This is a genomic window from Tardiphaga sp. 862_B3_N4_1, from assembly GCF_051811085.1.
In the GTDB taxonomy this organism is placed as follows: Bacteria; Pseudomonadota; Alphaproteobacteria; order Rhizobiales; family Xanthobacteraceae; genus Tardiphaga; species Tardiphaga robiniae.
The window spans coordinates 457,050-513,665 of sequence record NZ_JBPWQB010000002.1 but is presented as its reverse complement, the minus strand read 5'-3'; the positions used below and the strand labels follow the sequence as shown (position 1 = coordinate 513,665).

Genomic DNA, 56,616 nt, shown 5'->3' with positions numbered 1-56,616 from the left:
ACTCTCGGTGCGAGACAATCTCGCCGTCGGCGCGCTGACCAATCGCGACAGCGGGGCAGTCAACCGGGTCTTGGAGATCTTCCCCAAGCTTGGCCAGCGGCTCGACCAGTTCGCCGGCACGCTGTCCGGTGGCGAGCGCAAGATGCTGGCGATCGGGCGCGCCATGCTGTCCGATCCCAAGATCTTGCTGCTGGATGAGCCCACTGAGGGCGTCTGGATCGGTGTCATCGAGGAAATTACCGAGCGCCTGATCCTGCTGGCGAAGGACATTGCCGTCGTCATCGTCGAGCAGCATCTCGATCTTGCGCTTCGGGTCGCGAGCCGCGCTTATGTGCTGGATCGCGGCCGGGTTGCGCTGACAGGTTCGGCCGGCGAGATTCGCGACGATCCGAGACTGTTGCAGTATTTGGCGCCTTAGAGCCAAGCGAGATCGTTGGCACGTACCTCTTTGCAGCCTTCGCTTCAGGGTGAATAATGTCCGCGTTTGGCCCAACGCGGACATCGTCATAAAACGCTTCTGATCCGGAAGTCCGGCCTTACTGAGTGTTCGAGGTCGCCCTTCGGAGTGCCGGATTGCAGGTGGTGCATTTATTCAGAGGTTTAAAGTGACATCATAAATTCCGTGATCTTCCGTGTCGGCGATGATTTCGAAACCCAGCTCTCTACACATTTGAAGCATGATCGTGTTTTCGCGCAAGATTTGGCCAACGATCGGTTTAAGCCCTTCGGAGCGGGAATACTCAATAATCAACTGCATCAAAGCCCAACCGAGCCCTCTGCCTTTGAGGTCCGATTGAAGGAGGATGGCATACTCACCGGAAACGCCGTCATCTTTACGATGCATCCTGACGACGCCAAGTGGCTCCTGGCTCGCCTCATCGAACGCGATGAACGCCATGGCTTTAGCGTAATCAATCTGCGTCAGGCTTACGAGAAATGGATGGGTGAATTCTTTGATGGCACCAAAGAAGCGAAGCCTGAGATCGCCTTTATTAACGTGGGAGAGAAGCGTCAGAACCGAAGGTTCATCCGTCGCCGTGATCGGCCGCGTAAAAATTCTCCAGTCAGAATTGAGAACGAGATGTCGCTCCCATTCGACCGGATAAGGACGAGTTGATCCACCGACCGCGTTCATGTGTGGCTCGTGGCCTGATCCGGCACTAAAAGCCACCCTGCAGCTTGGCAGAGAGCACCTTCAGAATACCTTCGTAAGTGGTGATCATCTTCTTGTGCCGATCGATTGTCTCGGCCGTTATGTCCTGCCAGTCGCCGCCGGTGGCGCGCTTGCCGATTTGCAATTCGCCAGCTTCCATAGGCGACATGTGCTCGTGGCATTCGTCCAGAGCTTCCCTGATGCCATGTGCGTATGTTTCTAGATTTATCATGGGTGCCTCGTTGGTTATACGGTGCGGACGCGTAGCAATGCCTGTCGAATTTTCGCGATCTTGTTTGAAGTAGAAAATGACTCTCCTAAGTTGAAGCGGATTCGCAATCAGCTAAGTCTCGTACGCAGTAACGCGCGATGATCAATTCCTCGTTCGTCGGAATGATCCTTATTTCAATTCTGCTGTCCCTAGTGCTGATGCACGCGAATCCGGCATCGTTTGCTTCTGCATCGACGGTGAGACCCAACCAGTTCAACTGTTCGCAAACGCGCCGTCGAATTTCCTGTGCGTGCTCGCCAACCCCGCCGGTGAAGATCAGGCAATCCAGACCACCAAGGCTATTGACCATCATCGCCGTTTCTCTGGCGATGGAAGCCACGAACAGATCGATGGCTTCGGAGGCATGCGGGTCTTTACTGGCGAGCAGTGCTCGCATGTCGCCTGACAATCCCGACACTCCAAGCAGCCCAGATTCTCGGTAGAGCAGATTTTCAAGATCGGCTGTCGACATTCCGCGGTCTTGTTGCAGATAGAGGAGCACGCCAGGATCAATGGCGCCGCAGCGGGTGGCCATCACCAGGCCGTCGAGTGGGGTAAAGCCCATCGTGGTGTCGATACTGGCACCGCCACGCATGGCGCATAGGCTGGCGCCGCTGCCCAGATGTGCAATAATGCACCGTTTTTCGGCGGGAGATGGTGAGAGTTCCTGGAGTCGTTCGGCGATGAACTCGAACGACAGTCCATGAAATCCATAGCGGCGGATGCCGGTGTCGTGGAGCTGGCGTGGAATGGCAAAGCGGGTGGCGGAGGCGGGAAGTGAGTGGTGGAACGCCGTGTCGAAGCAGGCGATTTGAGGCAGTTCCGGGCGTTCGGTCATGATGGCACGTATCGGCGATAGACAGCGTGGCTGATGCACCGGCGCCATCGGTGTCAGCTTGGCAAGCTCATTGACTATCGATCCCGTCAATCGGACCGGCGTTGCGAAGGCCAATCCGCCATGCACCACGCGATGACCAACTGCAATCAGATCGTCACTGGCAAGATAGCCATCGACCCAGTTCAACGCATCGAGCAGCAGCTCTTCTCCGTGGCCGTCTGCGACCTTGCGATGCCGATCATAGAGAATGGCTCCATCGGTCTCCTTGATCGTCAGGCGCGGTTCGACCTCGTGTTCGTCCAGACTCCCTCGGCAGAGCAATCTCGGCCCCCCATCCGATGCGATGTCGAATAGCGCAAGCTTGATGCTTGAAGAGCCGGAGTTCACGACAAGGACGGCATCTGGCATTGTTTGTCCTCAGTCGGCGGTGTGCTTGGTGAAGCGGTCTGGCCAGCTCCAATCGCGAATCTGCGGCATGTCCTCGCCATGGGCGCGCACATAAGTTGTGTGCTCAAGCAGCTTGTCGCGAAACTGCTGCTTGATCGCCGCTGCTGTGATGCCGAGGCGAGGAACGCGTTCGATGACGTCGATGGCGAGATGGAAGCGGTCGAGCCGGTTCAGCACCACCATGTCAAACGGCGTAGTCGTCGTCCCTTCCTCCTCGAAGCCATGTACATGCATGCCGGCATGGTTGGCGCGGCTGTAGGTCAGGCGGTGGATCAGGTTGGGATAACCATGAAAGGCGAAGATCACCGGCTTGTCCCGGGTGAACATGCCATCAAAGTCGCGGTCATCCAGTCCGTGCGGGTGCTGCGTCTTGGGTTGCAGCGTCATCAAATCGACGATGTTGACGACGCGGACCTTCAAGTCGGGTACGGCTTGCCGCAATAGGTCCACCGCAGCCATGGTTTCCAGGGTAGGCACGTCGCCACAGCAGGCCATCACGACATCCGGTTCGCTGCCTGTGTCTTCGGTGCCAGCCCAAGGCCAGATACCGATCCCGGCATCGCAATGGGTCGCAGCATTGTCCATGCTCAGCCATTGCGGCGACGGCTGCTTGCCGGCAACGATCACGTTGATGCGGTCGTAAGTACGGAGCACGTGATCGGTGATCCAGAGCAGGGTGTTTGCGTCCGGCGGAAAGTAGATCCGGACGATATCGGCCTTCTTGTTGGCGACCAGATCGACAAAGCCCGGATCCTGGTGACTGAAGCCATTATGGTCCTGGCGCCAGACATGGGATGTGAGGAGATAGTTCAGGGAGGCAACGGGACGTCTCCAGGGCAGCGCCCGGGACACTTTCAACCACTTAGCGTGCTGATTGAACATCGAGTCGACGATATGGATAAAGGCCTCATAGCAGGACATCAGTCCGTGGCGACCGGTCAGCAGATAGCCTTCCAGCCAGCCCTGGCAAAGATGCTCGCTGAGGACTTCCATCACCCGGCCGTCCTGGGCGAGATGGACATCGTAAGGTTCGATACCCTCCATCCAGACGCGCTCGGTCACATCGAATACCGCGTCGAGCCGATTCGATGCTGTCTCGTCTGGACCCATGATGCGGAAGTTGCGCGCATCTGCGTTCAGCTTGATGACGTCGCGCAGGAATTGCCCCATCACGCGGGTCGCTTCGCCTTCGGTCCCGCCGGGATGGGGAACATCGATGGCGTAGTCGCGGAAGTCAGGCAGCTTCAGCTCGCGCTTCAGCAAACCGCCGTTGGCATGAGGATTCGCTCCCATGCGCCGGCGACCCTGCGGCGCCAGAGCCTGCAACTCAGGTAGCAGCCGGCCGGCTTTGTCGAACAGATCGTCGATCCGGTAGCTGCGCATCCATTCTTCGAGCAGACTGAGATGTTCGGGATTGCCGCGCGGGTTGACAATCGGTACCTGGTGAGCGCGCCAGAAACCTTCGACCTTCAAGCCGTCGACTTCCTTGGGGCCGGTCCAGCCCTTTGGACTGCGCATGACGATCATGGGCCATTTCGGCCGATCCACCGTTGCGCGACCGTCACGAGCGGAAGCCTGGATCGCACGAATCCTGTCGATCGCGCGCTCAAGCGTGTGTGCCATCAGCGGGTGCATCATGGCGGGATCGCTGCCCTCGACGAACATCGGCTCATGACCGTAGCCATGAAACAGATGGCGTATTTCGTCGTCGCTCATCCGCCCCATCACAGTGGGATTGGCAATTTTATAACCGTTGAGATGAAGAATGGGCAGTACCGCGCCGTCATGCTTCGGGCTCAAGAACTTGTTGGAGTGCCATGACGCGGCGAGGGGGCCTGTCTCCGCTTCGCCGTCTCCGACGACACAGGTGACGATCAGGTCGGGATTGTCGAAGGCCGCGCCGTAGGCGTGCACCAGCGCATAGCCGAGTTCGCCGCCCTCATGGATGGAACCGGGAGTTTCCGGAGCCGCATGACTGGGAATGCCTCCCGGAAACGAGAACTGTCGAAACAGTTTCTGCAGTCCGTCTTTGTCCTGGGTAATGTCCGGATAGACCTCGCTATAGGTGCCTTCCAGATATGTATTTGCGACCATCCCCGGGCCGCCATGGCCGGGCCCGCAGATATAGATCATGTCGAGGTCGTGGGCGCGAATAACGCGATTCAGATGCGCGTAGATGAAGTTTAGCCCAGGCGTGGTTCCCCAATGGCCGAGCAGGCGAGGCTTGATGTGGTGCTTGCGCAACGGCTCACGCAGCAGGGCATTGTCGAGCAGATATATCTGACCCACCGACAGGTAATTTGCGGAGCGCCAATAGCGATCAATCAATTGCACCTCGCCGGTGCTGAGGAAAGCTTCTCCATAACGTGGCATATGCTGCACCTTGATCCAGTCGCCGCGCGGCGGCAAATATTTGCCGCCAATACTCGCAATAGCTTTGCCGTAAATTTCAGCGGCTTGCGGGCGCGTCGCCGCGCAATGTACCGATCTTGAAGAGTTTCTTGGCGTAAGCGACGATTTGGCCATCGGTGGGATGGTCAACGGCCTCGACGCCGATAATGCGACCGCCGATATGCGTATGCTCTCGCAGATAGGTCGCCAGTTCGGTTTTCGCCTGCGCCGGACCAATGATCAGAATCTCACCGGCATCGCTCACCGCGTCCGCCACGTCTTTCATCAATCCCCTGTCTTCGTGGATATGACCGCTTCCGATTTCGTTGGCCTTGTGATGAATGTGGCGTGTCTCGAACGTTGGATGGAGATCGAGTTGATCCGTCCCGGTGAGGCCGACATGGAATATCTTCGCTTCGCGATGGTCGATCCAAACGACCGCATGAAAATGATGCATCTTGTTTCCTTGTTTGCGGTTTGCTGCGTCTAACTTGCTCTTGCAGCCGTGGTATCCTCCGCAGAAGCGAGGCACATGCTTGCTGTTGCGGAGTATCGTCGCAGAACAGTACGGCAAACGGCGAGTGGCCGTTTGACATACGTCAAACAGCTGTCACGTCAGAAACGATCTAATTGAATAAGACCACGAACACGCGCGGATGATCGACTTCACTTCATCCAAACCGCCAGAGCGGCGGAAGTTCCGAAGATAAGTTTACAGGCCGATGATATACGGAGTTTCGTTCCGGTGATCAGGCAGAAGGAACTTCGTTGTATGATTTGAGGGCGATCCGTGTCACCCAACATGTGGCCTCCGCTTCAACCCGCGTGTCGTCCTGCTGACGACGCTCGATGGCGCCTCCACTGGCCTATTTTGGCATAAGCGCAGGAGATCGTCGTGATGAATGCACCTTTGCTGATAGCAAGCGCCAATGGCGATGCGCTCGAATTGCGCCCTATAGGAAGTTGGACCGTCGTCAATGCGGCAACTCTGGAGCAACTATCTACCAGCATCGCGCCACAGCTCGCGCGGGCACGGTCGGTAACCGTGAACATGTCCGGCGTCCGGGAGCTCGACACGTTGGGCGCTTGGCTTATCGAGCGAATATCGCGACATTTGGCCGGCGGCGGCCAGCGCGCGCGCATTGTGGGAGCTGCAGAAGACTATATCGATCTGATCGAAGAATTGAGACAGGTCAATCGACGACGTAATCCGGATCCCACAGAGCGTAACTCCATCGCCGACAGATTGGAAATGCTGGGTCGGGCGGCGCTGGCGGCAGTTCTGGATCTGTCAGCTTTCCTTCAAATGCTCGGCGCGATTTGTCTGGCCGCTGTCGGTGTGTTTCGCCGTCCGAGATCATTTCGGCTGACATCATTGGTTTACCAGATCTATCGGGTCGGCTGGCAGGCGCTTCCGATCGTGGTCCTGATTACATTTCTGATCGGCGCCATTATCGCGCAGCAAGGCATCTTCCACTTCCGCAAGTTTGGCGCGGAGGCTTATGTGGTCGATATGGTAGGGATCCTGGTGTTGCGTGAACTGGGGGTTCTCATCGTTGCAATCATGGTCGCCGGAAGATCCGGAAGCGCCTACACCGCTGAACTAGGCTCCATGAAGATGCGCGAGGAGATTGATGCTCTATCGACGATGGGCCTTGATCCAGTCGATGTTCTGATCCTGCCTCGCGTCGTCGCGTTGATCGTCGCATTGCCGATCCTGGCCTTCGTAGGGGCGGTCGCGGCGCTTTACGGGGGAGGCCTCGTCGCATGGTTTTATGGGGGTATGTCGCCGGTGACATTCATAGCCCGGCTACATGAGGCGATCTCGGTGACGCATTTCGAAGTGGGTATCATCAAGGCGCCATTCATGGCGCTGGTGATCGGGATCGTCGCGTGCAGCGAGGGGCTTCGCGTGAAAGGTAGCGCTGAATCCCTAGGCAAACAAACAACGACATCTGTCGTGAAATCGATCTTTCTCGTCATCGTTCTCGACGGGCTATTCGCCGTGTTTTTCGCGTCGATAGGAATGTAACGATGCAGGAGAAAGATACGCATGTTGCCATCCATGTTGAGGACCTAGTTGTCGGTTTCGGCCGCCATATCGTCATCGATCATCTGTCACTCGATGTTCGGCGCGGCGAAATCCTGGGGCTGGTCGGTGCCTCCGGTGGCGGGAAATCAGTGCTGATGCGGACCGTGATTGGTTTGATTGAGCGGAATAGCGGGAAGATCGAGGTGATGGGGAACGATATCGGTCTGACGCCCGGGCGCCGGGCAAGGAATGTCGCTGCAAAATGGGGAGTGCTGTTTCAGCAGGGAGCACTGTTCTCGTCACTCACGGCATTGCAGAACGTTGAGTTTCCGCTTCGTGAGAATGCAACGCTCTCAGACGAACTCATGGCCGAGATTGCGAATGCCAAGCTTGAAATGGTGGGTCTCGCACCTGAGGACGGTGCCAAGTTTCCATCAGAGCTTTCCGGCGGCATGACAAAGCGAGTCGCGCTTGCACGCGCATTGGCGCTGGATCCAGCCATCGTCTTTCTCGATGAACCGACTTCCGGCCTTGATCCTATCGCAGCTGGCGATTTCGATACGCTGATCAAGACGTTGCAGAAGACGCTGGGACTCACGGTCTTCATGGTCACGCACGATCTGGCCAGTCTGAATACCGTTTGTGATCGCGTGGCCGCCCTGGCTGATGGAAAAATCGTCACGATCGGACCGATGAGCGAGCTGCTTCGATCCGAGCATCCATGGGTTAAGGCTTATTTCCATGGCAAGCGCTCCCTCATGCTCCAACCAAAGGCGATTTGATATGGAAACGCGCGCTCCTTTCGTCATCGTCGGCGCATTCGTTCTCGCAGCTATCGCTGCAGCGTTCGGCTTTATATTCTGGCTGCATAGCACCGGAAATTCAGGTCCGCGGACTGCCTATCAGATTCAGTTCGACGGCTCTGTGCCGGGTCTGCTGGTGGGCGCCGCGGTGCTCTTTAACGGCATTCGCGTGGGCGAGGTGACGCGTCTCGATTTGGCGGAGGATAGCCCCAGTCGCGTCAATGCAAGCATCTCCGTCGTGAACACCACTCCCGTTCGCAGTGACACAAAGGTGGGATTGGACTTCCAGGGACTGACGGGGGTGCCGGTAATCGCATTGGAGGGAGGTAAATTACTGACGAATTCCGCTCCCGTGACGATACTGGTAGCCGAACCCGGCGCTGGCCGCAGTATGACACAAGCGGCACGCGATGCCCTTGGGCGGGTCGACGGCGTTCTGGCGGACAATGCCGCGCCGCTCAAAAGCACGATCGCCAATCTTCAAGTGTTCTCAGAAGGACTCGCTCGCAACACTGGAAAGCTCGACGGAATTGTCAGCGGTCTGGAGCGAATGACGGGCGGCGGCGCTTCTCCGGTATCTAAGGTGACCTATAATCTTCGCGCTGCTGTTGATTTCCCGGCACCAACCAAAATACTTAAGGGGCAGCTCGCGATACCCGAGCCAACAGCTGTCGTCCTTTTGCAGACGCAACGATTCTTGTTTTCGCAACCCAAGGACACGGCGGCCTTCCCCGATGCGCAGTGGGCAGACAGCATCCCCAAGCTCATCCAGGCGAAGATCTTGGAGAGTTTCGAAAACTACGACGTAACGCATGCACCCACGCGGCCGCTGGACGGCGTTCAGCCCGATTATCAGCTTTTGATCGATGTCAGACGATTTGACGTTGGGCCCGATGAAACGCCCGCGGCAGAAATCGAGTTGTCTACAAAGATTCTGGATAAGGATGGAAAGGTCATGGCTTCACGGATATTTCACCAGAGCCAGAGGATTGAACAGCTGGATGCACCAGGAACCGTTCGGGCTTTCGACTCTGCTTTTTCAAACCTTGCCAAAGAGCTCGTCTCTTGGACTACCCAGAGTTTCTGACTTCGCAATCAGCAATGCTTGGCTTGTCCGCTTTTGGCGCAAAGCGGACCTTCATTCGTAAATCCGAGCCCTTGTGGAGGGGGAGCCGTTGGTGCAGGCCGTGATTGCAGATCGCTGATACGCCCGATGCCTCCAGGCTCCGGATCTCTTCGAAGAGCTTGAGGTAGAGGTCCGGATCTCGCGTATTGCGTGAGCCTGTATGCGATCGAGATTTTAACGTGCTGGAAGCGTCTTGGCTCCGATCTCAACCCGTGTGCAGGGCGCCTGGCGAGCTCGGCCATCGGGGGTGTACGGGCGATGTGGACGTCCAGCCTTCCGTGCTGCTACTTGTTCGGTCGCATTCATCTTGATCGTTTGTCCGGGCCCCGTTTCGCATGCAGAATTCCACTGGCCAGAGGAGGCGGATGTCGCTGGCGGGCATCCGTCTTGACCGGGCTTCGTCAGTGGCATTGCCCCAGCAAATCGCGGCGCAGATGCGCGACGGGATTCTGCACGGGACGCTGCCGGCGGGCACCCAGTTTCTCGGCTCGCGGGAGATTGCGCGCGAGCTCGGTTGCTCGCGCATGGTGGTGCTGAGTGCCTGGGACATCCTCTATGCCGAAGGCTATCTGGAATCGATGCCGCGCGGCGGTGTTTCAGTCGCCGCAGTCAGCCGCAGTGCGGTATCGCCGGCGGGCGTGTCTGTGGATACCTCTCGCATCGCCGGTCCCATCTCTCAACGCTGGCAGTCGCTGATTGGCTTCACCTACGAGACCAATTGGGCGTCCGATTTCAGCCCCGGTGCGCCCGATATCTCGACCTTTCCGTTCGGCGACTGGGCTCGGTTGCTGCGCCAGACGTCGCTGCAACCCGACAAGGAGGAATGCCTCGATTTGTCCCCCGCCGGGCTTCCCGAGCTTCGGCGCGAGATCGCGGATTTCCTCGGCGCGGTGCGTGGTCTCGTCTGCACGCCCGAGCAGATCGTCGTTACCTCGGGCACTTCCAGCGCGCTCGACCTGTGCAGCCGCATGATCCTCGATCATGGCGACGAAGTTTGGGTGGAGGAACCGGGCTTCGTCGAGGCGCAGTGGTCGCTGACGGCGGCCGGCGGTAAATTGGTGCCGATACCGGTGGACGACAAGGGGCTATGCGTCACCGAGGGCATTCGCCGCGCGCCGAATGCGAAGCTGATCGTGGTGACGCCGTCGCATCAATATCCGCTCGGCGTCAGCATGGGGCTGGAGCGGAGGCTGGAATTGCTTGACTGGGCCAATCGCAACGACGTCTGGATTGTCGAGGACGACTACAATTCCGAGTTCCGGCATCAGGACAGTATGATCGCGTCGCTGAAGTCGCTCGACCGCGAGCAGCGCGTGATCTATCTCGGCACCTTCTCCAAGATCATGATGCCGAGCTTGCGCTTAGGCTACATCGTCGCGCCGGAGCGCTTCGTCGAGATATTCACCAAGGGCCGCGCGCGCATCGACGTGCACAGTTCCGGCATCGGTCAGCGCGCGCTCGCCGAATTCATGCGCGAGGGCCATCTGCTGCGCCATCTCCGCCGCATGCGAAAAGTTTATGCGGAGCGGCAGAAGGCCCTGATGGATGCGATCCGTCAGTATTTGCCTGATGATCTCACCGTCGCTCCCTGTGCAACCGGTCTTCATCTCGTCGCTCTGTTCACCGAGCGCCTGAAGGCGCGGATGAGCGATGTGGAGGCGGCACGGCTGTTGAAGCAAGCGGGTCTCCACGTGCAGCCACTATCGCAGAATCATCTGGAGACGCCGATCTATGCTGGCCTCGTATTGGGCTATGGCCGCCTCAAGCCCACCGATGCGACGCGTTTGATCGCGAAAATGGCGCAGATTCTCGGTGTGGAGCCATCTGCGGCAAAAAAATAATTCGATCCGCCATATGCGGTTCCCAGCAGTGGCCGCGCGCCTGCGAATTGCTCAATCTTCGGCGGGTAGCTCCCTTGCCGCCGCGTAGGCGCGATCTCGTCGAACCATCGACGGCGCGACAACTGCCGCACGTCCTGCATCTGAGCGGATAGGCGCGTCGATGAGATCGTTGCTGTATTTGCGTGCAGCGCTTGCACTGTAACAAAGCACCTTGGCACCTCGCTCGCGCGTTACCCTGCGTCCGGCAATCTGGCCTAGTCGTTTCCGGTGAGTCTGGCTCTATCCGGATGCGCGCGATACGCCAAGATTTTGCAGAACGAGGTTCGACAGGGGACGGTGGCAGATGATGGCTGATCGCGGGCGTTTGTTGAGATTGACGGGCAGTGTGCTGCTGATGGCGCTCACACCAGCGGCGGCACAGGCGCAGACGCGGGCCGAGACCCTGCGCCAGGTGACCGGCAACAATATCCCGACGCTGGACCCCACCACGCCGGGTGCGACACGTGAGGCCTTTGGCGTTTCGACCAGCATCTATGACCGCCTTGTAGCCTTCGACCGCAAGCGCGACGAAAACGGCGTCTGGGTATTCGACCGCAGCAAGATCCGCGGCGAACTGGCCGAGAGCTATGAGGTCAGCCCGGACGGGCTGAAGATCACCTTCAAGCTGCGCGATACCAAGTGGCACGATGGTACGCCCGTCACTGCAGAAGACGTGAAATGGTCGCTTGATCGTGCCGTCACCGCCAAATCCATTGCCGCAGGGCAAATGGGCACGGGATCGCTGACCAAGGCCGAGCAGTTCGCAATTGTCGACGAGCGCACGATCACAGTTACTTTGCCAAAGGCGGATCGTCTGGCGCTGGCCAATCTCGCCACACCGCTCGCCCCGATCTTCAACAGCAAGCTCGCCAAACAGCATGCGACTGCCGAGGATCCCTGGGCGCAGGAATGGCTGAAGACCAATACCGCCGGTTCGGGCGCCTATACGGTCGAGATGTTCAAGCCGGGCGAACAATTGGTCCTGAAGCGCAACGAGAACTGGAAGAGCGGCCGTGACGGCAAGCTGCCTTACTTCAAGCGCGTCATCGAACAGACCATCGGCGATCCCGCCACGCGGGCCAATCTGATCGAGAAGGGCGATGCCGACATCGCCATCGATCTGCAGGCCAGCGACGTACCGTCGCTGCAGCAGCGCGGCAAGGTCAAGGTGGAGTCATCACCGCAGACCAACGGCTTCACCATGATTGCCTTCAACACGCAGATGGCGCCGTTCGACAATCTCAAGGTCCGTCAGGCCATCGCCATGGCGCTGCCCTATAACGACATGTTCAGCGCAGCAATCTTCAAACGTGGCTCTCCGCTGTTCGGTGCATCGTGGACGTCGCCGCCGAATGCCGACTTCCCGCAGCCGATGCCGGCGAAGACCGATATGGCCAAGGCCAAACAGCTCCTGGCTGAAGCCGGTTTCGAGAAGGGCTTCAAGACCACTTTCAGCATCAATGTCGGTTCCGCCGCCGTCACCGAGCCGATGGCGGCGCTGCTGAAGGAGGCGCTGGCGAAGCTCAACATTGAGGTCGACGTGCAGAAGCTGCCGGACTCGCAGATGTCGACACAGATCACCGAGAAGAAGCTGCCGTTCTTCACCGAAGGTTCCACCGCCTGGCTGCCGACCACCGATTACTTCTTCCGCAATTTCTTCACCGGTAACCAGCGCTGGAATTACAGCTCCTGGAATGACGAGCTGGTGGTGAAACTGGCCAATCAGGCTCGGTTCGAACAGGATCAGGCCAAGTATGACGAGATGGGCAAGCAGATGATCGCGGAATACGTCAAGGAAATTCCGCTGGTGCTGTTGTGGCAGGCTAACCAGGACGCCGTGATGATCCCGCAACTCGATGGCTACACCTACTGGTTTCACCGCCAAGTCGACTTCCGCGATCTCGCCCGCAAGTAAGCGAAGACGAACGACCCGGCGATGTAGCCCTTGTGCTGCATCGCCGGCCCTGAACGAAAGCGGGACCAACGCGCGTGACGAATATCTGGGAAATCGGAACCGACATCGGTGGCACTTTCACCGATATCATCGCCATCCGGCGCGACACGTCAGAGACGCGGATCGCCAAGGTGCCGTCGCGCCCCCACGCGCCGGTGCAGGCAATGCTGGAAGCCATCGAGGCTGTTGGTCTGCGCAAGAGCGATGTGAAGCGCTTCATTCACGGCACCACCCGGATCACCAATGCGATCGTTGAGGAGCGCTTGCCGAAGATCGCGCTGATCGCGACGAAGGGGTTCGAGGACGTTCTTGAGATCGCGCGCTATCGTCGCCGCGATCTCTATCGCCTGGATATCGCGCCAAAGGCCAAGGCGCTGGTGCCGCGTGAGCTGTGCTTCGCGCTCGACGAGCGCCTCGATCACGAGGGGCAGGTGCTGAAGCCACTGGCCGAAGCCGAAATCGAGCGCCTGATCGCCTGGCTGAAGGAGACCGGCGTGGAAAGCGTCGCCGTCTCGCTGCTGCATGCCTATGCCAATCCCGTCCATGAACAGATGTTGGCCGAGCGGTTGAAGGATATCGTCCCGCATGTCTCGCTGTCGCATGAGATCAATCCCGAAGCGCGCGAATATGAGCGCACGTCATCGACGGCGTTCAATGCGGCGGCGATGCCGATTGCGGTGGAATATCTGAGCGAGCTTGAAGAGCGTCTGCCCATCGGTCCGGGCCTGCAGGTGTTTCACTCCGCCGGTGCGATGATCCCGATCTCGGCCGTCAAGCGCCGTCCACTGGTGATGGCGATGTCTGGCCCGGCCGCCGGCGTTGCGGCCTCGGTCAGCATTGCGCGCCAGCTCGAGAAATCCCGCGTGCTCACTTTCGATATGGGCGGCACGACGACCGACGTCTGTCTGATTGTCGATGGCCAGGCAGAGATGGCCGACGGCAAGATGCTCGGCGATCGCCCGCTGCGTCAGCCGATGCTCGCGGTGCATTCCATTGGCGCCGGCGGTGGCTCCATCGTGCGCGCGGGCGCAGGCGGTCTGACCGTCGGGCCGGAAAGTGCCGGCTCCGAACCGGGCCCAGCCTGCTATGGCCGTGGCGGCACCAAGCCGACCATCACCGATGCCAATGCGCTGCTCGGCTATCTCAACCCCGAAACCAAGCTCGGCGACCGCATCGGCATGGATGTCGACGCTGCAGCCCGCGTGATCGAGCCGATCGCGCAGGGCCTCGGGCTCAGCCTTACCGAGACCGCGCTCGGCATCATCCGCGTCGCGAATGCCACCATGGCGCGGGCACTGCGCCGCGTGACAGTGGAGCGCGGCATCGATGGTCGCGACTGCACGCTGCTGGCGTTTGGCGGCGGCGGCCCGATGCATGCGGCGGGTCTCGCCGAACTCTACGGGATCACCGAGATAGTGGTGCCTGCTGCCTCCAGCGCCTTCTCCGCGCTGGGATGCCTGACTGCGGATTTTAGCTTCCTGCAGCAGCAGACGTTGCGCGTTGCGCTGGACGGAATTGACCTGGCCAAGGTCACGCAGCGCATCGAAGCGCTGGTCGAGCAGACCCTCGTGCCTCTGCTTGCCAACGCGATTCCGCGCGACTCCATCCAGATCGAACTGGTCGCGCTGATGCGTTATGCCGCGCAGGCCGATGCGATCCCCGTGCCTTTCACGATGCCGCTCGATGTCGATAGACTTCGGCAGGACTTTCTCGTCAAGCATCGCGAGTTGTTCGGCTACGCGACCAACGAAAGCTGCGTGATCGAATCCGTGCGTGCGCAGGCGCGGCAGCCCTCGACCACCGAAGTGAGCCGCCCGACGACAGTGTTGCGCACGGCGGTGGCCCCCAAGCGCCGTTGCTCGTTCGATGGCGCGCTGGACGTCATGACCGATGTGATCGATCGCAGCGCAATGACCGACGCCGTCACCGGTCCGGCGATCATCGAAGACGCGTGGTCCACCGTGGTGCTGCCGCCGCAATGGCAGGCGACACCGGATGCCAATGGCAACCTCTATCTCGCGAAGGTGATGTCATGAAGCTCGACCCGTTCGCCGTCGAGGTGATCCGCCACGGCCTGTCAGCTGCAGCGGAAGAGATGAGCCTGGTGATGACGCGTTCGGCACGCTCACCGCTGTTGCGCGAGGCCGGCGATCTGTCCTCGGCGATCACCGATGCGCAGGGCGAGCTGATCGGGCAGGGCCGCGACATCCCGGTCCATCTTGGCGCCATGGCCTATACGATCCGCGAATTGTTGAAAGTCGTGCCGGCTGCGACGCTGAGCGAAGGCGACGTGCTGATCTACAATCTCGGCGCGCTCGGCGGCAATCACCTCAACGACGTCAAGGTCGTCCGTCCGGTGTTCTTCGAGGGTGACATCGTTGCCTTTGCCGTCAGCCTCGCGCATTGGCCCGATATCGGCGGCACCTGGCCGGGCAGCTATCTCGCCAAGGCCATCGACACCTTTCAGGAGGCGCTGCGGATTCCGCCGATCAAGGTCGCCACGGCAGCAGGCGTCAGCGATGCCATAGTTCAGTTCCTCAAGGTCAATGTCCGCGATCCCGAATCCTGCGAGGGCGATTTACTCGGCCAGATCGCCTGCACACTGGCTGGCGAGAAACGCATCGTCGAATTGTGCAAGCAGCACGGCAAGGCAATGTTCGTGGCGGCGCTGTCGCGGCTGCACGATCTCTCCGAAGCCGAGATGCGCGAAGCCATTCTCGGGCTACCTGACGGCGTCTATGAAGGCGAGGATTTTCTCGATGACGGCGGCCCGGGCGACGAGCCGGCGCGTATCCATGTCAAGATCACCATCAAGGGCGACGAAGCGACGTTCGATCTGTCCGGCAGCTGCGACCGGGTCTCGAATTTCTGCAATACGACGTCCTTCATTGCGAAATCCGCGGTGGCCTATAGTGCGCGCATCATGAGCGGGCGCGATATGCAGCAGAATGGCGGCGCGTTGCGTCCGCTCACCATCATCACCCGGCCGGGCTCGATCTTCGAACCCGGTCTCACCGCACCGGTGGCGGCAGGCAATCACGAGACTTCGCTGCGTATCGTCGATGCGATCTTCCTGGCTATGCAGGACGTGATTCCGGAGCGGCTGTCGTCGGGCGGCGCCACCACGTCCGGTATGCTCTCTTTCGCCGAGCCGCGGCAGGATGGCTCCTGGAAGATGCTGTACGAGGTCCATGCCGGCGGCGAGGGCGCGCGGCACAACCGCGCCGGCTGCGCCGCGACCCGCGTGCATCTGACCAACACCTCCAACACGCCGGCTGAAGCCATCGAGGCCAACTACAATATTCGCGTCGAGCAGCAGGCGATCCGCTGGGGCTCCGGCGGCGCTGGCGCCTATCCGGGCGGCGACGGTGTCGTGCGCAGCTACCGCATCCTTGCGCCGAGCATGCATCTGACCAGTTGCGTCGAGCGCAAGCTTATTCCCCCGTTTGGCCTGAAGGGCGGCGCACCCGGCAAGACCGCACGCCTTACGCTCACGCGGGGCGGCGAGGTAATCGACGTCGAGGGCAAGTCGAACCTCGTGCTGCGACGGGACGATGTCATCACCATCGAGATGTGCGGCGGCGGCGGCTATGGTCGCGCATGATGCACCTCCGCAAGGACAAAAAGGATAATCGATGAGCAGACTTTTGCGGACGGGCCTCAATGCCGGCGACAGCGCCCCCCTGACCGTGGTCGGCGGCGAGGGCGTCTATTTCCATCTGCAAGATGGGCGTCGCCTGATCGACGGCAGCAACACCGGCGGCGGGCTCGGCCATCGCCACCCGAAAATGGTGGAAGCCATTCGTGCAGCCGCGGATACGCCGGTCGTCAACGAAGGCTGGACCTGGATCGGTCGCGAGAAAGCCGCCGATGATCTGATCGGCACCGCCTTCGCGGGCGAGGAGGATTGGGTCGGCGGCGTACGCTTCTGCATCAGCGGCTCTGAGGCCAACGACATGGCGCTGTCGCTGTGTCAGGCCCTGTCGCAGAAGACGGCATTGGCGACGCGCGAGCGCGCCTATCATGGCCTCGTCGGTCTGTCGCGCAGCATGACTGTGCAGCCGCACTGGCATGGCGGCCTCGCGGTGCAGGCCGGCGGCTCGCGTCTACCGGCCCCGATGGCGCCGGTGAAGATCCTGCCTGCGCCAGATGGGGCGATCTATGGCGCGCCACTGAGCAACCAGCCGGTCAAGGACGTTCTCGCCGATGCCGGCGCGACGCTCGCGGACACCGCAGCGACCATCATCGATTACACGCAGGGCGGCAATTACTACGACGGCGACTATCAGGACGAAGTCGCTGATCACGCCGCGAAAGCAAATTCGATCTGGATAGCCGACGAAGTCGTCACCGGCGCCGGACGCTCCGGCCGCTGGTTCGCGTTCCAGGGCGCCAAGAGCCGTCCGGATATCGTCACCATGGGCAAGTCGCTCGGCGGCGGCGCTGCGGCGGTCGCGGCCGTGATCGTGTCCAAGAAGATCGTCGAGCAGCTCAAGGGATCGAGCTGGCAGAACTACGGCACGCTGCGTGGCCATCCGATCAGTATGGCCGCCATCAGCACCTATCTCAATGTGGTGACCGAGGAGGATATCCTCGCGCGCGTGCGCACGATGGAAGCATTCTTCACCAAGCGCCTGCTGGAAATCGCTCGTCGCCATCCGAGCGTCAGCCGCGTTGCAGGCCAGGGCCTGCACTGGACCGTCGAACTGCACGGGCCCGACTGGCGTTCATGGGCCGCCGACACCATGGAAAATCCGATCGCCTCGCGTGTCGCCGCGCGGGCGATGGAAGCCGGCGCCGTGATCGGCACCAGCGGCGAGCAGACCTCGCTGTTCCTGGCGCCGCCGCTGATCATTAGTGAGCAGGATGCCGAGCGGCTGCTCGCAGCGCTCGACCACGGACTCGAACTTGCCGACCAGGAACACGCGCGGGCCAGTGGCCTCAATTGAAACACGACAGCAGAGACTTGAAGATGCAAGACGAACAGGACATCCGCGCCGTCATCGCCGGCTATTTCGAAGCGCTGTATCACGGCGATGTCGCAGGCTTCCGCAAGGTACTCCATCCCCAGGTGCGGTTGTTTTCGGCCACCGACGGTACGCTCGTCAATCTCGATCTCGAAACCTATATGGGCATGGTTGCCGCGCGGCCGTCATCGGCGTCGCGGAGCGACCCGCGCGAGGACGACATCGTGAGCGTGTCCGTGGCATCGCCGACCACGGCCCATGCCCGCGTCAAGGACATGTATCTGCCGAAGCGCTTCGTCAACGAACTCTCCTTCATCAAGATCGATGGCCGCTGGCAGATCATCGCCAAGGTCTGGCACTTCTTCGCCTGATTAATTGCTGAAATGTACCTGTCAGGAGGCTTGCCGTGAGTGACGTCTCTCCGTTCTGGCCACCCGGCGAGCCGCACACGCTGCCGTTGCCCGAGGGCGTCCTCTACGATGCGCTGGTGCGGGCCGCGACGGCGCGGCCGGATCATCCGGCCACGCTGTTCTACGGCGGAGTTCTCACTTACGCGGAATTGTTACGGCAGGTAGACGCGCTTGCCGGTTATCTGCAGAACATCTGCGGGGTGAAGCGCGGCGACCGCGTGATGGTCGCGCTGCAGAATTCGCCGCAATATGTGATCGCGTATTACGCCGTCATGCGGGCCGACGCCGTGGTTGTGCCGATCAACCCGATGAACAAGACCGCCGAACTCGACTATATCGCGTCCGACAGCGGCGCCACGGTGGCGATCGTCGGCAGCGATCTCGTCGATGTTTTTGCACCGCTGCTTGGCAACGTCATCAACAGCATCATCGTCGCGCACTATCGCGACTATGTGCCCGAGACATCGCCTTACACGCTGCCAGCCTGCGTGACGCAAAACGGATCGTGCCCCACGGCGCCGGGTTGGCGCGCCTGGGATTATGTGATCGCTCGCAACGAGACGCCGTCGCCGATGACCGCGACGCCAGCCGATCTCTGCCTGTTCCCTTACACATCCGGCACGACGGGCAAGCCGAAGGCCTGCATGCATCTGCACTCGAGCGTGCTGTTCACGGCAGTGCTGCAGGCGCGCTGGTACCGGCTCGGTGGCGACGACGTGCTGACTGGCGCGCAGCCGTTCTTTCATGTGGCGGGCATGCAGGGCTCGATGAATGCGGCGATCTCGGTCAGCGCGACGCTGATGCTGATGGCGCGCTGGGATAAGGACCTGATCCCTGATCTGTTCGAGGCCCATGGCGTTACCTTCTGGAACGCGGCGCCGACCATGATCGTCGACGTGCTCTCCAGCCCGACATTTCGTGAAGCGTGTTTTGCGAAGCTCAAGGTCATCACCGGCGGCGGCGCGGCAATGCCGGTGGCGGTGGCCGAACGGTTGAAGACCCGCTTTAGCCTCGAATTCGTCGAGGGCTACGGCATGACCGAGACCATGTCGCCGACCCACATCAATCCGATGGAAGCGCCGAGGCGGCAGTGCCTCGGCATCCCGGTGCATCAGACGGATGCGCGGATCATCGATCCAGACACGCTGACCGAGCTCGGCAGTGACGCAATCGGCGAGATCGTGGTCAACGGCCCGCAGGTGCTGCAAAACTACTGGAACAAGCCTGAAGCGAACGAGACCGCATTCGTCACGCTGGGCGGCAAGCGCTTCCTGCGCACCGGCGATCTCGGCTATCGCGATCGTGACGGCTATTTCTTCGCGGTCGACCGGCTGAAGCGGATGATCAATGTCAGTGGCTTCAAGGTGTGGCCGGCGGAAGTCGAGTCCATCATGTATGGCCATCTCGCCATCAAGGAGTGCTGCATCATCTCGACGCCGGACAGCTATCGCGGCGAGTCGGTGAAGGCTCTGGTGGTCCTGCATGATGCGGCCAAGGCGTCGACAACGGCAGACGACATCATCGGCTGGGCGCGTGGCGCCATGGCCAATTACAAGACGCCACGCTCGGTGGTGCTGGTCGATAGCCTGCCGCGCTCGGAAAGCAACAAGATCAGCTGGCGGTCGCTGCAGGAAGCGGAGTGGACATGACGACAGCAACCTCGCCAGCGGCCGAGCTTGGTCCCGAAGGACAGTTCTGGGCCCATCTGCGCGCCGGCAGACTGATGATCCAGCGTTCGCGCTCTACCGGCGAATATGTGTTCTATCCGCGCCTGATCGCGCCGCGCAGCGGTGCCGACGATCTCGAATTCGTCGAGGTCGGCGGGTTCGGCACGGTCTATTCGACGACCGTCATGCGCCGCCCCGCGAAGCATGGCGGCGATTACAATGCCTGTGTGGTCGATCTCGACGAAGGCGTCCGCATGCTGAGCCGCATCGTGGACTGTGCGCCCGACGAAGTCCATATCGGCATGCGCGTGCAGGCGGTGATCACGCCGGTCGACTTCGGCACCTATGCGAACAGCGAGCAGCCCATCGTGCTGTTTCGCCCTGTGGGAGCTGCGTCATGAGCGGCTCATCGCTGCGTGGCAAGAGCGCCATCGTCGGTGTCGGCACCTACGGCCTCGGCCGTGCGCCCGGCCTGTCCTCGATGGATCTGATGGCCGGCGCCACTGCACGCGCCGTTGCGGATGCGGGCCTGCAGTTGAAGGATATCGACGGCATCTGCGGCGGCACGCTGTATCACATGTTCCCGACGCTCTCGATAGGAGAGTATCTCGGCATCCGCCCGAAATGGGCGTGCTCGGACATGACCGGCGGTTCGTCCTTCCTGTCGCATCTGCTGCAAGCCACCATGGCGATCGAGGCCGGGCTGTGCACCACGGTGCTGATCGCCTACGGCTCCAATCTCAAACAGGCCGGTACCTTCGGCATTCATGAACTGCCGACCTTCGAGAAGGTCTACGGCCTGGCGTCGCCGCTGCCAGGTTATGCGATGTGTGCCGCGCGACACATGTATGAATACGGCACCACGCGCGCGCAGATGGCGGAAGTCGCCGTCGCTGCGCGACAATGGGCGCAACTGCATCCCGATGCGACGATGAAGGCGCCGCTGACCATCGACGAGGTGCTGGCTTCGCCGCTGGTGGCCGATCCGCTCTCGCGGCTGGATTGCTGCCTGATGAGCGATGGCGGTGCGGCTGTCATCGTCACCAGTCCCGATCGTGCGAAGGCGCTCAAGCACAAGCCCGTCTATTTCCTCGGTGGGGCTGGTGCGAGCTGGAGCCGCGAAGTCTCGCAGATCCCGGATTTCTGCACGACGCCGACGGCGGAGTGCGCGCCGCGGGCATTCGAGATGGCGGGCATCGCCACGGTTGATGTAGATGTGTTGCAGCTCTACGACGCGTTCACCATCAACGTCATCATGTTCCTGGAAGACATGAGATTCTGCAAGAAAGGCGAGGGCGGCGCGTTTGTCTCCGGTGGCCGGATCGCGCCGGGTGGTGCTCTGCCCGTCAATACCAATGGCGGTGGATTGTCGTTTGCGCATCCAGGCATGTATGGGCTGTTCACGCTGATCGAAGCGACAGAGCAATTACGCGGCAATGCCGGCGCACGGCAGATCGCGGATGCCGAGATCGCGATCGCTCATGGCAATGGTTGCACCTTCTCGCATGAATTTACGGCCGTACTTGGCAGCGCCAACACGCTGTAGTGACAGATCTGTTGATGCCCACGCTTTGTGAATAATGGGCGATCTGGCCCGCCAGTGTCTGCAGATTGCGACTCTGCAGCGTGACCGCGGGCTGTGTCGGATGCAGTTTTTTGGCCGCAGCCGTGACCGAGCGATCGCGGTGAACGGCGGTCAGCGCGCAATTGGCGAAGGGTCAATTCCCGCAGAAACCGGCTCACCAGCCTAGCAACCTCTATAAGGAAAACTTTGCTCCGGCCAAAGATAAGAATATTTTACTAATTCTGCAAACTGGGATGTTGTTGGTGCGCGGACGGCCGAACGGCACGACGCTTTGAAAATGGCCCCGCAGAGGGCGGCGATGAGGGAACGGCTATGGATGAACGCGTGACATTGCGTTCGCATCTCGATCGCGCGGGGGCGAAGACGCCGAACCGGCTTGCGATCGCCGCCGTGATCGAGGGAATCGCCGCCGCATCCATCGACCTTGCCGACGTCATTGCCGACGGCCCGCTGGCCGGCATTACGGGTCGTCTCAGCGGCGTGAACTCCGACGGCGACGCGCAGAAGGACATCGATCTTGTCGCGGACAGGATGATGCGCCGCGCGCTGCTCGTGACCCCCGTCGCCGCCATTCTGTCGGAAGAGGCAGAATTGCCCGAAATCCTCGATGTCGCCGCGCCGCTATGTGTCGCGATCGATCCGCTGGATGGCTCCGCCAATCTTGAGAACAACATCTCGGTCGGCACCATCTTCTCGATCCGTCCGCGCGGTAACGATGTGGTTTCCACCTTCTTCGAGCCCGGCACAGCCCAATGCGCCGCGGGCTTCGTGGTCTACGGTCCCCAGACCACGTTGGTGCTGGCGCATAACGGGCATGTCGACATCTTCATTCTCGATCGCCGCGCGCGTGAATTCCTGCTTGTCGCACAAGGCGTCAGGATTGCGCCCAATACGCCGGAATTCGCCATCAACGCGTCGAACCGGCGGCACTGGCACGGTCCGGTGCGGACCTATATCGACGAATGCCTAGCCGGCATTGGTGGCGACGGCGGTGCTGATTTCAACATGCGCTGGATCGGCTCGCTGGTCGCCGAGTCACTTCGCATTCTCGTCCGCGGCGGCGTGTTCCTTTATCCGGCCGACGCGCGCCCCGGATACCGCGAAGGGCGCCTACGCCTTTTATACGAAGCGCACCCGATGGCGTTGGTCATGGAGTGGGCCGGAGGCTCCGCAACCACCGGCCGTCGCCGCATCCTCGAAATTTCGGCGCGAACACCGCACCAGCGCGTGCCGCTGATCATGGGCTCGATGCGCGGCGTTCGCGACGTTGCCGCCATTCACGAAGGCATCGAACCGATGTTCGACAATAGCGACGCACCGCTGTTTGCGCGGCGCGGCCTGTTTCGCTGAGCCGAGGGCAGAGCAAAATGTCGCGCAGCTATCCCATTATATCGATCACTGGTTCGTCGGGCGCTGGCACCACCTCGGTGAAAAAGACGTTCGAGAACATTTTCCGTCGCGAGAAAGTCGCCGCCGCCTATATCGAGGGCGATGCGTTTCATCGCTACAACCGCGTCGAGATGCGCACGAAGATGCAGGAGGAAGGCGAGAAGGGCAACAAGCACTTCAGCCACTTCAGCCCGGAAACCAACCTGTTCGAGGAGCTGGAGAAAGTCTTCCGCGACTACGGCGAGTCCGGTACCGGCACCGCCCGTCATTACGTGCACGACGAGGACGAAGCCAAATTATACGGGGCGGCACCGGGGACCTTTACCGAATGGGGCCCGCTGCCGGAAAAGTCCGACCTGCTATTTTACGAAGGTCTGCATGGCGCCGTGGTGACCGACAAGGTCAATATCGCCCAGCATGCTGACCTCAAGGTCGGCGTCGTTCCCGTCATCAATCTGGAGTGGATCCAGAAGCTGCATCGCGACCGCAAGGATCGCGGTTACACGCAGGAAGCCGTCACCGACACCATCCTGCGGCGGATGCCGGACTATGTGAACTACATCTGCCCGCAATTTGCCGAGACCGACATCAACTTCCAGCGTGTGCCGACGGTCGATACCTCGAACCCCTTCATCGCGCGGTGGATCCCGACGCCGGATGAATCGATGGTGGTGATCCGGTTGAAGAATCCGCGCGGCATCGATTTCCCCTATCTGCTGTCGATGATCCCCAACAGCTTCATGTCGCGCGCCAACTCGATCGTGATTCACGGCTCGAAACTGGATCTGGCGATGCAGCTCATCCTCACCCCGCTGATCCTGCAATTGATGGAACGCAAAAGGCGCACGGTATGAATATTCAAAGTCCCGCTCCCCAGATGGATCAAGCGACCGTTCCGCACGCGGATATGGCGAATGCGATTCGCTTTCTCGCGATCGACGCGGTGGAAAAGGCGAAGTCGGGCCATCCCGGCATGCCGATGGGTATGGCCGACGCGGCGACAGTGCTGTTCTCACGCTTCCTCAAATTCGATGCCGCCGATCCGGCCTGGCCAGACCGCGACCGCTTCATCTTGTCCGCCGGCCACGGCTCGATGTTGCTCTACGCGCTGCTGCATCTGACCGGATCGGCGGAGGTGACGCTCGATCAGTTGCAGTCGTTCCGGCAATGGGGCTCGAAGACACCCGGCCATCCCGAATACGGCCACACCGCGGGCGTCGAGACGACCACCGGCCCGCTCGGCCAGGGTATCGCCACGGCGGTCGGCATGGCCTTGGCCGAACGCCTGATGAATGCGCGTTTCGGCGACGGTCTCGTCGATCACTACACTTACGTGATCGCCGGTGACGGCTGCTTGATGGAGGGCCTCAGCCACGAGGCGATCTCGCTGGCGGGACATCTGCGGCTCAATCGTCTGATCGTGCTGTTCGACGATAACCAGATCTCGATCGACGGCGCGACCTCGCTGTCGTGTTCGGACGATCAGCTTGCGCGCTTCGCTGCATCGGGATGGTCGGCCTGCCGTGTCAACGGCCATGATCCCGAGGCCGTGGCCGCGGCCATTGCACGGGCGCGCGACAACGACCGCCCATCGCTGATCGCGTGCCGCACGGTGATCGGCTTCGGCGCGCCGAATCGGCAAGGCAGTGAGAAGGCGCATGGCGCGCCGCTGGGCGCGGACGAGGTTGCGAAGACGCGTGACGCGCTGCACTGGCCGCACGCCCCGTTCCACGTTCCCGATGTGGTGGCGCGACAATGGCGCGCGGTCGGCGCGCGCGGACAGACGGCGCATGCGGAATGGGTGGGGCGCGTTGCGCGTCTCGACGGCGCTGTGCGGGATTACTTTCAGGCCGCGCTGAAGGGCCAGCTTTCCGGCGGATACGACAATGCGCTGGCCAAGATTCGCGCCCATTTCTTGCTGGAGCGACCGAAGATCGCCACCCGGCAGGCCTCGCAACTCGTCATCGATGTCATTGCCGATGTCCTGCCGAATCTGCTCGGCGGATCGGCTGACCTCACCCATTCGAACCTCACGCGCGCCAGGATGCAGGCGCCGATCCAGCACGATGCCTTCGACGGCAGCTACGTCCATTACGGCGTGCGCGAGCACGCCATGGCGGCGGCGATGAACGGCGTCGCTTTGCATGGCGGCCTCATTCCCTATGGCGGCACCTTCCTGTGCTTTGCCGATTACAGCCGCCCCGCGATCCGGCTGGCCGCGTTGATGGGCATCCGCGTCATTCACGTGATGACGCACGACTCGATCGGGCTTGGCGAGGACGGCCCGACCCATCAGCCGGTCGAGCACCTGGCTTCCCTGCGCGCGATTCCAAATCTGCTGGTGTTCCGTCCCGGCGACGCCGTCGAGACCGCCGAGGCCTGGGATTGCGCGTTGCGGACGCCCCATGCGCCGTCGGTGCTTTGCCTGTCGCGTCAGGCGCTGCCTGTGTTCCGCGATGGCATCGATTCCACTAACCGGGTCGCGCGTGGTGCCTATGTCGTCATCGAGCCGGAAGGTGGCCGCGACGTCACCCTGGTGGCAACCGGCTCCGAAGTGTCGATTGCGATTGTTGCGGCAAAGCTGCTTGCCGATGACGGCATTCGCGCTGCGGTGGTGTCGGCGCCGTGCTTCGATCTGTTCCGGCAACAGCCCGGCGACTATCGGGCCGCAATTCTCGGCAGCGCTCCGCGCGTCGGTGTCGAGGCCGCGATCGAGGGCGATTGGGCGCGCTGGTTTGGCGATGGCGGTGAGTTCGTCGGCATGACCGGATTCGGGGCCTCGGCGCCTGCGGATGATCTGTATCGCGAATTCGGTATCACCGCCGCGGCGGTCGTAACGGCGGCGATGCGCTGCATCGCCCGCTCGCGCATCGCCGCCGCCGAATGAGTTGTTCGGGACAAGACAACGAAATGGAGGACCTATGGCACGCATTACGCTGAGGCAACTGCTCGATCACGCCGCCGAACATGGCTACGGCGTGCCGGCCTTCAACATCAACAACATGGAGCAGGGTCTGGCGATCATGGAGGCTGCCGCCGAGGTCGATGCGCCGGTCATCATCCAGGCCTCGCGCGGCGCGCGCTCCTACGCCAACGACTTCATGCTGGCGAGAATGATCGATGCGCTGCAGGAGATGTATCCGCAGATTCCGCTGTGCCTGCACCAGGACCACGGCAACGAAGAGTCCACCTGCGCCACCGCGCTACAGCACGGCTTTACCTCGGTCATGATGGACGGCTCGCTGAAGGCCGACGCCAAGACCGCTGCTGACTACGATTACAACGTCGACATCACGCGTCGCGTGGTCGATATCGCGCACTGGATCGGCGCCTCTGTCGAAGGCGAACTCGGTGTGCTCGGTTCATTGGAGCATGGCGGCGGCGAGCAGGAGGACGGCCACGGTGTCGAGGGCCAGGTCAGCCGCGACCAGTTGCTCACCGATCCGGATCAAGCCGTCGATTTCGTCCGTGCCACCAAGGTTGATGCGCTGGCGATCGCGATGGGGACTTCACACGGCGCCTACAAATTCTCGCGCAAGCCGGACGGCGACATTCTCGCCATGACGGTCGTCGAAGAAATTCACCGCCGGCTGCCGAATACGCATCTGGTGATGCACGGATCGTCATCGGTGCCGCAGCCTCTGCAGGACATCTTCAATCAATTTGGTGGCGAGATGCCGCAGACCTGGGGCGTACCGGTGGAGGAAATCGTGCGCGGCATCAAGCACGGCGTTCGCAAGGTCAATATCGACACCGACTGCCGCCTCGCAATGACCTCTGCCTTCCGCAAAGTCGCCGCGCAAACCAGAAGCGAATTCGATCCGCGAAAATTTCTGAAACCGGCGATGGACGCGATGCGCAACCTCTGCCGCGAACGCTTCGAACAATTCGGCACCGCGGGCCACGCCGCGAAGATCAAGGTGATTCCGCTGGCCGAAATGGCGAAGCGTTATCGCAGTGGCGCGCTCGACCCGAAGATCGGCAACATCGCGCAAGCTGCCGAGTGAACAGACCTTATTCCATCCGGTGACGCCGGATCCAAACGAGGAGGCCACCATGAATGAACATGCTTCGATCACGATCCGCGGCAAGGATCGCTACAAGTCCGGCGTCATGGAATACAAGAAGATGGGCTATTGGGAGCCCGATTATGTACCCAAGGACACCGACATCATCGCATTGTTCCGGGTGACGCCGCAGGATGGCGTCGATCCGATCGAGGCTTCGGCAGCAGTGGCCGGCGAATCCTCGACCGCGACCTGGACCGTGGTGTGGACCGACCGCCTCACGGCTGCGGAAAAATACCGCGCCAAGTGTTTTCGGGTGGATCCGGTGCCGAATTCGCCCGGCCAGTACTTTGCCTATATCGCCTACGATCTCGACCTGTTCGAGAACGGCTCGATCGCCAACCTATCGGCCTCGATCATTGGCAATGTGTTCGGCTTCAAGCCGCTGAAGGCTCTGCGATTGGAAGACATGCGGCTTCCAGTCGCTTATGTGAAGACGTTCCAGGGCCCGGCCACCGGCATCGTGGTTGAGCGAGAGCGTATGGACAAGTTCGGCCGCCCACTGCTTGGCGCGACTGTGAAGCCGAAGTTGGGTCTATCTGGTCGCAACTACGGCCGCGTCGTCTACGAGGCGCTGAAGGGCGGGCTCGACTTCACCAAGGACGACGAAAACATCAACTCGCAGCCCTTCATGCATTGGCGCGAGCGTTTTCTCTATTGCATGGAGGCGGTCAACAAGGCGCAGGCGGCGTCCGGCGAGATCAAGGGCACATATCTCAACGTCACCGCCGGTACCATGGAGGACATGTACGAACGCGCCGAATTCGCCAAGCAGCTCGGCTCTGTCATCATCATGATCGACCTCGTGATCGGCTACACCGCGATCCAGTCGATGGCGAAATGGGCGCGCAAGAACGACATGATCCTGCATCTGCACCGCGCGGGGCATTCGACCTATACGCGGCAGCGCAATCATGGCGTCTCGTTCCGCGTCATTGCCAAATGGATGCGGCTCGCCGGCGTCGATCATATCCATGCCGGGACGGTCGTCGGCAAGCTTGAAGGCGATCCGGCGACGACGCGCGGCTATTACGACATCTGCCGCGAAGACTACAATCCGATGCGGCTCGAACACGGCGTGTTCTTCGAGCAGAACTGGGCCAGCCTCAACAAGATGATGCCGGTCGCATCGGGCGGCATCCATGCCGGCCAGATGCATCAGTTGCTCGATCACCTTGGCGAAGACGTCATCCTGCAGTTCGGTGGCGGCACCATCGGCCATCCGATGGGCATCCAGGCCGGCGCCACCGCCAACCGTGTCGCGTTGGAAGCGATGATCCTCGCTCGGAACGAAGGTCGCGACTACCTGCATGAAGGCGAGGAGATTCTTGCCAAGGCGGCGATGACCTGCACGCCGCTGAAGGCGGCGCTGGAGACGTGGAAGAACGTCACCTTCAACTACGAATCCACTGACATGCCCGACTACGCCCCCACCGCCAGCGTCTCGCTGTAAGGAGCACGATCATGCGCATTACCCAGGGCTGCTTCTCGTTCCTGCCCGATCTCACTGATGAGCAGATTTCAAAGCAGGTGCAGTATTGCCTCGCCAATGGCTGGGCCGTGAACATCGAATTCACCGACGATCCGCATCCCCGCAACAATTTCTGGGAAATGTGGGGGCTGCCGATGTTCGATCTGCGCGATGCTGCCGGCGTGCTGATGGAATTGACCGAATGCCGCAAGGTGTATGGCGATCGCTACATCCGGCTATCGGCATTCGATGCCAGCCATGGCTGGGAATCGGTGCGGCTCTCCTTCATCGTCAACCGTCCGAAGGATGAGCCAGGCTTCCGGCTCGAGCGGCATGAAGTGGAAGGCCGCAACATCCGCTATACGACCAAATCCTATGCCGTCGATCGACCCGAAGGCCTGCGCTACGGTGGGTCGTGAACACGCTGACGGTGGTCGATAGCGCCGGCGACGCGTTGCCTGCGACGCAGGTCGATCTGCGCCGCGAGTTCGACGAAGTCGGCATCGGCGAGGTGCTCGATCAGCTCGATCGCGAATTGATCGGGCTGAAGCCGGTGAAAACGCGGATTCGCGAGATCGCTTCGCTGCTGCTGATCGAGCGCATCCGCAAGCGCATGGACCTGGCGTCGGGGAACCCGACGCTGCACATGTCGTTCACCGGTAATCCCGGCACCGGCAAGACTACGGTGGCGCTGCGCATCGCCAGCATCCTGCATAAACTGGGTTTCGTGCGGCGAGGGCAGGTGGTGTCGGTGACGCGTGATGAACTGGTCGGGCAATATATCGGCCATACCGCGCCGAAGACGAAGGAGATCCTGAAGAAGGCGATGGGCGGCGTGTTATTCATTGACGAGGCCTATTACCTGCATCGGCCTGATAACGAGCGCGATTACGGCCAGGAGGCGATCGAGATCCTGCTGCAAGTGATGGAATCGCAGCGCGAGGATCTGGTGGTGATTCTTGCTGGCTACGGCGACCGCATGGACAAGTTCTTCGGCAGCAATCCCGGTTTCCGCTCGCGCATCGCCCACCACATCGATTTCCCTGACTATGCCGACGACGAATTGCTCGCCATTTCCGAATTGATGCTCGGGGATATGAACTACAAATTCAGCGCCGATGCGCGTGCGGCGTTCGTTCGCTACATCGCGCTGCGCAAGACCCAGCCGCTGTTCTCCAACGCCCGTTCGATCCGCAACGCGCTCGACCGCATGCGGCTGCGTCAGGCCAACCGGCTTGTCGCCGATCTCGACCGCGTGCTGAGCGTCGACGACATCATGTCACTGGAGGCTTCGGATGTGCTCGCGAGCCGGGTGTTCTCGAACGGCTCTGGCGGGTAATGGCGCCCGACCGAACACGCTGCCGACTAGTCGAGGTCTATTTTGGTGACCCTTGGTCTTCCTGGCAGCGCGGTGCTAGCCGGAGATTTCCGGGAATTGGACAGCTACTGGGACCGGTTTTGCCACCTAGCGACCTTCTCGCTTGTAAGAAAAGCCGCTAAATGCAGGCCAATCTCGACAGATTGAGCCAAACAAGCCATCCACCGACTCATTTGTTCAGCGAGGCTATCGGTACTTCCAGAGTGTAGGTGAAGCCTGATGGTGGATAGGCCAAACGCACAGTGCCGCTTAGTTGCCGTCCGAGCGATTCCATCATGCGTGTGCCAAAGCTGCGGCGGACGGGCGGATTGACGAGCGCGCCGCCGCTTTCGATCCAGCTCAAGGTCAGTTGCTGCGACGCCTGGTCGATCGTCCAGTCGACCTTAACAATGCCACTCGGGTCCGAAAGCGCTCCGAACTTGGTGGCGTTGGTGCAAAGTTCGTTGAGCGTCATCGCCAGGGCGATAACTGCGCCCGACCCCATATCTACTTCCGGTCCTGAGACAGCGAAGCGGCCAACTCCCTTGTTGTCATAGGGCTCGGTGGCATTACGGATTGTCATCTCGAGTCCTGCACTCGCCCAACTAACTTGCATCAAGAGGTCATGAGCTCGACCGAGCGCAAGAAGCCGCCCCTCGATGGCTTGCTGCGCATGCTGGACGCTGGTGGCGGTCCGAAGGCTTTGTGAAGCGATCGCACTTACAGTTGCGAGGGTATTCTTGATGCGATGGTGCAATTCGCCGAGCACAAGCTTTTGCAGCTTGTCGGCCGCTTCCCGCTCCTTGGCGTCTATGCCGGCCTGCGCGAGCAACAGCTTGGCATCTATTCCAGCCTGTTCCAGCAATAGTCGTAAGCTGTCGTTCTCGGCCGTCAGTGTCTCTTCCGCGACAGACTGGCTTGGCCGCGTCGGATTGACGGTCAAACCTGCCTGGCCAGAGACGACCTCAAGGGTGCCTGCACCGATCATGTCCTGCAGTTCGGCGATCATTTCCTTGCTGTCGATGGGCTTACCAAAGAAGCGGCTGTTTTCCGGTTTCTCGTCGCTTGAGGGGGTTATCTGGCCGGATACCAGGATGATCTTGATCTGTGGCCAGCGTTCATGGACCGCATGAGCAAGCTTCAATCCATCCATACTACCGGGCATTTGGATGTCCGAAAACAAGAGCGAAATGTCGGATCGCGCCTCAAGCACGCTGATGGCTTGATCGGCATTCGTCGCTTCGACGGCCGTAAATCCTGCATCCTCAACGATGTCGACCGCTCGCATACGCAGCACCATCTCGTCTTCGACGACAAGCACGTTGGTCTTATCTCGAGATGATGACACCTAAGCTGCTCCCATCAAGGCGGGAGCACACACGGCCCTCAGTCACCGAGCGCCTATCGTACCGAGGTGATGTGAAGGAACCTAGCGATTTTTACATCCGAAGTCGACATAATCCTGGGATTGCCTATCACGCGTCATGCAAGGGAACATTCTGCTGGTCGATGATGCGTGTCGCGAGGAGGTCAAAAATGCGCTGCCAGGCACCCTCCTGAAAAGGCGGTGGCCCCCGACGGAATTCGCCCTGAGGCGGCGGAACCGCTCCCCGTCGATCTGGACTATGCGCTTCATCAGCAGATTAGGCGAGCTCAGTTGGTCTTGAGGTTGTAGAGCTTGCGCAATCTTTCTTGCGTGCCGTCAATCGCGCGGACTGTATTGAGCTCTGCAGTGAGCCTCAATTGCACGTCGGCTGCGCGGTGAAGTGAGAGAATGCCCCAGTTCGTCTCAAAGCGAGGGTCTGCGATCTCGTCAATGATCACGGCCGTAACATCTTCGCACCCGTAGCAGCTTCGGATTTGCAGCAATGCCGCATGTTCGAGGTCGTGTCTGGAAAGCAGCGACTTCGCCATAGTAGGTATTCCCTTGCGTCATCGTTTGAGCCAACCCTGAAGATCAGATCAGGCCTTTAGTTTCGCAGAAACGGCAAGTATGGCGGGCGACTCTTAAATCATCACCAGCTTGATCTCACCGTCGTTGGCTGCAACCAGTTCCATCTGCTCGCGCGCCAGTTTTTCGATCAGCGGCCTGTTGGCGTGGAAGTACCTTTTGGCCTGATCTTTGGTTGGAAACTTGGTCGTCAGGGTACACGCAATTCGGCGGTTGCCGTGTCTTATGTCGAACGCCACGCGCTGAAAGTCATCAGGCGCCTGAACCTGTGTCGAAATAGCAATCATGTTTGGATCCATAAAGCTCGGCGAAAGCCCGAACTCCAGGAACATTACGACGTCTATGTGTTCAATGTATGTGGACGAGGGCGGCAAACAGCCTGAGGCGATCTCGCTCTCGCTGCGGTTCTCCGTCGGTTAGCCCAGGATAGATTGGTATAGAGCCAGGTAGCGATCTGCCATTCTATCGACGGTAAAGTGCTCAGAAACCGCCGCCCGGCAGGCGCATCTATCCAGTTCACCAATGCGCTCAACGGCTTGAACAGCTTCGAGGGCGCTATTGACCAGGAAACCTGTCACGCCATCTGTGATCAATTCGGGCATCGATCCGCGGTTACGCGCGATCACCGGTGTTCCGCAGGCAAGCGCCTCAACAACTGATAACCCGAATGGTTCGTCGAAATTGATCAGGTGAAGCAATGCCCGTGCGGATCCCAGAACGCGTGTCCGCTCCAGACCTCCGACCGAACCGAGATAAGTCGCGGACCTTCCCAGTGCCGGCTCCACATGACGTCGATGATAGTCCGCATCCTGAACGATACCGGCCATGATGAGGTGGCGGCCAACCGCTTCGGCAGTTGCTATCGCTTCCGCAGCCCCTTTATCGGGATGAATGCGACCGAAGAATAGAAGATCGTCGCTGCCAAGCGGATCGAAGGGAAAATCGTCGATCGGAATGCCGTGATGGATCGTTGCCGCATAGCGAAGGTCGGGATGGCGATTGGCATCGCTGATTGCGACATAATGGACACGATCCTCATACTCCTTGAAAACCGGAACAATACGGGCTGATGAAAAGCCGTGAATGGTTGTGACGACTGGCGTGTCCACAAGGCGAGAGAAGCCCAACGGTACAAAATCTGCCTGATTGTGGATGATGTCGAATTCGCCGGCCCGCTCGAAGACATTTGCAACATGCAGGAGTTCCCACGCCTTGGCGTCGAGCGACGAGTCTTCAGAGTATGGTGCCGGGACGACACCGGCGAGATTTCCCGACGTCAAACTGTCCTTGGTGGCAAACAGTGTGACGTCAACTCCCCGCAAGAGCAGTGCCTCTGTAAGCAAGCTCGTCACGAGTTCCCACGGGCCGTAGTGTCGGGGAGGAGTTCGCCAGGATATAGGCGCTAACATCGCGACGCGCATCGTGTTTAGCCTCGCAGGATGGATGGCGGATAATCAGCTACGTCAATCCGGGCACGGCGGATATATGGCCGACGGATTGGTGGAGGCCCGCTGTAAATTGGATTGACGCGACGACTCAGGAGCGCATGGTGAATGTCATCGATGCTGGTTCGATGGTGTCATCATCACTGCAGAATGAGAGGCGCTCCGCCCGTCATCTGTCAAGAGCAAGCGCCCCGATCGCTGCAGAACGGCGCGCGGCGCCTTCGATAAACAGGCGGGAAGCGACCTTTTGTAAATGCTGGTTCGAAAGTGAGGCTCGATATGGTGGCTATGTATCGCCAACCAAACCTGGAAGTCACAGTCACTCCACATCCCCTGCTTTTCTGGGAATGGCAGGTGCAGGACGATGGTGATCTGTTCAACAGTGGCTTCAGCAGCACGCGATGGAAGGCTCGGTATGATGGAAACGCAGCGCTTTTCGAGGTCCTGGCAGGCGGGTTTTACTCTGAGCCTCTGTTTGACTGATTGTTAAAAGTGCCGCAACGCGGTCTTGCCCGCAAGGCAATCCGATCTTGCTGGGCTAGCGCGGTTCTTCAATAGGCGCCCAGTGCGTGGGATCAATCCGGGTGACGTTGACGCATCCTGCTTCAGCCAGGGTAATAATCCAGTCGCCGTCGTTCCACCATGCGCGGCAGGCGGTTCGCATTTTTTCCGCCTCGGATTCCATGGCATGATCCGAATTGTCATCGTATCCGCCAGCCAGGAATATTGGCGTTCCGTCTTGTGGTGCGGTGTCTATAGGTAGCCAATTCAACGGTTCATGTCCTTGCGGTGGTGGAAGAAATAAAACTGATGTTGTCCGACGTGATGACTACGTGCCGCGCACGCGTTTCACGTTGATTTTGCGACAACGTGGGGTGGACGTCGGTGTTTGAAGGCTGAGATGCAGAGGATTCCTTTTTCGGCTTCGTCGGCAAGAAGCATAAGTAGCCGGTACACCTACGGACTGTTTTGGGCGGCTGCCAAACGTCTGTACCGAGCTGCACGCGCGCCGTTCATGGAAAGGCCGTCGTTAGATGCTGCGTGTCTGCCAGCTTGATGGAGGTCATGTGGTCGTTCGAGTGACTGGTTGCGAAGCGATAATGGCATCGAGTGCTGCTCTACCGAGTTGCCGCGCTTCATCTTCGTAAAGCGGTGACGGCATGTCGCCCATCGTATCCCAGGTCTTTCTGATTGCCTTCGCAGCAACCTCGACTGCAGCATCATATTCGGACTGCTCGTTACATCTGGCGTGCTGCGGCGTGTGTTGAAGGTCATTCACGGCACTGAATTCCAGCTCTGACATTGAGAAACCCTCTCAAGTTGAGATCGCGTAAGCTTTTCTTCCGTTAAGCCGAGGGCTTGGCGTCAAGCAGATTGTCGCGCGTTCTGACCGGAGGTGATTTAGCCTTGCTGAATAACGACGGCGCCAACAAGAAGAGCCAAGAGGAGGGACAGTAGTACCAAAGGCAGAGGCCGATCCCGGTTATTGATCGTCCAACGCTCTGATATGGCCACCCCTTGTTGAGGGGAAACAGTGCTCACAGACGCCGGTAGAAGCCGTGGTTCTTGCGATGATCTTCAGATCTTACGCTTCCGGTCGGAAATTAAGAATGGAAGATATTATTCTGGAAGCACGAATTGTGTCGCTTCCGGTTTCTGTAGCCGATGCTTCCTCGCATCTGCGATTAGTTGCAGTTGTCCGGCTTTTCGCATGGCAAGCGTTCGCTCGTCTCCGTGAGGGAGTTGAGCAGCTGCCGCAAGCGCGATCATCGCGGCGTGCTCAGCTTCAAGGTGAGAAGCCTTCACCGTCCGGACCTGTGCTGTTGCGATTCCAAAGTACATTCGGAGGTAGGCATGGCAGTCCCGAGACATTGGGCGGGAGCGCGACCGAACTCTCTGTCACCGGTGAATGCCTAAGGACGGCCGATGATGCGGTGCAGTAGATGCCCTTTATGTTCGGAAGTCGACCTAATTCGAAGGTTCTGATTTGCCGCCGGAATCGCTGAGGTCAATCCGCTGGACTGCCCGTGCCTTGGGTGGCTGGTTCAGGAGAATAGGGGGCCTACGGATACATGCGACCGCGGTATGGCGTAGGTGAAGAAAGTCGGATGTCGTCGTGCGGGTCTGCGTCCGGCTCTAGGCGGAGCGGCGCAGACGATATTTTCTGTCGACGACAGGTGGCGTTGCAACGAGCTTTACAGTCCACTTTGCTGCCGATGCATCCATCACGACGGATCTCACCGATCCCGTGACTGTTTGACCGTTCAGCTGAAGTGCGCGCGGCAGCCCGTGATATTGAGCCAGACGAGCGCGCCTGGCCTCGACGAGGTCCGTGATTTCGATGACCTGCATCTGCGACTCCAGAGTTGGCGCGGTACGCTCGACAAGACCCGCGCTACAGGACGGGTAGCATCGTATGGTTAATGAAATGCGTCAGATTGTCTTCAGCAATTCCGATGCTGAAGGCAAGTCAGCGGGCGGGATTGCCATCCAGATTTTGGGACCCCGTATGAGCGCTCGCGGCCCTTCATTGTCGCAAATGAGCCACTCGGTTTCGTCCCAGATGACGAGGCATGGAAATGTCTGAGGCAGCTTGTCCTTGTTTCCGCGTATCCATGTTCCACCCGCAACGATGATCCTTTCATCGTCCTTCGGTGCGGTGCTGATTGGTTGCCACCCGTCGCCCATTTGATCGCCCCTTTGTCTGCGCCTCAGTGCGACTCAAACGCGAGGCCGCAACGTCCAGTTAAAGCGTGCAGACCTTGGCTGCCACATGAAACTTGCTCCCGATTGGCAGGCAGCTAGGCGATTACGGAAGGGCTGTGCATCAAGTCGCATAGTGTCGCGACGAATTTGATTGACCGTCACGGGCATAGGCGCATGGTTCCACCATGGCCTTCAATTTCACCTCCGACGTCAAATCCAAGCAAAAAGATTGCTGGCTAATTTTGAACTTCAGCGGAGAGGAGATTTCCCTGTCGTTCGACGATGCAATCGAGCTTAAGATCCAAATCAATCACGTCCTGGAAACGGGAACTCCCAACGAACGGAAGATCGTGAGCGAAGCTGACAGCTGGTCGGCGCTGTGTGTGCCAAATGCGGGCGGTTTCGGGGTTGCCTTTGTCCTGTCGGCGACGTCGACGATAAAACTATGGCTGGATGCCAGGCAGGCCGAGCGCTTTTCTGCAGAGCTTCAGACGTTTATCGATCTGGTTGGGAGTCGGAGTTGAACGCGACCGGAAAAATCGTCGCGCGGGGCTAGAGCCGCTCCCCGGGTGCTGGGTCAGCTCGCTGCCACTTCGCCTGCTTTTGTCGTCTCATAGGCAATGTCTGTCTTGTTCATGATGAGGGGTGATAGCCACCCGAGATCGACAAGGCGCTGGTATTTGCTGCGATCGATATTGCCAGCCGTATATTTTGCGCCGCCGTGCAGGACGATCTCACGGATCAGTTCCAGGTCTTCATGTGTCATGATTGCTCCATCTGGCATGATCGCCGATGCGCGTCGGAGCGCCCCGGAAGGGGATTGGACATTTTGATTGAATTTGCTGGTTCTCGATCGTCGCGAACACAGTAGCGCCGTCGAGCGCATGGATCATGCGCCGGGTGCCCGTGACCTCAGATGCCGTAGCTATGCTGGCGATGCGCTCTGTTCGACTATTTCTTTCGGGGCTTTTCTGCCTCGGGGTGCATCAGGCCCTTCATGGTCGGGGCTGCTGCGATCGTCTTGGCCTTGTCCTTTTTGGGCTTCTTTACTTCGCGATTGTTCCGTTGTTCGCCTTTAGCCATGGTTTGGTCCTCCGCCCGCACTGGGCTTCGGTGACATTAGCACGTCGGTTGGGTCTCCCGGAGATTATGTTGCCTAAAGCCGCTGTCGCATCGCCGCATCGCGGGCGGACGACCGCCACCCGTCGTCCAGGCAGCAGACAGCCGCATCAATTCAGGAGATGGAAGTTTGCTTGATTGACTCCTCCCTGAATTCAGGGTTGCTATCGTTCGGAGACAACCGGGAGAACTGAAGTGACCACTGGCGTAGTAAAATGGTTCAATGCGACGAAGGGCTTCGGCTTTATCCAGCCGGACGATGGCAGCAAAGACGTCTTTGTTCACATCTCGGCCGTCGAGAAGGCGGGGCTGAGCACTTTGAATGAAGGGGCCAAGGTCAGCTTCGAGGAAGTGGCCAACCGTGGCAAGACGTCGGCAGAAAACCTTCGGGTTGGCTGATCGGGCCTCTTTTGCCTGGCGCCGCAAGTCTGGTGGCGCCCGGCTGTCGGCCAAATGACCACATAACTGGCAGCCCGTCGGACTTGTCCCGGCGGGCGTTTTGCGATGATTTCAGCGGCCGGTTGGTGTCGCGTCGGCTTTCGCGAATGATGGTCAGGAATGCTCGTTTGGGCCAAGTAAATTCAGGCTGCCGTGCAGCTATCCATATCGTTGTGCATGATTGTCTGGCTGGCGCGGCTATCCCATTTGACCGTGACGCTACTCCAGTCCTTGGCGATGACGGTGCCAAAGTCATTTTTATCGTTCTTCCAAAAGACTGTCGTTCCGAGAACGAGCGCCCTTGATTTTTCACCGGTCACTGTGCGTCTCCCAAAAGTTCTACTTGCCGTTTGGTGAAAGGTGCCAACCACGGACGAGCTGGGCGTGCTGAGAAGCCACGTCCGATTGCCACTACGGTAAAGCTAAGTCAGCTCTTATTTGTCCATCGCTGCGAGCAGGCTTCTTATATCGATCGTCGCGATGTTCGAGTAGCTGTCCGAAATCGCATATGGGAAGATAATTTGATCGCCATGCCGCATTGCGCCGCATGTATAGACGACGTTCGGCACATATCCTTCGCGCTCGGACGGCGCAGGCCGAAGGAGCGGTTCGTCCAGGCGCCCCAGCACCTTCGTCGGGTCGTTTTTGTCGAGCAGTGCTGCTCCTATCGAATACTTGCGGACCGGGCCGACACCGTGGGTCAGCAATAGCCAGCCCTCATCTAATTCGATAGGTGAGCCGCAGTTGCCGATTTGAATGAACTCCCAAGGGGCGGCCGGCTTCAGGATCGGCGTGCCGCCATCCCATGTATAAAGATCATCCGAATAGATCAGGTAGAGGTTTTCATTGTCTTGCCGCGCGATCATCGCGAACCGCCCGTCGATTTTCCGGGGGAAAAGTGCCATACCCTTGTTATGTGATGCGCTGCCTCTGAGGGCTGAAAAGCGAAACGTGACGAAGTCGGACGTCTCGATAATCTCCGAGCGGATCGCCCTGCCGCTATAGGCCGTGTAAGTCGCGTAATAGACCGTTCGCTCGGAATGCTCGAATTTCACGAAGCGCGCATCCTCGATGCCGTTCGATTGCGACTCCGTAATCGGAAAAATGACCCGCTCGCTGATATCCTCGCTGCTACGAAACGTGACGGCGACATCCTCGCCGCCAGGCCCAGACCCGAGGTGTTGAACTGCTGGATTTGATGCGAGGCGTGCGGTCGGATCGATGCTCACGGTCCCGTCGGTATCTACAAGGCCGGTGCGAAATGTCAGGGATGACACATGGCCTTCTCCGACGGCGCGCAGGCTGAGGATGAAGCGCAGGGCGCCGGCTGTCGTTCCCGATTGATCGGGGTGAGGCACGATGCTCGGATTGAAGAGTGCCGATGCTTCAAACGAGTATTCACTCAGGAAATAGGCGCCGACTAGCTGACGCTGAATCGTCGTGAACCGGCTATGGCCGTGGAATGCATCTTCCATTTCGTCAGCGCGGGCCTCGAATGTCTGAAGCAGATTCCGGTGGCGGCCCAGAAAGTTTTCAAGCACGTCGGCCAACTGATGCTCTGCCTGCTCGGGACTGAGCGCAAGAATCCGGTCGACAATATGATTGGCGCGCGTCTTATCTGTCGGATTGAGATCGCGTGGCTCCGTCGCAGGTTTAAACGGCCGTACGATGACTCGGGACGCGTCGGGCCGGAGATAGAGCGCCTGGCGATTCAGTATCGGAGATGAGGGCAAAAGGAATCTCAATGGTCTGCTGAGAGGGGGAGCGCAACGTGATCAGGCCACGCGGGTGGCGGACTTGGATTGATCCTCGGCGATACGTGCCATGTGCCGAATTTCGGATAGTCCGAGCAGGTAGGATACGACTGACTCGCCGCCCCGGTTCTCATTAGCACGGTCCGGATGCAGTCCGTCACGACAGCTTCCTGTCTCCAGATCGACGAGCGGGATAGAAAGGTCATTGCTGCCGAGGAACCATGCGAAGACCCGGGCGGCTTCGCTCTTCCATTCAATGTTCTGGTCGGCGCGCCACGCCGCAAGGCTGGCCGCGATGGTGGCAGCAGCCTCGACAGGCTGTTGGTCGAAGCTGCGTGGCTGGCGCCGGATGTCGTGAAATCCCTCCGTGCCCACCGGCCTGAACTGACCGCTGGCTGAGGTCTGCTGTGTCAGCAGCCAGCGCAGGCTTCTCAGCCCGGCATTGAGATAGTCCGGCCGTTTCATCGCAGTGCCGGTGAGAATCAAAGCCTGGCAGAGTCTAGCGTTGTCATAGGAAAGTCCGTTTTCGAACCACACCCAATCGCTCGTCTCGACTTTCTCAAGAAGCGAGACGAGCCTGTCGGACAGAGCCGTCCGGATTGCATTGGCACGGCTATTGTCGGTGACGGTCGTGCAATACGCATCGAGTCCCAGCAATACGAACGCCCAAGCACGGGGCGAGAGGAAATCACCGACCTTTGGTAAGGCCTCCGCAAAGAGTGCTGCGGCCCAGGTCCGCCGAGAGGGGTTCGCATCCGAAAGAGCGCAAACGCCCAGCGCCCAAAGCGTGCGCCCATGACTGTCTTCCGATCCGCTTTCTTCCAGCCAGCTGCGATCGAAAGCCATGAAATTTCGAAACCGGTGCGTTTCGGGATTCCACGCATGCTGGACGAAAGCCGCAAAGCGGGAGGTCAGGACCTCCGACAGACGTAGTTCCCCGGGCGTGTTCAACGCGCATGCCAGCAGTAGCGCGCGGGCATTGTCGTCGATGCAATAGCCATGCAAGCGATCCGGAACACTGTGAACCGCATGCTGGAACAGTCCGGTGTCGTCGCACATCGACAGGAAGTGACCAATCTGCATCTCGGGAGGCGCGCGACTATCTCGCAGGAGCGTACTCGTATCCGACTTTGCAATGGTCTTGAGCCGGTGGCGGCGACCCGCGTTCTCGAAAACGGACATATATCGATCGGCCGTCCGTTCCCAGGTCATGGAGCGGCTGCTGGCATAGGCGCGCTTGCGCATCGCTTGGCGCAGTGGCGCATTGATCAGGAGCTTTTCGATCTCGACGCCGATCGCATTCGCATCCGCGAACGGGACGATAATGCCGCGGCCATCGGCAAGCAGTTCGCGGGCATGCCAATAGGGAGTCGATACCACAGCCTTTCCCAAGCCAAAACTATAGGCCAGGGTGCCTGACGTCATCTGAGATTCGTTCAGATAAGGCGTGACATAGACATCGCACATCGAGATGAAATCGAGCAGGGTCTCCTGGTCAACGAAACGATCAAGGAAGACCACGTGATCCGCGACGCCAGCTTCGCGGGCCCTTGCAATGAGGGATTCGCGATAGGCCTCGCCTTCGTCATGTACCAGATTTGGATGGGTTGCGCCCAATACGACATAGACTGCACCCGGACAGGTGCTCAGGATGGACGGCATCGCATCGATCATGAATTCGATGCCCTTATTGGGCGAAAGCAGGCCGAAAGTCAGAATGACAGACCTGCCGGCAAAGCCGAGCCTCGTTTTTGCATCGTCGGGCTCCACAAAAGCGAATTCCGGAATTCCATGTGGAATGATCTCGATCTTCTCTTCGGTGACCTGATAGATGGTTCGAAGCAGTTCCCGACCTTTCTCCGCCATCACCACCACTTTCGACGACATCTCGACAACGCGTGTGAAGACATCCTTTTGTGCGGCGGTGGGCTCTGCAAGAACCGTATGAAGTGTCGTCACGATCGGCATCTTGAGTAGCGAGAGAAGCTGGATGATATCGCTCCCGGCTTCGCCGCCGAAGATACCGAACTCATGTTGAAGCGACACCACGTCGAAATGGCCGCTGTTCAGGAATTCCGCTGCACGTATGTAGTCGTTGATCAGCTCGTCATTGATCTGAATGCCAACGGTGGCTGGATAGTCATAGAAATGACCGTGATCGGTCATCGCCACGATGACGGTTTTGGAGTCTGCGCGGGCGGCTGCTACTGCGCTTTGCAGATCGGTGGTGAACGTGGCGATCCCACATCGGCGTGGAAGTGAATTGCCAATGAATGCAATGCGGCTGAACACCGTCAATCTGCTGCCTCGCGATTTCAATGTTGAAAGGGCAATCGCTCAAAATTGGCAATGCTGCGCCAGCCGCGGCATATCGGACAATTTCGTGACAAAAGCAGCGCGCGCTCGGCAGGGACCATCAGGGTCATCAATGCGCGCGAGCGCAGGGTGCGCTCTTTCTTCGCGAATAGCCATCAGTATCTTCGAGGGCTGGGAGGCGGAACAAGTCGGTGGGAGGTTGGCGAGAGAGCGGTGATAATAAATCGGTCTTTAAGCGCCAGCCGTGGTAACGCTTGGGCTCACACAGCGGGAGTACGATATGGCCAAGGGAAATCGCGAAACCAAGAAGCCGAAGAAGGTGCCGGTCAAGACGATCGCTGCTGCAGAGAGCCTCAAGGGCGGCGGTCCCAAGATCATGCCGGCACTGGGGGCGGTCAGAAAGAAATAGTATCACTCCTCGCGCGGTAGCACTGGACGCTTCCCGTCCGGCGTTGAACAGAGAACCCGCTCACGCGGCGACGATGCGCCAACGTTACGTCATCGAAATGTTCACAGATCGAGGAAAGACATGTCGATCAAGTCGACCATTCGAGATGCATACGGCACGCCTGCGATGTTCGCCGGCTCCAAGACAGGGCAGGAAGATGCACCGTTTGTTTTCATCAATGTTGGCGGCGAGGAACGTCGGATGAGATCTGCCGAGTGGGAAGCGCTGCCGCCATGGCTAGGCGAGCGCCCGGCCTGGGCAGGCAAAGGCTGATATTCGAGGTCTCTCCCCGCCTGCTGGAACGTAAGTGCATACGGCGACTTGTCGGGCTTGAACAATACCAACCAGAAAATATGAGGCCCTGCAGTAGCGGGACCTTTTTATTGGAGGACGCCCATGGCCGATGGCATTGCTCTATCCGCACCGTCAGCATCTCTCTCGGAGGCTTCAGGTCTGACCTTGTCGGCCACCCGCAAGCGGCGCGCGTAAAAGCTGGCGAACGAACCGTCAACAGTTGTTCAGAATGAGCAGAAAAACGCTGTTCAGAACGAAAATGGCGCAAAGTCGATAAGGAATTGAAATCGCTTGCTAAAACATGGCTGGGGCGGGAGGATTCGAACCTCCGCATGGGGGAATCAAAATCCCCTGCCTTACCACTTGGCGACGCCCCAAAGGCCAAGGCGATAAAGGGCGGGCTGGGCCCGCGGATCGCTTTGGCTCCGTCGGTCTATAGAGAGAGCTCCGCAATTTCAACCACCTGCCAGCGGTGTTCCCCGCTTCCGGATGCGACTGACTTTTGTGCAATTGGGGGTGTCGGCGTCTGCCGGCGCGCGTGAGCCCCTGACGCCCTGAATTTTCCGATTTTCACGGTTGCATAATGCGCGATACGGACTGGGAGCTGGCGCTCGGCGACGTTCCCGAAGCCTGTCCGCGGGCGCGGGCACTCGCCCAACACGCCATAGAATGTGTTCGGAACGACCGTTCTAGAGTTGTATATGCGGGATGTGCTTGAGCGAGACCTCGTCGATGGCCTCGCCATACCCCGCATCCGCGTAGCGGATGACGCCGAGGCCCGTGTCGTTGTCGAGGCTCATGGCGAGTCGTTCTGCCGCGGCGGCCGTGCCGTCGGCGATCAGGGTGACCCCGGCGCTGGTCATGTAGCCGGCATAGCCGCCGCCGCCGGAATGAACGGCGACGAGATCGGCCTGGGACGAACACAATGCCATGGCGTCGAGCAGTGGCCAGTCAGCGATGGCATCTGAACCGTCGCGCATGTTCTCGGTCATGATGTTTGGATGCGCCATGCCGGCGGCGTCGAGATGATCGCGCGAGAAGGCGACCGGTCCCTTGAGCGTGCCATTGGCGACGAGTTCATTCACGCCCAGCGCCAATTCGCTGCGCTCGCCATGACCGAGCCAGGCGATGCGGGCCGGCAAGCCTTCGAAAGGTACGTACTGGCGAGCGAGCTTGATCCAGTTCGAAACGATCTGGTTATCGCCGAACAGGCTCAGGACGAGATCGTCGATGGCACGGATATCGTCGGGATCGCCCGACAGCGCCATCCAGCGGAACGGACCGATGGCGCGCGCAAAGAGCGGGCGCAGATAGGCTTCCGTGAAAATGGGGATATCAAAGGCATTTGCGACGCCGCCTTCCTTGGCGTGAGTGCGAATGAGATTGCCGTTGTCGAACACTTCCGCGCCGCGCGCCTGAAAGGTCAGCATGGCGCGCACATGGTCGACAATCGACGCGCGGCTCTCCGCCATCAACTGTTCTGGCGCGGTCTTGCGCATGGCACGCGCCTCGTCGAGCGATCGGGTCCGAGGTACATAGCCGAACACAAGATCGTGGGCCGCGGTCTGGTCGGTCACCACATCGGGAACGATGCCGCGCTGGGCGATTTCCGGATAGATATCGGCGGCATTGCCGACAAGGCCGACCGACAACGCGCGGCGCTCCGCCTTCGCGGCAGCGATCATATCCAGCGCAGAATCAAGATCCGGGGCGATCACTTCGAGATAACCGATCTCCTTGCGCTTGCGCGCGCGCTCCGGATCGATGTCGACGGTGAGGATCGCCGCACCGGCCATGCGCCCGGCGAGCGGCTGTGAGCCGCCCATGCCGCCGAGCCCGGCGGTGAGGATAAAGCGGCCGGCGAGCGTGCCGCCAAAACGGCGCTCGGCGATGCGCATGAAAATCTCGTAGGTGCCCTGAATGACGCCCTGCGAGCCGATATACTGCCAGGCGCCGGCCGTGAGTCCGCCCCAGCAGATCAGGCCTTTGCGCTCGAGCTCGTAGAAGATCTCAGCCTTCGCCCATTGGCCCACGATGTTGCAATTCGCCATGATCACCAGCGGCGCCTTGGCGTGCGTGCGCAGCAGGCCGACCGGCTTGCCGGACTGGATGACGAGCGTCTGGTCTTCCTCCATGGTCGTCAGAGCCTGCACGATCGCCTTGTGTGCTGGCCAGTTACGGGCCGCGCGCCCCAGTGCGGCATAGACAACCAGGTTCGACGGATCCTCACCGACCGCGAGCACGTTTTCCAGAAGGCGCAACAGACCTTCCTGCCGCCAGCCCTTGGCGCGCAGCTTTGGGCCGCCAGGAATCGGAAAATCGGGGTGCCGTGGATTCGCTGATGTCATGACGGACTCCTGCGGTGTCTCAGGCCAGTGCGTAGCGCGCGATCTCGATGCCCATGGCGCGTTCGACGGAGGGATAGACCGCCGGATCCTTGACGCTGGAGGCAAGCGGAATGATCGTCTTCGGCACATGGAACAGATGCACGTTCATGCCGACTTCGAGATGGCCGACGCTCATCGGCTCGGCCTCGTCGGACAGTGTGGCGATGATGTCCGGGAAGGTCGCGAGACGCTTACCATTTGCATCGACGATGGCCATGTATTCGTTCATCACATGCAGCGTGATGGCGCGGTCGCCTTCGCCGATGGTTAGGGTGCCGATGTCGAAGGCTTCCGGTGTGTAGACCACATTTTTTGCGGTGATCTTGCCGCTGCCGAGGATGGAGCCACCGGTGTCCTTGCAGATCGCGTCGATCACGGCAGTCGCCCCTTTCGGCTCGGCGGCGAGGATGGCTTCACCGAGGCGCAGCGCTAGCGAGATGCCGCCGAGAGCAGCGTTGTCGCGCACATAGGACGCGCGGACCGGATTGCGGCAAGAAGCGATAAAGCCGCCGGACATGTCGCCGGCAGTACGCAGGATCGGCGATACCTTGGCGGTGGCGCCGCGCACGGTAAGTTCGATGTAGCGGTTCTCGGCGCGGTTGCCGCCAGCGGCGGTCTGGATCATCGGCTCGGGCGAGCCAGCAAGGCCGATCGATCCCATGTCGCCGGTCGGATGCGCGCGCATGTCGCCCACGGCATCCACCACCTTGGTGCCGAGCAGTGCCGATGGCAGCCACGCATTCATGGTGGAGGACTTGCCGTTCTGACCGATGATGAGGCCTTTCAGCGGTTCACCCAGCGCGTCCTGCAGTAGTTGCACGGCGCGGACGTAATCCTTGCCCTGCATCTCCCAGGCGGTGGTCGACGCCGGCGCGCCGATCGCAGCGGCAGTGGCGACCCAGTCGTCGTCGTCGAGTTCGTCGATCGACACGAGTTCGGGCTTGCCGACGAGAATCGCGGCGCGGCCGAGCATGCGCCCGTGATCCGCCCAGCCGCCGCCACCGGCAGCGTAGACACCGCCGCCGCGCACGGCGGCTTCAATATCGCGTTCGGTCAGAATACGTCCCATCGGAATGTCTCCTCGGCAGATGTTCTTGTGTTCGATACGTGGTCGGTGATCGGAACGGCGGGCGTCACGCCACCGGCAGTCGCTCTGAGAGAAGCAGCGGTGGCCGCACGAATTGTCCGCTGCCAGGTTCGGCGAGAACCTTGCTGCCATCGAAAGCGAGCTGGCCGCGCACGTAGGTCGCAGCCACGGTCCACGGCAGCGTGATGCCGTTATAGGGGGACCAGCCGACCACGTTGTTGCCGCTTGCGGCACCGTCATAGATGATGGGCTTGTCCACCAGCACGGTGATGTCGGCGTCGAGGCCAGGCGCCAGCGCGCCCTTGCGATCGTCGATGCGGAAGTGCCGCGCCGGATTGAATGACGTCAGCTTCGCGGCATGGGTCAGCGGCAGCTTGCGTTCGACGAGGCCCTTTACCAGCAGCGGCACCATGGCTTCGAGGCCGGGGACGCCAGACGCGTTGGCGAGCATGTCCGGATTGATCTTGCGATCTTCCGACCAACTGACGTGATCGGTCGAGACCAGCGAGACGCGTCCGGCTGCAAGCTCTGCCCACAGCGCCTCGACATCGGCACGCGGGCGCACCGGCGGATTGATCTTGGCCTTGCCGCCGAGGCGGGAGACGTCGTTCTCCTCGTCGAGCACGAGATAGTGGATGCAGCATTCCACTGTGGCGTGATAGCCCTCGGAGCGATACCACGCCGCAATATCATAACCGCGTGCCACAGAACAATGCACCACATGGGCGGGACAACCGGTCTTGGCGCCGGTCTCATAGATCTGCAGCATCGCCAGGATTTCGGCGAGCGGCGGGCGCGACATCGCGTGCGCACGCCAGTCGGTAATGCCTTTTGCCTTCACCTTGGCGACGGCATCGCGGATGAATTCGTCGTCCTCGTTGTGGACGCCGGCGGCGAGGCCGGTCGGCGCAATGGCGGCGAAACAATCGGCTAGCAGCGGTGCGGGGATGCGCGGAAAGCGCTTCGGGTCGGTGCCGAAGGTGGAGAACTTGAAGGCGGCGACGCCGGCCTTAGCCTGTTCGGCGATACGTGCCGGACCTTCTTCGGGGTCGATGGTGCCATAGAGCGCGAAATCCACGCGCGCCTGTTTGCTCGCATGGGCGATCTTGCGCTCGACCGCAGCAGCTGAACAGACCAGATCGCCTTCATCATAGGGCATGTCGACGATGGTGGTCACACCGCCGGCTGCGGCGGAGCGCGTCGACCAGATGAAATCTTCCTGATTGCGCTGCGACAGCGAGTGCACCTGCGCGTCGATGGCGCCCGGCAGGATCATGCCTGACTTGAAATCCTGCCGCTCGCGCGCGGCAGGCGGCGTGCCTTCGCCGACGGCACCCACGCGCCCGTCGCGGACCGCGACCCAGCCGTTCTCGATGATGCTGTCGTGACCGATCACCTTGCCGGTGAGAACCAGATCGAAATCCATGTGCAACTCCACATTCGCCGCCGGCGAGCCGGCCTGTCGTGATGATCCCGCGGGACCGTGTGTCCTAGAGCCTGTGCTCCAGCCGCGCGATCAGCCGCACGACCGGCAACAGCAGGAGCAGATAGATGATGGCCGCGAGGATCAGCGGCGATGAGTTGTAGGTGAGCGAGCGCGCCAGATTGGCGGAATGCAGCAGCTCCGGCACCGAGATGACGCTGGCCAGCGTCGTGAGCTTCACCAGCTCGACCGTGTTCGAGAGCAGATCGGGCAGCACGTTGCGGATCGCCTGCGGCAGCGTCACGTAAAGCAATGTCTGTGTGGCGGAGAGTCCGGTCGACCGCGCGGCCTCGCGCTGGCCCTTCGGCACGCTAACCATGCCGGCGCGATAGATCTCGCCGTAGTAACTTGCCGAATTGATCAGGAAGGCAACGGCGACTGCTACCAACGCGGGCACGCGCAGCCCGATAAAGGGCAGGCCCGCATAGACGAAGACCAGCAGCACGAGCGGCGGAAAGGCGCGAAAGAAATCGACGGCGGCGATCGCCGGCCAGCGCAGCAGGCGATAGGAGCTGGTGGTCAGCAACATCACGAGGATACCGCTGACGAGGCCGATCGGGATCAGGAACGAGCATAGCAGAAGCGTCTGCAGCAAGCCCTGCAGCAGGAACGGTGCGACCTTCGCCATGACGTCGAGATTGAAGAATTCCTGGGTGAACTGCTCCATCAGTGCTCACCCCACCGATAGTTGCGTTCGAGCGTACGGGAGGCGATAACCAGTGGAATGAAGACCAGCACGTAAAGTAGCGCGCCCATCGTCAGCGGCGTCGCATTGGCGGACATCGACAGCGCGGAATTGGCGCGGCCAAGAATCTCGTTGACACCGATGGCGCTGCCAAGCGCGAGGTTCTTGGTGATGGAGATCGCGCGGTTTGTGAGCGGCGGAATGCCGAGGCGGACCGCCTGCGGCAGGATCACATAGCGCAGCGTCTGAGCGAAGGTGAGCCCTGTTGAGCGCGCGGCCAGCCACTGGCCCTTCGGCACAGAGGTAATGCCGGCCCAGAAGATCTCTTCGGCAAAGGCCGCAAGCACCGCGCCGAGGGACATCCACAGCACGATGAGGCTGGGCAGGACGATGCCGATATTTGGGAAGCCGAAGAATAATACCAGGATGATTGCGAGCGGCGGCAGGGAGCGGAAAATGTCGACGAACACGATGATGAGGAAATTGACCGGCTTCCAGCCGATCGCCCGGAGCGCCGCGAGGCCAAAGCCGGCACCGATACCGGTGATGACCACTGCGAGGCCGGCGAGAATGGTAACGCCGGCGCCCTGCAAAATCTCCCAGCCGTACTTCATCGCGATATCCGCATTGAAGAAGGTGAAGACGAAGCGGTCCCAGTTGCTCATCGCGTCGGCGGCGGTCATGACCTAGTGCCTGATCTGCGCGAGGAAACGTTTGGTGCGATCTTCCTGCGGCCGGAGGAAAACGTCTTCGGCACTGCCTTGCTCGATGACGAGACCGCCATCGAGGAACACCACCTTGTCGGCGGCCTCGCGGGCGAAATTCATCTCGTGGCTGGCGATCACCATGGTGATGCCGCGGGCACGCAGATCCTTGACGACGGCGAGCACGCTGCCGACCAGTTCCGGGTCCAGCGCCGAAGTCGGCTCGTCCATCAGGATGATCTTGGGATTGAGCGCGAGCGAACGTGCAATGCCGATGCGTTGCTGCTGGCCGCCGGAGAGTTGTGCAGGATAGGACGCTGCCTTGTCGGGCAGGCCCACCAGCGCCAGCATCTCCGCGGCACGGGCATTGGCGTCGGCTGTGCTCATGCCGGCGACCTTGCGCAGGGCCAGCGTGATGTTCTTCTGCACAGTGAGGTGCGGATAGAGGTTGAAGCTCTGGAACACCATGCCGATCTGTCGCCGTGCGGCATTGATATCGGTGCGCGGCGACAAAAGGTCGACATTGTCCATGATGATGGAGCCGCCGTCCGGCTCCTCAAGGCGATTGCAGCAGCGCAGCAAGGTACTCTTGCCCGAGCCGGATGGGCCGATGAGGAACACCAGTTTGCCCGGCTCCACCAGAAGGTCGACGCCCTTCAGAACTTCGGTTGGGCCGAAGCTCTTCCGGACGCCGCGCGCTTCCAGCAGATAACGGGACGCAGACGTTGCTGCCGTCGAGCTCATGAGCAGGTTGGCTTCTGCTCGGTCGCATCATAGCCGGCGACACCCGGTGCGCCATAGCCGGGATAGATGGTGGTGGTCGCCGATCCGGCCTCGGGCTCGACACCGAACCACTTCACGTAAAGCTTCTTCAGCGTGCCGTCCTGCTTCATGCAGACGAGTGCGTCTTCGAGCTTGTTGCGCAATTCGGTATTGCCGTTGCGCAGCGGCATGCTCCAGACGAGGCCCGTCTTGTAGAGAAAGGCATTCTTCAGCCGCGGATTATTCTTCACGATCCAGGCGACGACAGTGGCGGCCGAGATGTTGGCGTCGGCACGGCCGGCGAGCACGGCCTGCGCCGCGTCGGTGCTGGTGGCGAAGGATTCCGACTTCCAGCCATATTTGGCGGCGTTGTCGTTGACCCATTTCTCGTAGATCGCGCCTTTCTGCACGGCGATGGTCTTGCCGGAGAGATCTTCGAGCTTGGTGATGGGAGGTGCCGAAGCCAGCGTCATGAAGCGATAGTCGGCGTCGACGAAGCCTTCCATGAACAGCAACTGCTGCGCGCGCTCGGGCGTGACGGTCACCACAGCGGCGAGGAAGTCGTAGGTGCCGGCCTGCAGCGCCGGAAGGAGGCCTGCGAACTGCGCGCCTTCCACCGTGATCGGGCGTTTGATGCGCTTCGACATCTCATCGACGACATCGATATTGAAGCCTTCGAGGCCGCCCGACAGTTTGGGCATGGCATGCGGTGCGAAGGTCGAGTCGATCGCGGACTTCAGCGGTTCCTGTGTCTGAGCGAATGTGGGACTGGCAAGGGCCAGAAGCCCGGCGGCAAGGATCATTGCTTTCATCGAACACCTCCATTGGTGCGGCCAGGCCAAGCCGGCATCTGGCTCCGCGGTCCCTGTTATGAAGGCTAACGCAATTGCGCATCGGGGGGATATCCCATTTGGTGGACATCCTATACGCTCTCGCTGCAGCGCGGAAAAATCGACTACAGACCCGGATGACAATGGAATGGACATTGCGACCTTGGTGATGACAGCCGTGGTGCTCCGTTGCGGCAATGTGCGTGAGGCGGCGCGCCAACTTGGACGCGCACCCAGTACGCTCTCGGCAGCGGTGAAACGGTTCGAGCGCTCCATCGCAGCGCCGTTGTTGAATCGCGTAGGTGCCGCGAGCTTTCTCACGCTTGAGGCACGGCGAATGCTGGACGAGATTGAAGCCGCAGCGGATATCGCGATGGGGATGATCGCGCCCGATAGGGCAGGCGATGCAGCACGGGCTTTCTGCGCCGAGTGTGATGTCAGTCTCACGGCCTTGCAGCGTGTCGCATTGGTTGCGGAAACTGGCAGCGTTCGTCGTGCCGCACGCATCATCCGTCTCGGTCAGCCGCAACTCGCGCGTCAGATTGCACGCGTTGAAGATGAACTCGGCAGCGTGTTGTTTCATCGCTCCCGTATCGGTGTCACGCCGACGCCGGCATGCCAATTGCTGGTCACGTCGCTGGCTGAACTTGAAAAAACCATGCAGCGACTGTCACGGCGTGCGCGTGAGCGTTTTCGTTCGACCAATGCCACCATCAGGCTCGGGGCGGTGATGCCGCTCGGCCATGAAAGCAATGTCGCGCGGCTGCTGGCCTTTCTCGTCGCAGCCTGGCAGCGGGATCGGCCGACGCAGCCGCTGTTTGTCACCAATGGTACGGCAGAGGATCTGCTGACCGGCCTGAAAGACAAACGGTGCGACGTCGCGCTGATCGACAGCGATACGATCCCGGCCGATGTCTCGTCTCGGGCGCTGGTGCGATCGAAGCTTGTGGTCGTCGGCGCGCGCGCGGTGCTGGGTGACCAGCCCGATGTCATGCAGGTGCTTCGGCAACAGCCGCTAGCGCTACCCAGCCGACGCACCGGGCTCGGCCAAGCCGCGCACAAACTGCTGGCGCAATTGCTGCCTCAGGCAGAGATCGATGCGCTGACAATCACGGAAATCGACTCGATCCCGATCATTGCCAACCTGATGCTGGATTTCGGCTTCGTGTCAGTACTCCCCGAAAGCGCGCTCGTCTCGTTCGATGCACGCCTCGTGGCGCTGCCGGTTGATCCCGGGCTTGAACTTATCCTGTCGCTGGTCTGGGTACAGACCGAAGGCGCGCGGCGCGGCGCCCGCTCCATTCTTGCTGCCCTGCGCAACTATGCGCCGGCAACGCCAGCAGCCGCCATGATGGTGAACAGCGATTGATTTGAATGAGCGTGGCTACCCACTGCCGCTGACTATGAATTATAATTCTTGATCTTTTCCAATTTCGTGCATTATGCTGCAGAGATGCGAGCGCGGGTGGAGGGCAATGCTCCCACCTGGCGTCAATCTGCATTGGTAGGCCGGATCAACCGGTCATCAATTATTCCGAGGGGAGACGAGCCGATGACCACCAAGGGGTTTCTGCGTCCGTTGACGCGGCGCGCCATGCTGTCCGGGACCGCCGGTGCAGCAACATTCATTGCGACGTCGCCGCTTCATAGCCCGGCCATCGCGCAGAACGCGCCATTGAAGGTGGGGATGATGCTTCCCTACACCGGGACCTATGCGAAGCTTGGCAAGTTCATCGATGACGGCTTCCGCCTTTATGTCGAACAGAAGGGCGGCAAGCTCGGTGGGCGCGACATTGCGTTCGTGCAGGTGGACGATGAATCGAAGCCGGAATCAGCCACCGACAACATGAACCGGCTGGTCGGCCGCGAGAAGGCTGACGTCGTTGTCGGCACCGTTCATTCCGGCGTGGCCATGGCGATGGTCAAGGTCGCGCGCGACACCAAGACACTTCTGATCATTCCGAATGCTGGCGCCAATGATGCGACTGGTCCAGCCTGCGCGCCGAACATCTTCCGTACGTCGTTCTCGAACTGGCAGAGCACCTACCCGATGGGCAAGGTGATGGCCGATGCCGGTATCAAGAACGTGGTCACGATCACATGGCGTTATACCGCCGGTGCGGAGATGATCGGCGCCTTCGCTGAAAACTTCACCAAGAACGGCGGCAAGATCGTAGCTGACCTGACGGTGCCATTTCCGGAGGTGGAATTTCAGGCACTGATCACGCAGATAGCACAGTTGAAGCCCGATGCCGTGTTCAGCTTCTTTGCAGGCGGTGGCGCGGTGAAATTCGTCAAGGACTATGCGGCGGCCGGCCTGAACAAGACCATTCCGCTTTATGGCGCGGGCTTTCTGACCGACGGTACCATCGAAGCGCAGGGTGAAGCCGCCAAGGGCATCAGGACGACGCTGCATTACGCGGACAATCTCGATAATCCCGCCAATCTCGCCTTCCTCAAAGCCTTCAAGGCCAAGACAGGCAAGGACGGCGATATCTACGCCGTACAGGGCTACGATGGCGCGGCGCTGCTGGATATCGGGCTGACCGCCGTCGGCGGCGACTTCAATGCGCGCGACAAGATGATCGCGGCGATGGGAGCTGCGAAGATCGACAGTCCGCGCGGGCCGCTGTCCTTCAACAAGGCGCATAACCCGATCCAGAACATCTATCTGCGCGAGGTCCGCAACGGGCGTAACGAGATGATCTCGATCGCCCAGGCCGATGTCGACGATCCCGCGCGGGGCTGCAAGATGACCTGACGCATCGTTGCGCGGTCTGTCGATGAAGATCGAATCGTCGAAGCCTGTTACGCGCAATACCGTCCGTGACGGAGGCGTAGCTGCGAAGCCAGGTACGGCCTCATGCTTGATTGCGCCGGCGACTGAAGGTGGCCCGCCGTGACTGGATTGATCTGATGGACCTCATCACACTAGGCGTTCAGTTGCTGAATGCGGTTCAGTATGGCGCAGTCCTGTTCCTGGTCGCGAGCGGCCTGACACTGGTGTTCGGCATCCTGGGGGTCATCAATCTCGCCCATGGCGCGTTCTATATGCTCGGCGCCTATCTGGCTTACTGGATCACGTTGATGACCGGCAGTTTTGTGGTCGCCTTGCTTGGCGGCGTGCTGGTTGCCTTCATCGCCGGCATTCTGCTTGAGACCGTCTTCGTTCGTCTTCTCTACGGCCGGGATCATCTGGCGCAGGTGCTGCTCAGCTTCGGCCTCATCCTGGTCATCGATGAAATCAGGCAGTTGCTGTTCGGCAAGGACGTGCACGCGGTTGCTCCACCCGCGTGGTTGTCGGGGTCGATCCAGCTGACCGACAATCTGTCCTATCCGGTCTACCGGCTGGCGATCTGTGTATTCTGCCTGATGGTGGCACTCGTCATCTTCTTCGTAATCACGCGCACCAAGATCGGCATGATCGTGCGGGCGGGCTCGGAAAATCGTGAGATGGCGCGCGTGCTCGGCATCAAGTTCGACCGGGTCAATCGCTACGTCTTCGCCGCCGGCATCGCGCTGGCGGCGCTCGGCGGCATCCTGATCGCGCCGATCTCGACAGTGTTTCCCGGCATGGGGGATGGCATGCTGATCCTGTCCTTTGTCGTGGTCGTGCTCGGTGGCATCGGTTCGGTCGCTGGCGCAGCCGTCGGCGCACTACTGATCGGCCTCACAGATACGTTCGGAAAGGTGTTCTTTCCCAGTGTGTCCAGCATTCTGATCTATGTGGTGATGGCAGCCGTGTTGCTGTGGCGGCCCAGTGGAATTCTCGGACGCCAGGATGCTTGATATGGGCATGCCCAATCTGCGGGCCCGGTTGTTCGGCATAGCCTGTCTGGCTATGGCGATTGCGCTGCCATTCTGCGTGTCGACCTATTACACGCAGTTTTTTGCCAAGGCGCTCATCATGGGCATGCTGGCCATGTCACTGAATCTCGTGGTTGGCCATGGCGGTCTGGTGAGCCTCTGTCATGCCGCCTTTTTCGGCCTCGCCGGATATGTGCTTGCGCTGATGTCGCCTCGTTATGATGCGGCGTCGCTGTTAACGACGCTTCCGATTGCGATCCTGTGCTCTGGCACGGCGGCCCTGCTGATTGGCGCACTGGTGCTGCGCACCCGCGGTGTCTATTTCATCATGGTGACGCTCGCCTTTGGCGAGATGCTGTTCTTCTTCTTCCACGATACCAAATTCGCGGGCGGATCGGATGGTATCTCCATCAATATCCGGCCCGAGATCGCCATTGCCGGCCGTCAATTGCTCGATCTCGACAAGCCCATGACTTTCTACTTTGTCGTGCTGGGTTTCCTGGTGGGCGTGATCGCTCTGCTCACGATGGTGGTCCGCTCAGCGTTCGGGCGGGCGCTGGCGGCAGCCCGGGACAATGAGCGCCGGGCACGGTCGCTCGGCTTTCCGATCTTCCGCCTCCGCCTGACGGCGTTCACCCTGTCTGGCGCGCTGGCGGGCGTTGCCGGTTATCTGGCCGCGGCGCAGTTCGGTTTCGTCGCGCCGCAGATGCTGGGATGGCACCAGTCGGCGACAATCCTGGTCATGGTGCTGATCGGTGGCCTGCGCTCGGTCACCGGGCCGCTGGTCGGTGCGCTGGTTCTGATCGGCATGGAAGAAGTGCTGAAGGCGCATCTCGACAACTGGAAGCTTGTCGAAGGCTTGATCATCATTGGCATCGTCATCCTGCTGCCCAATGGTGTCCGGCAGATCTGGTCGATGGTGTTCGGCGCGTCGCCGCAACGCGCGGCCGAAATCAAGCCTGCAGCTGCGGAAGCTCGTCATGCATGACATTGCGCTGCGTGCCGCTGGATTGCAGAAGCGCTTCGGAGGCCTGCTGGCCGTTTCCGACGTGTCAATCGACATTCGCGCCGGCGAGATCCATGCGGTGATCGGCCCGAACGGTGCCGGAAAATCCACGCTGATCAATCTCTTGGCCGGCGAACTTCTGCCAACCTCGGGTGAGGTCTTGCTGAATGGCGTGGATATCACCTCCTTGTCGCCGGACCGCCGCGCGCGTGCTGGCCTCGGCCGCGCCTATCAGAAGACGACGTTGTTTGCGCAGTTTAGCGTGCATGAGAATGTGCGTCTTGCGGCGCAGGCCCGTTCAACCGCGCCGCTCCGGATGTTTGGTGGCACGCGGTCCGACCGGCCATATCTCAAGTTGGTCACCGATGCGATCGACCGGGTCGGGTTATCCGCACGCTCGCAGATCGTTGCCGATAAGCTAAGTCACGGCGAACAGCGCCAGCTCGAGATCGCGATGGTGCTGGCGACCAATCCGCAGGTCATTCTGCTCGATGAGCCACTGGCCGGCATGGGACCATCGGAGGCGCGGGGCATCATCGGATTGATTGCGTCGCTGAAGGCCGACCGTGCGCTGCTGGTGGTGGAGCACGACATGGATGCGGTGTTCGAACTTGCAGACCGGTTGACGGTGATGCAGGACGGTCGTGTCATTGCCACAGGTTTGCCACAGGACGTGCGCGTGGATCCTGGCGTACGCGCCGCCTATCTCGGGGCTGATGGAGGCATCGCGTAATGGCCTTGCTCGAGGTGGAAAAGCTCGATGCGTTTTACGGCGCCAGCCAGATTCTGCACGGCGTCGATCTGACCTTTGCGCCGGGCGAGCAGGTGGCGCTAATCGGTCGCAACGGTATGGGCAAGACCACACTGCTGCGCTCGCTGATGGGATTGATGCCCCTTTGCCGTGGCAGTTTGCGTTTCCACGGCCGTGATATCCGCAATGCAGCACCCGAAACGATCGCGCGATGCGGCATGGCGCTGGTGCCGGAGGGCAGGGGCATTTTCGGCTCGCTATCGGTGATCGAAAATCTGGTGATGGCTGCGCGACCAGGCAATCACGGCCGTCAGTCCTGGACCCTGCCGAAAATCTTCGAGCTGTTTCCGCGTCTGCATGAACGCCGCAATAATGGAGGGCACCAACTGTCGGGGGGCGAGCAGCAGATGCTGACTATCGGTCGCGCGCTGATGACCAATCCCGATATGATCATGATCGACGAAGCCACGGAAGGTCTGGCGCCGCTGGTGGCGCTGTCGATCTGGCAGACGCTGGCGATCGTCCGGGGCGAAGGCATCGCGACCATCGTCGTCGACAAGGATTTTCGGAGTCTGGCGAAAGTCGCCGACCGAATGGTAATCCTGTCGAAGGGCTGCGTGGTGTTCGACGGAACACCGGTGGCATTGGCCGCGCAGCCGGACGTGCTGGAGCGCCATCTCGGCGTTTGAGCGGTCAGGCCACGACGACGGTCAACGCATCGTCATTGGCCGCAATAATATTGTCGGAAAGCGGTTCCGGCCATTGCACCACGAGGCGGCCGAACAGATCGTTGAGCTCTTCCCGGTCAATGGCGTCGTAAAAACAGGGCGTCGTG

Annotated in this window: 55 protein-coding genes, 1 tRNA gene and 1 pseudogene (2 of these 57 running past the window's edge); 30 read left to right on the top strand and 27 right to left on the bottom strand. The window is 60.4% G+C overall.

What is annotated here, in order from left to right:
- Positions 1 to 418, top strand: partial view of an ABC transporter ATP-binding protein gene (locus AB8B02_RS19675; protein WP_068734624.1) — the 3' portion only. 284 nt of this gene lie to the left of the window's left edge; only the last 418 of its 702 coding nucleotides appear in the window; its start codon lies off the left edge, out of view; its stop codon occupies positions 416 to 418.
- Positions 419 to 592: 174 nt separating this feature from the next.
- Here AB8B02_RS19675 and AB8B02_RS19670 read toward each other — a convergent pair.
- From AB8B02_RS19670 to AB8B02_RS19650, 5 genes and pseudogenes are all read right to left on the bottom strand, one after another.
- Positions 593 to 1,117, bottom strand: a pseudogene (locus AB8B02_RS19670) (GNAT family N-acetyltransferase); the annotation flags it as partial.
- Positions 1,118 to 1,160: 43 nt separating this feature from the next.
- A complete protein-coding gene (locus AB8B02_RS19665; protein ID WP_184511881.1) occupies positions 1,161 to 1,385 on the bottom strand; it encodes a hypothetical protein in 225 nt (74 codons plus the stop codon).
- A gap of 85 nt (positions 1,386 to 1,470) precedes the next feature.
- The gene (locus AB8B02_RS19660; RefSeq protein WP_439064935.1) at positions 1,471 to 2,670 is read right to left on the bottom strand and encodes an acetate/propionate family kinase; all 1,200 of its coding nucleotides are present in this window, start codon (positions 2,668 to 2,670) and stop codon (positions 1,471 to 1,473) included.
- Between the two features lie 9 nt (positions 2,671 to 2,679).
- Positions 2,680 to 5,082, bottom strand: coding sequence for a phosphoketolase family protein (locus AB8B02_RS19655; protein WP_184511879.1), 2,403 nt, complete (start codon positions 5,080 to 5,082; stop codon positions 2,680 to 2,682).
- Between the two features lie 76 nt (positions 5,083 to 5,158).
- Positions 5,159 to 5,632: a translational machinery protein gene (locus tag AB8B02_RS19650; RefSeq protein ID WP_244628303.1), complete on the bottom strand. Its 474-nt coding sequence runs from the start codon at positions 5,630 to 5,632 to the stop codon at positions 5,159 to 5,161.
- Positions 5,633 to 5,998: 366 nt separating this feature from the next.
- Here AB8B02_RS19650 and AB8B02_RS19645 point away from each other — a divergent pair, with 366 nt between their 5' ends.
- The 12 genes from AB8B02_RS19645 (at position 5,999) to AB8B02_RS19590 (ending at position 21,485) form a co-directional block, all read left to right on the top strand.
- Positions 5,999 to 7,132, top strand: a complete 1,134-nt coding sequence (locus AB8B02_RS19645; protein WP_184519917.1) for an MlaE family ABC transporter permease — start codon at positions 5,999 to 6,001, stop codon at positions 7,130 to 7,132.
- Between the two features lie 2 nt (positions 7,133 to 7,134).
- On the top strand, positions 7,135 to 7,914 hold the full coding sequence (locus AB8B02_RS19640; protein ID WP_231079407.1) for an ABC transporter ATP-binding protein: 780 nt from the start codon (positions 7,135 to 7,137) through the stop codon (positions 7,912 to 7,914).
- A 1-nt stretch (position 7,915) separates the two neighbouring features.
- Entirely contained in the window at positions 7,916 to 9,022 is a 1,107-nt protein-coding gene (locus AB8B02_RS19635) for an ABC-type transport auxiliary lipoprotein family protein (protein WP_439064934.1), read from the top strand.
- A 443-nt stretch (positions 9,023 to 9,465) separates the two neighbouring features.
- Positions 9,466 to 10,902, top strand: coding sequence for a PLP-dependent aminotransferase family protein (locus tag AB8B02_RS19630; protein WP_439064933.1), 1,437 nt, complete (start codon positions 9,466 to 9,468; stop codon positions 10,900 to 10,902).
- A gap of 346 nt (positions 10,903 to 11,248) precedes the next feature.
- On the top strand, positions 11,249 to 12,856 hold the full coding sequence (locus AB8B02_RS19625; RefSeq protein WP_439065903.1) for an ABC transporter substrate-binding protein: 1,608 nt from the start codon (positions 11,249 to 11,251) through the stop codon (positions 12,854 to 12,856).
- A 74-nt stretch (positions 12,857 to 12,930) separates the two neighbouring features.
- Positions 12,931 to 14,931 carry a hydantoinase/oxoprolinase family protein gene (locus AB8B02_RS19620; RefSeq protein WP_439064932.1) on the top strand — a complete coding sequence of 667 codons (2,001 nt, stop codon included), beginning with the start codon at positions 12,931 to 12,933 and terminating at the stop codon, positions 14,929 to 14,931.
- Positions 14,928 to 16,499, top strand: a complete 1,572-nt coding sequence (locus tag AB8B02_RS19615) for a hydantoinase B/oxoprolinase family protein (RefSeq protein WP_439064931.1) — start codon at positions 14,928 to 14,930, stop codon at positions 16,497 to 16,499. The genes AB8B02_RS19620 and AB8B02_RS19615 overlap by 4 nt, the downstream gene beginning before the upstream one ends.
- A 31-nt stretch (positions 16,500 to 16,530) precedes the next feature.
- A complete protein-coding gene (locus tag AB8B02_RS19610; protein WP_439059818.1) occupies positions 16,531 to 17,844 on the top strand; it encodes an aminotransferase class III-fold pyridoxal phosphate-dependent enzyme in 1,314 nt (437 codons plus the stop codon).
- Positions 17,845 to 17,867: 23 nt separating this feature from the next.
- Positions 17,868 to 18,233 carry a nuclear transport factor 2 family protein gene (locus AB8B02_RS19605; RefSeq protein ID WP_120287008.1) on the top strand — a complete coding sequence of 122 codons (366 nt, stop codon included), beginning with the start codon at positions 17,868 to 17,870 and terminating at the stop codon, positions 18,231 to 18,233.
- Positions 18,234 to 18,268: 35 nt separating this feature from the next.
- Entirely contained in the window at positions 18,269 to 19,921 is a 1,653-nt protein-coding gene (locus AB8B02_RS19600; RefSeq protein ID WP_439064930.1) for a long-chain-fatty-acid--CoA ligase, read from the top strand.
- Positions 19,918 to 20,340, top strand: coding sequence for a Zn-ribbon domain-containing OB-fold protein (locus AB8B02_RS19595; RefSeq protein ID WP_439064929.1), 423 nt, complete (start codon positions 19,918 to 19,920; stop codon positions 20,338 to 20,340). Before AB8B02_RS19600 ends, AB8B02_RS19595 begins: the two co-directional genes overlap by 4 nt.
- Positions 20,337 to 21,485, top strand: a complete 1,149-nt coding sequence (locus AB8B02_RS19590) for an acetyl-CoA acetyltransferase (protein ID WP_439064928.1) — start codon at positions 20,337 to 20,339, stop codon at positions 21,483 to 21,485. Before AB8B02_RS19595 ends, AB8B02_RS19590 begins: the two co-directional genes overlap by 4 nt.
- Here AB8B02_RS19590 and AB8B02_RS19585 read toward each other — a convergent pair.
- Positions 21,451 to 21,591: a hypothetical protein gene (locus tag AB8B02_RS19585; RefSeq protein ID WP_439065902.1), complete on the bottom strand. Its 141-nt coding sequence runs from the start codon at positions 21,589 to 21,591 to the stop codon at positions 21,451 to 21,453. The two genes, AB8B02_RS19590 and AB8B02_RS19585, sit on opposite strands and share 35 nt — an antisense overlap.
- A gap of 245 nt (positions 21,592 to 21,836) precedes the next feature.
- On the opposite strand from AB8B02_RS19585, the gene AB8B02_RS19580 reads away from it, so the two are divergent.
- The 7 genes from AB8B02_RS19580 to cbbX are packed head-to-tail and all read left to right on the top strand — an operon-like array spanning position 21,837 to position 29,790.
- Positions 21,837 to 22,874, top strand: coding sequence for a class 1 fructose-bisphosphatase (locus AB8B02_RS19580; protein ID WP_439064927.1), 1,038 nt, complete (start codon positions 21,837 to 21,839; stop codon positions 22,872 to 22,874).
- Between the two features lie 17 nt (positions 22,875 to 22,891).
- Positions 22,892 to 23,767 carry a phosphoribulokinase gene (locus tag AB8B02_RS19575; protein ID WP_439064926.1) on the top strand — a complete coding sequence of 292 codons (876 nt, stop codon included), beginning with the start codon at positions 22,892 to 22,894 and terminating at the stop codon, positions 23,765 to 23,767.
- Positions 23,764 to 25,800: a transketolase gene (tkt, locus tag AB8B02_RS19570; RefSeq protein WP_439064925.1), complete on the top strand. Its 2,037-nt coding sequence runs from the start codon at positions 23,764 to 23,766 to the stop codon at positions 25,798 to 25,800. The genes AB8B02_RS19575 and tkt overlap by 4 nt, the downstream gene beginning before the upstream one ends.
- A gap of 34 nt (positions 25,801 to 25,834) precedes the next feature.
- The gene (fba, locus tag AB8B02_RS19565) at positions 25,835 to 26,920 is read left to right on the top strand and encodes a class II fructose-bisphosphate aldolase (protein ID WP_439064924.1); all 1,086 of its coding nucleotides are present in this window, start codon (positions 25,835 to 25,837) and stop codon (positions 26,918 to 26,920) included.
- A 49-nt stretch (positions 26,921 to 26,969) separates the two neighbouring features.
- Entirely contained in the window at positions 26,970 to 28,433 is a 1,464-nt protein-coding gene (locus AB8B02_RS19560) for a form I ribulose bisphosphate carboxylase large subunit (RefSeq protein WP_089266271.1), read from the top strand.
- A gap of 11 nt (positions 28,434 to 28,444) precedes the next feature.
- Positions 28,445 to 28,870: a ribulose bisphosphate carboxylase small subunit gene (locus AB8B02_RS19555; RefSeq protein WP_439064923.1), complete on the top strand. Its 426-nt coding sequence runs from the start codon at positions 28,445 to 28,447 to the stop codon at positions 28,868 to 28,870.
- 5 nt (positions 28,871 to 28,875) lie between these two features.
- Positions 28,876 to 29,790 (top strand): CbbX protein, encoded by a 915-nt coding sequence (cbbX, locus tag AB8B02_RS19550; RefSeq protein WP_439065901.1) that lies wholly within the window; start codon positions 28,876 to 28,878, stop codon positions 29,788 to 29,790.
- A 208-nt stretch (positions 29,791 to 29,998) separates the two neighbouring features.
- On the opposite strand, the gene AB8B02_RS19545 is transcribed toward cbbX, so the two are convergent.
- From AB8B02_RS19545 to AB8B02_RS19515, 7 genes are all read right to left on the bottom strand, one after another.
- Positions 29,999 to 31,156, bottom strand: a complete 1,158-nt coding sequence (locus AB8B02_RS19545) for a sensor histidine kinase (protein ID WP_439064922.1) — start codon at positions 31,154 to 31,156, stop codon at positions 29,999 to 30,001.
- 305 nt (positions 31,157 to 31,461) lie between these two features.
- Positions 31,462 to 31,722, bottom strand: a complete 261-nt coding sequence (locus tag AB8B02_RS19540) for a hypothetical protein (RefSeq protein ID WP_089266051.1) — start codon at positions 31,720 to 31,722, stop codon at positions 31,462 to 31,464.
- Positions 31,723 to 31,815: 93 nt separating this feature from the next.
- Entirely contained in the window at positions 31,816 to 32,091 is a 276-nt protein-coding gene (locus tag AB8B02_RS19535; RefSeq protein ID WP_246297440.1) for a hypothetical protein, read from the bottom strand.
- 84 nt (positions 32,092 to 32,175) lie between these two features.
- Positions 32,176 to 33,111 (bottom strand): glycosyltransferase family 4 protein, encoded by a 936-nt coding sequence (locus tag AB8B02_RS19530; RefSeq protein ID WP_439064921.1) that lies wholly within the window; start codon positions 33,109 to 33,111, stop codon positions 32,176 to 32,178.
- A 631-nt stretch (positions 33,112 to 33,742) separates the two neighbouring features.
- Positions 33,743 to 33,889 (bottom strand): hypothetical protein, encoded by a 147-nt coding sequence (locus tag AB8B02_RS19525; protein WP_158596715.1) that lies wholly within the window; start codon positions 33,887 to 33,889, stop codon positions 33,743 to 33,745.
- Positions 33,890 to 34,267: 378 nt separating this feature from the next.
- Entirely contained in the window at positions 34,268 to 34,507 is a 240-nt protein-coding gene (locus AB8B02_RS19520) for a hypothetical protein (RefSeq protein WP_089266054.1), read from the bottom strand.
- A gap of 833 nt (positions 34,508 to 35,340) precedes the next feature.
- Positions 35,341 to 35,556, bottom strand: coding sequence for a hypothetical protein (locus AB8B02_RS19515; RefSeq protein WP_147421564.1), 216 nt, complete (start codon positions 35,554 to 35,556; stop codon positions 35,341 to 35,343).
- A 539-nt stretch (positions 35,557 to 36,095) separates the two neighbouring features.
- Here AB8B02_RS19515 and AB8B02_RS19510 point away from each other — a divergent pair.
- The gene (locus AB8B02_RS19510) at positions 36,096 to 36,434 is read left to right on the top strand and encodes a hypothetical protein (RefSeq protein WP_068734854.1); all 339 of its coding nucleotides are present in this window, start codon (positions 36,096 to 36,098) and stop codon (positions 36,432 to 36,434) included.
- Positions 36,435 to 36,487: 53 nt separating this feature from the next.
- Here AB8B02_RS19510 and AB8B02_RS19505 read toward each other — a convergent pair whose 3' ends face one another.
- Positions 36,488 to 36,676, bottom strand: a complete 189-nt coding sequence (locus tag AB8B02_RS19505; protein WP_093756915.1) for a hypothetical protein — start codon at positions 36,674 to 36,676, stop codon at positions 36,488 to 36,490.
- 185 nt (positions 36,677 to 36,861) lie between these two features.
- Positions 36,862 to 36,993: a hypothetical protein gene (locus AB8B02_RS19500; protein WP_256461247.1), complete on the bottom strand. Its 132-nt coding sequence runs from the start codon at positions 36,991 to 36,993 to the stop codon at positions 36,862 to 36,864.
- 231 nt (positions 36,994 to 37,224) lie between these two features.
- Here AB8B02_RS19500 and AB8B02_RS19495 point away from each other — a divergent pair, with 231 nt between their 5' ends.
- Positions 37,225 to 37,428 carry a cold-shock protein gene (locus tag AB8B02_RS19495; protein ID WP_068734860.1) on the top strand — a complete coding sequence of 68 codons (204 nt, stop codon included), beginning with the start codon at positions 37,225 to 37,227 and terminating at the stop codon, positions 37,426 to 37,428.
- A gap of 182 nt (positions 37,429 to 37,610) precedes the next feature.
- Here the strand turns inward: AB8B02_RS19495 and AB8B02_RS19490 are convergent, their stop codons facing one another.
- The 3 genes from AB8B02_RS19490 to AB8B02_RS19480 form a co-directional block, all read right to left on the bottom strand.
- On the bottom strand, positions 37,611 to 37,787 hold the full coding sequence (locus tag AB8B02_RS19490) for a hypothetical protein (RefSeq protein ID WP_158596714.1): 177 nt from the start codon (positions 37,785 to 37,787) through the stop codon (positions 37,611 to 37,613).
- Between the two features lie 114 nt (positions 37,788 to 37,901).
- Positions 37,902 to 39,200 (bottom strand): glycoside hydrolase family 130 protein, encoded by a 1,299-nt coding sequence (locus AB8B02_RS19485; RefSeq protein WP_175366316.1) that lies wholly within the window; start codon positions 39,198 to 39,200, stop codon positions 37,902 to 37,904.
- A 42-nt stretch (positions 39,201 to 39,242) separates the two neighbouring features.
- Positions 39,243 to 41,519, bottom strand: coding sequence for a glycosyltransferase family 4 protein (locus tag AB8B02_RS19480; RefSeq protein ID WP_439064920.1), 2,277 nt, complete (start codon positions 41,517 to 41,519; stop codon positions 39,243 to 39,245).
- Positions 41,520 to 41,817: 298 nt separating this feature from the next.
- Between AB8B02_RS19480 and AB8B02_RS19475 the strand changes: the two genes are divergently transcribed.
- Entirely contained in the window at positions 41,818 to 41,946 is a 129-nt protein-coding gene (locus AB8B02_RS19475; RefSeq protein WP_256461248.1) for a hypothetical protein, read from the top strand.
- 120 nt (positions 41,947 to 42,066) lie between these two features.
- On the top strand, positions 42,067 to 42,258 hold the full coding sequence (locus tag AB8B02_RS19470; protein WP_439064919.1) for a hypothetical protein: 192 nt from the start codon (positions 42,067 to 42,069) through the stop codon (positions 42,256 to 42,258).
- A gap of 323 nt (positions 42,259 to 42,581) precedes the next feature.
- On the opposite strand, the gene AB8B02_RS19465 is transcribed toward AB8B02_RS19470, so the two are convergent.
- The 8 genes from AB8B02_RS19465 to AB8B02_RS19430 form a co-directional block, all read right to left on the bottom strand.
- Positions 42,582 to 42,656, bottom strand: a tRNA-Gln gene (locus AB8B02_RS19465).
- Between the two features lie 312 nt (positions 42,657 to 42,968).
- Positions 42,969 to 44,627: a urocanate hydratase gene (locus tag AB8B02_RS19460; RefSeq protein ID WP_439064918.1), complete on the bottom strand. Its 1,659-nt coding sequence runs from the start codon at positions 44,625 to 44,627 to the stop codon at positions 42,969 to 42,971.
- A 19-nt stretch (positions 44,628 to 44,646) separates the two neighbouring features.
- Complete coding sequence (locus AB8B02_RS19455) at positions 44,647 to 45,735, bottom strand: DUF917 domain-containing protein (RefSeq protein ID WP_439064917.1); 1,089 nt, start codon at positions 45,733 to 45,735, stop codon at positions 44,647 to 44,649.
- A gap of 64 nt (positions 45,736 to 45,799) precedes the next feature.
- Positions 45,800 to 47,179, bottom strand: a complete 1,380-nt coding sequence (locus AB8B02_RS19450) for a dihydroorotase (protein ID WP_439064916.1) — start codon at positions 47,177 to 47,179, stop codon at positions 45,800 to 45,802.
- Between the two features lie 64 nt (positions 47,180 to 47,243).
- Complete coding sequence (locus tag AB8B02_RS19445; RefSeq protein WP_120286993.1) at positions 47,244 to 47,903, bottom strand: amino acid ABC transporter permease; 660 nt, start codon at positions 47,901 to 47,903, stop codon at positions 47,244 to 47,246.
- Positions 47,903 to 48,604, bottom strand: a complete 702-nt coding sequence (locus AB8B02_RS19440) for an amino acid ABC transporter permease (RefSeq protein WP_199711958.1) — start codon at positions 48,602 to 48,604, stop codon at positions 47,903 to 47,905. The genes AB8B02_RS19445 and AB8B02_RS19440 overlap by 1 nt, the downstream gene beginning before the upstream one ends.
- A 3-nt stretch (positions 48,605 to 48,607) precedes the next feature.
- Complete coding sequence (locus AB8B02_RS19435) at positions 48,608 to 49,369, bottom strand: amino acid ABC transporter ATP-binding protein (protein ID WP_439064915.1); 762 nt, start codon at positions 49,367 to 49,369, stop codon at positions 48,608 to 48,610.
- Positions 49,366 to 50,199 (bottom strand): transporter substrate-binding domain-containing protein, encoded by an 834-nt coding sequence (locus tag AB8B02_RS19430; protein WP_439064914.1) that lies wholly within the window; start codon positions 50,197 to 50,199, stop codon positions 49,366 to 49,368. The genes AB8B02_RS19435 and AB8B02_RS19430 overlap by 4 nt, the downstream gene beginning before the upstream one ends.
- A 166-nt stretch (positions 50,200 to 50,365) precedes the next feature.
- Between AB8B02_RS19430 and AB8B02_RS19425 the strand changes: the two genes are divergently transcribed.
- The 6 genes from AB8B02_RS19425 to AB8B02_RS19400 all read left to right on the top strand — a co-directional run bounded on the left by AB8B02_RS19425 (position 50,366) and on the right by AB8B02_RS19400 (position 56,470).
- On the top strand, positions 50,366 to 51,586 hold the full coding sequence (locus tag AB8B02_RS19425) for a LysR family transcriptional regulator (RefSeq protein ID WP_439064913.1): 1,221 nt from the start codon (positions 50,366 to 50,368) through the stop codon (positions 51,584 to 51,586).
- 183 nt (positions 51,587 to 51,769) lie between these two features.
- Complete coding sequence (locus tag AB8B02_RS19420; protein ID WP_439064912.1) at positions 51,770 to 52,978, top strand: ABC transporter substrate-binding protein; 1,209 nt, start codon at positions 51,770 to 51,772, stop codon at positions 52,976 to 52,978.
- A 155-nt stretch (positions 52,979 to 53,133) separates the two neighbouring features.
- Positions 53,134 to 54,006, top strand: coding sequence for a branched-chain amino acid ABC transporter permease (locus AB8B02_RS19415; protein ID WP_439064911.1), 873 nt, complete (start codon positions 53,134 to 53,136; stop codon positions 54,004 to 54,006).
- A 1-nt stretch (position 54,007) separates the two neighbouring features.
- Positions 54,008 to 55,012, top strand: a complete 1,005-nt coding sequence (locus tag AB8B02_RS19410) for a branched-chain amino acid ABC transporter permease (protein ID WP_439064910.1) — start codon at positions 54,008 to 54,010, stop codon at positions 55,010 to 55,012.
- Positions 55,005 to 55,763, top strand: coding sequence for an ABC transporter ATP-binding protein (locus AB8B02_RS19405; protein WP_309943632.1), 759 nt, complete (start codon positions 55,005 to 55,007; stop codon positions 55,761 to 55,763). Before AB8B02_RS19410 ends, AB8B02_RS19405 begins: the two co-directional genes overlap by 8 nt.
- The gene (locus AB8B02_RS19400; RefSeq protein ID WP_309943634.1) at positions 55,763 to 56,470 is read left to right on the top strand and encodes an ABC transporter ATP-binding protein; all 708 of its coding nucleotides are present in this window, start codon (positions 55,763 to 55,765) and stop codon (positions 56,468 to 56,470) included. Before AB8B02_RS19405 ends, AB8B02_RS19400 begins: the two co-directional genes overlap by 1 nt.
- A gap of 4 nt (positions 56,471 to 56,474) precedes the next feature.
- On the opposite strand, the gene AB8B02_RS19395 is transcribed toward AB8B02_RS19400, so the two are convergent.
- A protein-coding gene (locus tag AB8B02_RS19395) for a hypothetical protein (protein ID WP_439064909.1) crosses the window boundary here: on the bottom strand, positions 56,475 to 56,616 show its 3' end. Its footprint extends 332 nt past the window's final position; only the last 142 of its 474 coding nucleotides appear in the window; its start codon lies off the right edge, out of view; the stop codon is at positions 56,475 to 56,477.

Bases quoted from the DNA above. Each gene is read 5' to 3' on its own strand.
- AB8B02_RS19605 (WP_120287008.1), top strand. From the start codon at position 17,868: ATGCAAGACGAACAGGACATCCGCGCCGTCATCGCCGGCTATTTCGAA.
- AB8B02_RS19635 (WP_439064934.1), top strand. From the start codon at position 7,916: ATGGAAACGCGCGCTCCTTTCGTCATCGTCGGCGCATTCGTTCTCGCA.
- AB8B02_RS19535 (WP_246297440.1), bottom strand. From the start codon at position 32,091: ATGTTCCTGGAGTTCGGGCTTTCGCCGAGCTTTATGGATCCAAACATG.
- AB8B02_RS19415 (WP_439064911.1), top strand. From the start codon at position 53,134: ATGGACCTCATCACACTAGGCGTTCAGTTGCTGAATGCGGTTCAGTAT.
- AB8B02_RS19500 (WP_256461247.1), bottom strand. From the start codon at position 36,993: ATGGCTAAAGGCGAACAACGGAACAATCGCGAAGTAAAGAAGCCCAAA.
- AB8B02_RS19405 (WP_309943632.1), top strand. From the start codon at position 55,005: ATGCATGACATTGCGCTGCGTGCCGCTGGATTGCAGAAGCGCTTCGGA.
- fba (WP_439064924.1), top strand. From the start codon at position 25,835: ATGGCACGCATTACGCTGAGGCAACTGCTCGATCACGCCGCCGAACAT.
- AB8B02_RS19470 (WP_439064919.1), top strand. From the start codon at position 42,067: ATGTCGATCAAGTCGACCATTCGAGATGCATACGGCACGCCTGCGATG.
- tkt (WP_439064925.1), top strand. From the start codon at position 23,764: ATGAATATTCAAAGTCCCGCTCCCCAGATGGATCAAGCGACCGTTCCG.
- AB8B02_RS19625 (WP_439065903.1), top strand. From the start codon at position 11,249: ATGGCTGATCGCGGGCGTTTGTTGAGATTGACGGGCAGTGTGCTGCTG.
- AB8B02_RS19455 (WP_439064917.1), bottom strand. From the start codon at position 45,735: ATGGGACGTATTCTGACCGAACGCGATATTGAAGCCGCCGTGCGCGGC.
- AB8B02_RS19420 (WP_439064912.1), top strand. From the start codon at position 51,770: ATGACCACCAAGGGGTTTCTGCGTCCGTTGACGCGGCGCGCCATGCTG.
- AB8B02_RS19430 (WP_439064914.1), bottom strand. From the start codon at position 50,199: ATGAAAGCAATGATCCTTGCCGCCGGGCTTCTGGCCCTTGCCAGTCCC.
- AB8B02_RS19475 (WP_256461248.1), top strand. From the start codon at position 41,818: ATGGCCAAGGGAAATCGCGAAACCAAGAAGCCGAAGAAGGTGCCGGTC.
- AB8B02_RS19515 (WP_147421564.1), bottom strand. From the start codon at position 35,556: ATGCAGGTCATCGAAATCACGGACCTCGTCGAGGCCAGGCGCGCTCGT.
- AB8B02_RS19615 (WP_439064931.1), top strand. From the start codon at position 14,928: ATGAAGCTCGACCCGTTCGCCGTCGAGGTGATCCGCCACGGCCTGTCA.
- AB8B02_RS19555 (WP_439064923.1), top strand. From the start codon at position 28,445: ATGCGCATTACCCAGGGCTGCTTCTCGTTCCTGCCCGATCTCACTGAT.
- AB8B02_RS19460 (WP_439064918.1), bottom strand. From the start codon at position 44,627: ATGACATCAGCGAATCCACGGCACCCCGATTTTCCGATTCCTGGCGGC.
- AB8B02_RS19595 (WP_439064929.1), top strand. From the start codon at position 19,918: ATGACGACAGCAACCTCGCCAGCGGCCGAGCTTGGTCCCGAAGGACAG.
- AB8B02_RS19610 (WP_439059818.1), top strand. From the start codon at position 16,531: ATGAGCAGACTTTTGCGGACGGGCCTCAATGCCGGCGACAGCGCCCCC.
- AB8B02_RS19640 (WP_231079407.1), top strand. From the start codon at position 7,135: ATGCAGGAGAAAGATACGCATGTTGCCATCCATGTTGAGGACCTAGTT.
- AB8B02_RS19645 (WP_184519917.1), top strand. From the start codon at position 5,999: ATGAATGCACCTTTGCTGATAGCAAGCGCCAATGGCGATGCGCTCGAA.
- AB8B02_RS19665 (WP_184511881.1), bottom strand. From the start codon at position 1,385: ATGATAAATCTAGAAACATACGCACATGGCATCAGGGAAGCTCTGGAC.
- AB8B02_RS19440 (WP_199711958.1), bottom strand. From the start codon at position 48,604: ATGACCGCCGCCGACGCGATGAGCAACTGGGACCGCTTCGTCTTCACC.
- AB8B02_RS19590 (WP_439064928.1), top strand. From the start codon at position 20,337: ATGAGCGGCTCATCGCTGCGTGGCAAGAGCGCCATCGTCGGTGTCGGC.
- AB8B02_RS19445 (WP_120286993.1), bottom strand. From the start codon at position 47,903: ATGGAGCAGTTCACCCAGGAATTCTTCAATCTCGACGTCATGGCGAAG.
- AB8B02_RS19525 (WP_158596715.1), bottom strand. From the start codon at position 33,889: ATGGAATCCGAGGCGGAAAAAATGCGAACCGCCTGCCGCGCATGGTGG.
- AB8B02_RS19540 (WP_089266051.1), bottom strand. From the start codon at position 31,722: ATGGCGAAGTCGCTGCTTTCCAGACACGACCTCGAACATGCGGCATTG.
- AB8B02_RS19520 (WP_089266054.1), bottom strand. From the start codon at position 34,507: ATGTCAGAGCTGGAATTCAGTGCCGTGAATGACCTTCAACACACGCCG.
- AB8B02_RS19660 (WP_439064935.1), bottom strand. From the start codon at position 2,670: ATGCCAGATGCCGTCCTTGTCGTGAACTCCGGCTCTTCAAGCATCAAG.
- AB8B02_RS19425 (WP_439064913.1), top strand. From the start codon at position 50,366: ATGGACATTGCGACCTTGGTGATGACAGCCGTGGTGCTCCGTTGCGGC.
- AB8B02_RS19510 (WP_068734854.1), top strand. From the start codon at position 36,096: ATGGCCTTCAATTTCACCTCCGACGTCAAATCCAAGCAAAAAGATTGC.
- AB8B02_RS19560 (WP_089266271.1), top strand. From the start codon at position 26,970: ATGAATGAACATGCTTCGATCACGATCCGCGGCAAGGATCGCTACAAG.
- AB8B02_RS19450 (WP_439064916.1), bottom strand. From the start codon at position 47,179: ATGGATTTCGATCTGGTTCTCACCGGCAAGGTGATCGGTCACGACAGC.
- AB8B02_RS19400 (WP_309943634.1), top strand. From the start codon at position 55,763: ATGGCCTTGCTCGAGGTGGAAAAGCTCGATGCGTTTTACGGCGCCAGC.
- AB8B02_RS19655 (WP_184511879.1), bottom strand. From the start codon at position 5,082: ATGCCACGTTATGGAGAAGCTTTCCTCAGCACCGGCGAGGTGCAATTG.
- AB8B02_RS19575 (WP_439064926.1), top strand. From the start codon at position 22,892: ATGTCGCGCAGCTATCCCATTATATCGATCACTGGTTCGTCGGGCGCT.
- AB8B02_RS19505 (WP_093756915.1), bottom strand. From the start codon at position 36,676: ATGACACATGAAGACCTGGAACTGATCCGTGAGATCGTCCTGCACGGC.
- AB8B02_RS19410 (WP_439064910.1), top strand. From the start codon at position 54,008: ATGGGCATGCCCAATCTGCGGGCCCGGTTGTTCGGCATAGCCTGTCTG.
- AB8B02_RS19435 (WP_439064915.1), bottom strand. From the start codon at position 49,369: ATGAGCTCGACGGCAGCAACGTCTGCGTCCCGTTATCTGCTGGAAGCG.
- AB8B02_RS19580 (WP_439064927.1), top strand. From the start codon at position 21,837: ATGGATGAACGCGTGACATTGCGTTCGCATCTCGATCGCGCGGGGGCG.